This is a genomic window from Terrabacter sp. NPDC000476 (assembly GCF_040300125.1).
Lineage (GTDB): Bacteria > Actinomycetota > Actinomycetes > Actinomycetales > Dermatophilaceae > Terrabacter.
Genome location: NZ_JBEPDF010000002.1, coordinates 111,395 through 167,082, shown reverse-complemented (window position 1 = coordinate 167,082; position 55,688 = coordinate 111,395). Strand labels below are relative to the sequence as shown.

The window sequence follows — 55,688 nt, the reverse complement described above, 5'->3', positions numbered from 1 at the left end:
CGCTGAGCCGTGTTCTGAGCCGTGTCCTGAGCCGCGGTCCCGGTCGCCGCCGCAGCCGAGAGGCACGGCGCGGCGACCGACGGGGTCAGCGGCGCGACGCCGCCCCGGCGTGCGCGACGCAGGTGCGCGCGGTCGGCCGGGCCTCGAGCCGCTCGGCGGGGATCTCGTCGCCGCACACCTCGCAGCGCCCGTAGGTGCCGTCCGCGAGGCGGGCGAGCGCCGCGTCGATCTCCCCGAGGTGCGCCTCCGCCTGGCGGATGAGCGCGTCGATCTGAGTGCGCTCGTAGGCGATGGTCGAGCCCTCGGGGTCGTGCTCGTCGTCGGCGACGTTGGCCTCCGAGGCCTCGACGACCTCGTCGAACTCCCGGCGCAACCCGGCGATGCGCTCGACCTCGTCGGCGCGGTCCCGGGCCAGGTCTGCCGCGTGGGCGGCCGTCTGCGTGCTCATGTCTCCATCGTCCTCCGGTTGCCACGGGTCGGCGGCGCCGAGTGGCGCACCCCACCCCTCGGGCAGGATGGGCGCATGAGCGACCCCAGCGGAGTGGTCTTCCCCCTCGACCCGGCCTCCGGGCGCCGGAGCACGACCGGGACCGGGCGGGCCGTCGTGGCCGACGCCCTCCGCGCGGTCGACCCCGTCGGTGCCGCCTCGGCCCAGCGCGAGACGAACTGGCGCCAGGGCTACCTGCCGCACTTCCGCCGTCTCGTCGAGGCCGGGCTCACCTCGCCCGAGTCGGCGCGCACCATCGCCCACGGCGGGCTCGACGCCCTGACCTCACGGATGCGGTGGGTGGCCCCGGGCGGTGAGGAGCGCCCGCTCGACGACGCGTTCGGACCCGCCGGCGGGGAGACATCGCTCGGCTCCGAGACGGTGCGCGGGCGTGGACGCCCCGACCGCACGCTGACGATCCCGTATGCCGGCCGCCGCCTCGCCGGCGACGAGCTGCGTCGGCAGCTCGACCGGTGGGTCGAGGCGGGTGTGGTCGAGCCGTCGTGCGCGGCCGCGGTCGGGCTCGTCGTCGACAACCCCGACTGGCTCGACCTCTCCGACCGCACCGTCGTCGTGCTCGGCGCCGCCGCGGAGATGGGCCCGCTGCGGTCGCTGCTGCGCTGGGGAGCCGACGTGGCGGCCGTCGACCTGCCACGGAAGGAGCTGTGGGACAGGCTCTTCACCGACACCGCCCACCTCGCGGGGTCGGTCACCGTGCCGGTCCGGCCGGGCGACGGGCCGCTCGTCGAGCGGGCCGGGGGTGACCTCGTGCACGACGTGGGGGCCGTGGCGCGCTGGGTCGCCGCGCTCGAGGGCCCGCTCGTGCTCGGCAACTACGTCTACGCCGACGGCGAGACGAACGTCCGCGTCTCGACCGCCGTCGACGCGCTGACCCGCCACGTCGTCGGGGCCAAGGGCCGCGACGACGTCGCCCTCGCCTTCCTCGCCACCCCCACCGACGTCTTCGCCGTGCCGGGCAGCGCCGTCGCGCGCTCCGTCGACAGCTACGCGCACCGGCGCATCTCGAAGGTGCTGCGGGTGCCGTTACGCACGGTGAGCGGTGGGCGGCTGCTGCGCCGCAACTACGTGCCCGGCGAGGACCCCGGCATCAACGACAGCGTGGTGCTCCAGCAGGGCCCCAACTACCTGCTCGCCAAGCGGCTGCAGCGGTGGCGCGCGACGGCATACCGGCACGACGGCGGGCTCGTCTCGTTCAAGGTCGCCCCACCGACGCGCACGCGCTCGGTCGTCAAGAACCGCGCGCTCGCCGCGGCCTACGCGGGCGCGCACCGCTTCGGCATCGAGGTCTTCGAGCCGGGCACGGCGAACACGCTCATGGCGGCCCTGCTCGTGCACGACCTGCGCACCGGCGCGCCGGCCCGGCCGGCGCCGTGGGAGGACGAGGCGCACGCCGCCGCGCACGGCGGGCTGTGGACGACGGCCTACGACCCGCGCAGCGCCCTGGGTCTCGCGGCACTGCTCGGGCTCGCCTCGGCCCGCTGACGGCCGCGCTCCGGCGCCCGGGGTTGGCGCCCGGGTCCACGAGGCTCGATGCTGTCCCCATGGACGAGCAGGTGGCGCAGCGGCCGCGCCGCACGGACGGCCGGCCGGCAGACCACCGCCTCGGCGGCACGCTGCGCGCCCCCCGCACGCTCGTGCCGGCGCTGCTCGCCGCGATCGCCTACGTCGACCCGGGCAACTTCGGCGTCAACATCAGCTCCGGCGCCCAGCACGGCTACGCCCTAGTCTGGGTCGTCGTCTTCGCGAGCGCCTCGGCCATGGTCATCCAGTACCTCGCGGCCAAGCTCGGCATGGTCACCGGCAAGAGCCTGGCCGAGCACAGCGCCGAGCGGTTCCCCGGCGTCGGCCGGCTGCTGCTCTGGGGCCAGGCCGAGCTCGTCGTCGTCATGACCGACCTCGCCGAGATCGTCGGCGGCGCCATCGCGCTCCGCCTGCTCTTCGGCATGCCGCTGACGGCGGGGGCGGTGTGCGTGACCCTCTTCAGCCTCGTCGTGCTCGCGCTCAAGGTGCGGGGGCGCAGCCACTTCGACTCCGTCGTGCTCGTGCTGCTCGTCGTCATCATCGCGTCGCTGCTCTGGCAGGTCCTCGTCGCCGAGGTCGACAGCGCGGCCCTGCTCGCCTCCGTCGTGCCCGGGCCGCTCGACGGGTCGGCCGCGCTGCTCGCGGTCGGCATCGTCGGGGCGACCGTGATGCCGCACGCCCTGCACTTCCACTCCGCCGCGTCGCGGGGCCACGACGACGGCTCGGCGCCCGCCAGCCAGGCCGACCGGCTGCGGAGCGGCCGCCGCACCGTGCGCAGCGTGGTGCTCGCGATGACCGTGGCCGGCTTCGCCAACGTCAGCCTCGTCGTGTTCTCCGCCGCGCTGCCCGCCGAGGCGGGCGCGAGCATCGAGAGCGCCCACGCCGCCCTCGGCGCGCACACGGGCCAGCTCGCCGCCACGATGCTCGCCGTGGCGCTGCTCGCCTCGGGCCTCGCGTCGACGCTCGTCGGGGTGCAGACCGGCGACGTCGTCATGCAGGGCTTCGGCCGGCGTCCCATCCCGCCCCTGCTGCGCCGGCTGCTCGCCGTCGTGCCCGCGCTCGTCATCCTCGGTCTCGGGGTCGACCCGACGTCCGCGCTCGTCTGGAGCCAGGTCGTGCTCTCGTTCGCCCTGCCCGGCACGCTCGTGCCGCTGCTGCTCTTCACCCGCGACCGCACCGTCATGGGGGTGCTCGTCAACCACCGGCTCACCACGGCCGCGGCCGCCGTCATCACCACCGTCATCGTCGGACTGTGCGGCTACCTCGTCGCCACGAGTCTCTGAGCCGCGGCCTGCGCGCACCCCGACCGGTGTGGCGGAGCGGGCTCCGGCGCCGTGTGGGAGAGTGGCGCACGAACTGCTGCGACGTCGCGAGGGAGTGGGAGTGGACCACCGTCTGGTGCCCCCGGTGGCGACCGAGGGTCCGGCCCTGGCCGAGCTGCGGCTCGAGGTGCGGGCCTTCCTCGCCGAGCAGGTGGCGGCCGGCGTCTTCGTGCCGCACGTCGACACCTGGCTGACGCGGTGGGACCGCGACTTCACCCGCGAGCTCGGCCGTCGGGGATGGCTCGGCATGGTCATCCCGACGGAGTACGGCGGCCAGGGCCGCAGCTACGTCGAGCGGTTCGTCGTGACGGAGGAGCTGCTCGTCGTCGGTGCGCCCGTCGCCGCGCACTGGGTGGCCGAGCGACAGATCGGGCCGTCGCTGCTGCGCTACGGCACCGAGGAGCAGAAGCAGGCCTTCCTGCCCGGCATCAGCCGCGGCGAGGTCGTCTTCGGCATCGGCATGAGCGAGCCCGACTCGGGCTCCGACCTCGCGAGCGTGCGCACGCGCGCCGAGCGGGTCGAGGGCGGGTGGCGGCTCACCGGCACCAAGGTGTGGACGTCCGGGGCCCACGAGGCCGATGCGTTCTTCGCGCTGGCGCGCTCGGCGCCGCTCGACCCCGCGCACCGCCACGACGGCCTCAGCCAGTTCATCGTCGACCTGCGCGCGCCCGGGGTGACGATCCGGCCGATCATCTCGATGGGCGGTGACCACCACTTCAACGAGGTGCACCTCGACGGGGTCCTCATCCCCGACGACCGGGTGCTCGGTGAGGTCGGCGACGGCTGGTCGCAGGTCACCTCCGAGCTCGGCTTCGAGCGCAGCGGTCCCGAGCGGGTGCTCTCGACCTTCCAGCTGCTCGCAGCGGCCGCGCAGGCCATGGGAGACGCCCGGCTGCCCACCGACCCGGGGCTGGGCCGGCACGTCGCGCGCGTCGCGGCGCTGCACCAGATGTCCTTCGCCGTCTCGACGGCGCTCGAGGCGCACGAGAACGCCGACACCGCGGCCGCGGTCGTCAAGCTGCTCGGCACGAGCGAGGAGGGCGACATCGCCGACTACGTCGACACCCTGACGGCGAGCGGCTGGGCGCTCGACGACGACCTGTCGCAGCTGCTCCACGCGGCGATCCTCCAGCGGCCCGGGTTCACCCTGCGGGGCGGCACCAACGAGGTGCTGCGTGGCGTGGTCGCCCGAGGCCTAGGGATGCGCTGATGGCCGACCCGACCCGACGCCCCGACCACGCCGACGACACCGGCCACCTCGCCGCGCCGACCACCGCGGACCCCGACCTCGTCGAGCTGCTCACCGGGCTCTTCGCCGACCACCGCGCCTCGCGGCCGACGCCGACCGCGGTCGTCGACCTCGACCGGGCCCTCTGGGACCGGCTCGAGGAGCTCGGCCTCACCCGGCTCACCGGATCGGAGGCTTCGGGCGGCAGCGGGGCCGGCTGGGTCGAGGCGGCCGCCCTGCTGGGGCTCGCCGCGGGTGCGGCGGCGCCCGTCCCGCTCGCGGAGCACGACCTGCTCGGCGGGTGGCTGCTCGAGGCCGCCGGCCTGCCCAACGACGGCGGCCTGCGCGCCGTGTGCCGCCCCGACCCCTCCGGCGTGGCCCTCAACGTCACGTGGGCGCGCGACGCGAGCAGCATCGTCGCGCTGTGGGAGGACCGGGACGAGTGGCGCGTCGCCGACGTGCCGCTGGGCCGGGTCGGGCTCGAGGAGCGCCGCAACCTGGCCGGCGAGCCGAGCGACACGGTCGAGTTCGACCTCGCCGACCTCGAGGCGGGCGTCGTCGTCGACCACGCGATCGGTGAGCAGTTCCACCTCCGCGGGGCCCTGGCCCGGTGCGCGCAGGTCGTCGGCGCGATGGAGCGGATCGTCGAGATCACGCTGACGCACGCGAACGACCGCGTGCAGTTCGGGCGCCCGATCGCGCGCTTCCAGGCGGTGCAGCACCTCGTCGCCGACATCGCCGCCGAGACGGCGCTCGCGCGCGCAGCCACCGACGCGGCCGTCGCCCGGGCCGCCGCGTCCGACTGGCAGGACGGCGGCATGCTCTTCGCGGTCGCGGTGGCCAAGTCGTGCGTCGGCCACTCGGCCTCCGTGGTCGTCCGCGGCGCCCACCAGGTGCTCGGCGCCATCGGCACGACGCTCGAGCACGAGCTGCACACCCTGACCAAGCCGATCCTCGCCCGCCGCACCGAGTTCGGGTCGCTCCACGAGTGGGACGAGACGCTGACCGCGCTCGCGACGTCCGCGGGGCACGACCGGCTCTGGAACCTCATGACCACCGGGCGGGCCACCGCGCGAAGGAGAACCGCCGAATGAGCGACCCGACCCCCACCACCCCCGACGCAGAGACCCGGGACGCAACCCGGCAGGAGACCCGGGACGAGGTCCGCTACGAGGTCCGCGACGGCGTCGCCCTGCTGACGCTCGACGCCCCCGAGCGGCGCAACGCGCTCTCCGTGCCGATGTCGCGCCAGCTCATCGACGCCGCCCGCACGGCGGAGGCCGACCCGGCCGTCGGGGCGGTCGTCGTGACCGGAGGCGCGCACTTCTGCGCGGGCGCCGTGCGCTCGGTGCTCGCCGACACCGGCCAGGACCCGGTCGAGGACGACGCCTACCGCAACCTCGAGACGGTCTACGCCGCGTTCACGACCGTCGGCTCCATCGGCGTGCCGACCATCGCCGCCGTGCGCGGGGCGGCGGTCGGGGCGGGACTCAACCTCGCCCTCGCCACCGACCTGCGGATCGTCTCCCGCTCGGCGCGGCTGCTGCCCGGCTTCGCCCAGATCGGCATCCACCCGGGCGGCGGCCACTTCACCCTCCTCGACCGCGTGGCCGGCCGCGAGGCGGCTGCCGCGCTCGGCCTCTTCGGCGACGAGGTCGACGGCGAGCGCGCCGTGGCCCTGGGACTGGCCTGGGCGGCATACGACGACGGCGAGGTGCAGGAGCGCGCCCTCGCGCTCGCCGCGCGCGTGGCGGCCGACCCGCCGCTCGCCCGGCGCACGGTCGCGAGCTTCCGCCGCGAGACGGCCCCGGGAGGGGTGCCGTGGGACGTCGCGGTGGAGCTCGAGCGCTCCCCGCAGATGTGGTCGCTGCGCCGCAAGCACGGCGCCTGAGCGCAGCACGCACCGGCCGGGTGCGCGACCCGCCGCCTCGGCGTCACGCGGCCCATGGTGCAAGGATGGGGAGGTTGACCGGCCCCACCGAGAAGGAGATCCCGTGCTGGCGTCCTACCGACCTCTGTTCGAGGTGCCGGGGGCCCGCGTCTTCATCAGCGGCGGGATGATCGCCCGCTCGGCGGGCTCGATGTTCGCCGTCTCGGTCGTGGCGATGGTCTCGGCGCGCACCGGCTCCTACGAGACCGCGGGCGCCGTCGTCGCCGTCGGCATGGTCTCGCTGGCCCTCTTCGCGCCCTTTCTCGGGCGCCTCGTCGACCGCTACGGGCAGCGCCGGATCGCCATCCCCTTCTTCCTGTGGTCGGGCTTCTGGGCCGTCATGACGGTGCTCACCTCGCTCCGCGGCTGGCCGACGTGGCTGCTCTTCATCACCTTCCCGCTGTGCGGCGCCATCCCGAACCTCGGCACCATGGCGCGCGCGCGGTGGTCGCACATCTTCGCCGACGACCCGCGCAACCTGCACTCGGCCATGTCGTTCGAGCAGGTCATGGAGGAGGTCACCTTCGTCATCGGTCCGGTGCTCGCGATCTGGCTCTCGACGACGCTCTTCCCCGAGGCGGGCTTCGCGTTCGCGACGCTGGCGTATGCCGTGGGCGTCCTCGTGTTCATCTCGGCCCGTTCGACCGAGCCGCCGGTCGTGCCCCACCACGAGCGGCCCACCGAGCACGCGCACACCGTGCCGGGCCTCGTGCCGCTCGCCTTCATCATGGTCATGACGGGTGCGATCTTCGGGGTCAACGAGGTCGTGACGCTGGCCGTCTCGCAGGAGGCCGGCGCGGCGAGCGCCGCGGGGGCGATCCTCGCCCTCTACGCGGTGGGATCCGCCGGCGCCGGCCTCGTCTTCGGCCACGTCTCGCACGGGCGCAACCTCGTCAAGCTGCTCATGGTCGGCACGCTCGGCATGGCGGTGCTCGAGCTGCCGGTGCTCTTCGCGAGCAACCTCTGGGCGCTGGCCGGGCTCATGCTCGTGGCCGGCATGGCGACGGCCCCGACGCTCATCACGACGATGAACCTCATCGAGCGGATCGTGCCCAAGGCCCAGCTCAACGAGGGCATGACGATCGTGCTGACCGGGCTCATCGTCGGCATCGCGGCCGGCTCGGCGGTCTCGGGCGCGGTCGTCGACCGCGTGGGGGCCCAGCACGGCTACTGGGTGGCGATCATCGCCGGGTCGTTCGCCTTCGTCATGGCGCTCGGCACCCGCGCCTTCCTCACCCGCCGCGAGCTGCACAACCTCCGCTGAGCACCCGCGCCACCCGGCATACGCCCTCAGAGCACCGTCGAAAGGCCACTTCTCGCGGGTGCCCCCACGTCGAAAGGCCACTTCTCGTCACGAGAAGTGGCCTTTCGACGACGCGGGAGCCACAAGAAGTGGCCTTTCGACGGTCAGGGGTCAGTGGCCGGCGGGGACCGCCGCCACGTCGTCGCCCTTGGCGGCCTCCTGGCCCGGCTTGGGGCCGAGGTCGACGTGCGGGAGGAAAAGCGAGGCGACGAAGGCGAGCACGAGCACGCCCGCGGCCACCATGAAGACGACCGACATCGCGTCGGAGAACCCGACGAGGAACGGCCGGGCGAGCTGCGGGTCGAGCTGGTTGATGAACGAGCTGTCCGAGAGCGCCGAGGAGCCCGCGCCCGCACCCGAGCCGCCCGCCTGCTGGGAGGCCTGCAGCTGGCTGATGAACGCCTTGTTGGCCGCGGGGTCGCCGCCGGTGGGGTTGCGCAGCGCCGCCTGGAAGGCGGGCGTCGGTGCGATGCTGGCGAACGCGTCGGAGATCTTCGAGCCGGCCTGCGAGAAGAGGATCGACAGGAAGACCGCGGTGCCGAGCGTGCCGCCGATCTGGCGGGTGAAGGTCGCCGAGCTCGTCGCCACGCCCATGTCGCGGCGGTCGACGGCGTTCTGCACGGCGAGGGTCAGCGGCTGGAAGTTGAAGCCGAGGCCGATGCCGAAGAAGAACATCCCGATCATCGTCTTCCACAGCGGGGTGTCGGCACCGACGAAGTGGAAGCCGTAGAGCGCGAGCACGAGGATGGCCGCGCCGATGATCGGGAACTTGCGGTAGCGACCCGTGCGGCTGATCAGCTGGCCGGAGAAGATCGAGCCGCTCATGATGCCGAGCGTCATCGGCAGCAGCTGGAGGCCCGCCTCCATGGGCGAGGAGCCCTTGACGATCTGCAGGTAGAGCGGGATCGCGGCGAGGCCGCCGAACATGCCCATGCCGATGAAGACCGAGCTGACCGACGCGGCCGCGATGGTGCGGTTCTGGAAGAGGCGCAGCGGGATGAGCGCCTCCTCACCCATCGAGCGCTCGATGACGAAGAACGCGACGAGGCCGATGAGGCCGATGGCGTAGCAGGTGATCGACGTGGCCGAGCCCCAGCCCCACTCGCGGCCCTGCTCGGCGACGATGAGGAGCGGCACGAGCGCGACCGACAGGCTGAGCGCGCCCCAATAGTCGACGCGGTGGTCGAGGCGGGTGTGGCGCAGGTGCAGCGTGCGCGTCACGACGACGAGCGCCGCGACGGCGATCGGCACGTTGACGAGGAAGACCCAGCGCCAGCCGGTGATGCCGAGGATCGAGTCCTGGTCGGAGAGGATGCCGCCGACGACGGGGCCGATGACGCTCGAGGTGCCGAAGACGGCGAGGAAGTAGCCCTGGTACTTCGCGCGCTCGCGGGGCGGCACGATGTCGCCGATGATCGCGAGGGCGAGCGAGAAGAGGCCGCCGGCGCCGATGCCCTGCACCGCGCGGAAGGCCGCGAGCGACGGGATCGACCAGGCGAGCGTGCAGAGCATCGAGCCGATCGTGAAGATCGAGATGGCGAAGATGAAGAGCTTCTTGCGCCCGTAGATGTCACCGAGCTTGCCGTAGAGCGGCGTCGCGATGGTGCTCGTGATGAGGTATGCCGTCGTCACCCAGGCCTGTCCGGCGAGGTCCTTGAGGTCGTCGGCGATGACCCGCATGGCGCTCGCGACGATGGTCTGGTCGAGCGCCGCGAGGAACATCCCCATCATCAGGCCGATGAGGATGGTGATGATCTCCTTGTGGGAGAGCAGCGGGCCGGCGTCCGCGCCGGGCGCGCCGCTCGCGCTGGCCGGGCGCGCGTCGGTGCGCGACGGCTCGGCGGTGGTGTCGGACATGTCAGTCCTCTTTCTGCTTCTGGTCTCGGGTGGAGTCGAAGGGCATGGGGGGCGTCGTCGCACCCCTGGCCCGGAGGTTGGCGTCGAGCGCATCACCGAGCTCGCGCAGTCTGGTCACGAACTCGGCCGTGGCGTCGGGCTCCCACTCGGCCAGCAGGCCCTGGAACCACCGTGACCGGTTCGTCTGGATCTGGTCGAGCACGGTGCGGCCGCGCTCGGTGAGCGACACGACGAGGGCTCGGCCGTCGCTCGGGTCGGCGCTCTTGTCGAGCATCCCGCTCGTGACGAGGGCGCTGACCTGGCGGCTCACCGTGGAGACGTCGTTGTGCAGGGTCGTGGCGAGCTCGGAGATCCGCACGGTGCCGGCGCCGGCCACGACGAAGAGCACGGGGTAGGCGGCGACGTCGACGCCCTCCTCGAGCCGCGGGGCCGCGTGCTTGGCCGCCACGAGCAGCTTCTGCACGCGCAGCAGGCCGAGGAAGAGGTCGTTCGCCTCGTCCGGGCTGACCGCCATGGCTGCCCCTCCCTCGCTCGGCGAACTCGTTGTTTGCAGCAAGCAAGTATTTGGCTGGAACGAGGGTCTTGTCAACCGGCGTGTCCAGCCTTGGGGCGAGACACGAGGGGTCCGGGTTGGCCTCGGCGCGCGATCGTGTGGTTCTCTGTGCTCGCGCCCCTCGGGGGAGGTGCGAGGATGACTGACGCGCTGGACCGGGCCCACGGGTGACCGGACCGGCGAGCCCGAGCAGCAGGAGTGCCATGTCGAGCAACGAACAGATCGACCCGACGGTCAACGATGCCTTCCGCCAGCTGTCCGCACTGATCTACGCCGGTGCCGACGCGGGCTCGATCCACCACGCGCTCGTGGAGGCCTCGCGTCGCCTCGTCGCCGGTTGCGACCGCGCCTCGCTCCTCGTCCGCACGCGCGACCGCTTCGTCACGGCCGCGAGCACCGACGAGGTCGCCCGGCGCATCGACGCGATCGAGATCGAGGTCGGCGAGGGTCCCTGCGTCGACGCCATCCGCGACGAGGCCTACCAGCACGACCCCGACCTCACCGACGCGCACACCCCCTGGCCGCGCTTCACGGAGCGGATCGTCCGGGAGACCCCGGTGCGCTCGGCCATCGGCTACCGGCTGCTCCTCGACGGCGACAAGGTCGGAGCCCTCAACCTCTTCTCCGACACCCCGGGCGGACTGACGAAGAAGTCGGCCGACGTCGGTGCCGTCATCGCCTCGTTCGCCTCGGTCGCCCTGATGGCGATGCGGTCGCGCGAGCAGGCGGCGACCCTGCGCCAGGGCCTGCAGAGCAACCGGGAGATCGGCAAGGCCGTCGGCCTGCTCATGGCCGCACACCACGTGGGCGGCGACGAGGCGTTCGAGATGCTGCGCTCGACGTCGCAGGAGCTCAACATGAAGCTGACCCAGGTCGCCTCGCAGATCATCGAGGGGCAGGAGTCGCAGTTCGGCGGGCGCGACGCGCGCGACCGCGACGAGGCGCTCGAGGCCTGAGCCGCGGGGCCGCCCGCCCCCACCCCGTGGAGGGGGGGCCGGCGGTCCGGGCGGGGAGGTCAGGCCGAGGCCATGCCCTCCGCCGAGAGCTGCGTGCGCAGCTCGTCGAGCACCCGGCGCAGCAGGCGGCTCACCTGCATCGCCGAGAGGCCCATCGACTCGGCGATCTCGGCCTGGGTCATGTCGCCGCCGAAGCGCAGCTCGACGAGCTCCTGGTCGCGGGCCGGCAGCCGGCGCAGCGCGGTGCGCACGACGATGCCTTCGTCGAGGGCCGGGTCGGACCCGCCCTCGGACCGGGACTCGAGCAGGTCGAGCACCGGCCGGCCGCCGTCGGCGGTGGTGGCGTCGAGCGAGGCCGGCCGCAGGTTGGTGGCGGCCACCTGGGCCTCGCGCACCGAGCCCGGGCTCATCTCGAGCTCGCGCGACAGCTCGTCGACGTCCGGGTCGTGGCCCAGCCGCTGCTCGAGGCGCGAGCGGGTGTCGGTGACGAGCTGCCGCCGCTCCTGCAGCTCGCGGGGCGGGCGCACGAGCCAGCCGTGGTCGCGGAAGTGGCGTCGGAGCTCACCCGTGATGGTCGGGGTGGCGTAGGCGCCGAACTCCGTGGGCTTGGCGAGGTCGAAGCGGTGGATCGCCTTGAGCAGGGCCAGGAAGGCCACCTGCTCGAGGTCCTGCCGGTCGAGGCCCTTGCCGGAGTAGCGGTGGGCGAGCGAACGGGCGAGGGGCATGTGCAGCACCGTGACGGTCTCGAGCGCCGCGGCGCGCACCGTCTCGCTGTCGTCGGTGCGCAGCTGCTGGATGAGTTCTCTGGTTCGCGCATCCTTGCGCGGACCCGTGGATGGGTCGGTCATGGTCTCTCCGATGGATCGGATCCCCGATGCGGCACTGGCTTGACCGACTTCTCTCGACGCTAGGCGCTTGCCTCCCGATGCACAAGGTGGCGTCGATCAACGTTCGACAGCCTCCGGGTGTATCGCGCGTGTCCCGCGGGCGCGCGCCCGTCGCTCAGTGCGTGACCACCACGAGCGCCTCGAGGACGCGACGGGCGGTCTCCTCGTCACCGGTCACGGAGTAGTGGATCTCGTCGACCGGGCGCCGCCCGGCGGCCCGCCGCGTCAGGGCGTCGGTCGTCAGGTGGATCGACGTGACGTCGAGCTGCTCCTCGCCCTCGGGACGGTCGTTGCCGCTGAAAAGCGCTTCGCCGTAAGGGCGCCCGTCCTCACCGGTGACGATCCGCACGCCGCCGCGCGCGAGCACCGGGCCGGTGGCGTCGATGACGACGGCGTGTCCGGGACCCACGCCGGCGACGCGCGCGATGATCCGCGGCAGCGCCCCGAGGATCTCCGCGGTGAACACCGAGGCCCCTGCGGAGTCGAGGTTGCCGGGGCGGTCGAGGGCGGCGCGGAGGTCCTGCTCGTGCACCCACGCGTCGACGATCCGGCGGCGCAGGTGCTCGCCGAACGTGGTGTCGGGTCCGAAGAAACCCCCCACCACGGTGTCGACGTCGGCGTCCGAGGCGCGCAGCTGGGCCATCCGCTGCGGGTGGAACTCCGCGAGCTCGGCGACGATCTGCCGGCCCGTGACGCCCCGCCGGGCCTCGACGTCGACCTCGACGAAACGGGCGTAGTCGTTCGTCAGGTGCGGGTAGTCCGGAACCGTGACCGGGGGGCGGGCGATGCCGGCGAAGGACTTCTCGGCCCCCACGACGTGGGCGATCTGGTCCTTGACGGTCCAGCCGGGGCACTCTGTCTGCACCTCGAAGTCCTCGTCGCGGCACGAGTAGCCGAGGTCGATGATCGACTGCACACAGAGGTCGAACGCGTCGATGAGTCCGTTGCGGTCGTCGGGGGCGGCCGGATGCATGGGCATGACGCCACACTACTTACCCTTGGGGCATGGCAACCCTCGAGCGAGACGGTCTCGTCGGCCCCCGCCGCAGCACGGGCGACCCGGGCGGGCGGGCGGTCACCACGGGGATCGCCGTGGGTGGTGCCGTGATCGTCGGGCTCTTGGCGTGCGTCGTCGCGGCCCGCTTCACGGGCGCGGCCGACCCGCTGACCGGCGGCCTCAGCGACGCCGGTCCCGTCGTGCGCTGGTCGCTCCCGCTCGTCCGGGTGGTCCACGACCTGGCGGCGTCGCTGACGATCGGCGCGCTGCTGCTGGCCGGCACCATGATCCCCGGGCGCACGCGCGAGGAGAGTGCGGCCCTCGACGAGCCCCGGCGGGCCGCGGCGTTCCGGCTGGCCACGACGTCGGCCTTCGTCTGGGCCGTGGCCGGGGCGGTCGGGGTCGTCTTCACCTTCGCCGACGCCGCCGGCATGCCGCTGGGCGACCCGGCGTTCGGCCCGAGCCTCGCGAACTCGGTCTGGGCCATCGAGCCGCTCCGGGTCGGGCTGATCAGCGCGGTCGCAGCCTTCGTCGTGGCGTCGGTGGCCGCGGTGTCGCGGGCCCGGTCCGTGGCCGTGGCCCTCACCGTGGTGTCGGCGTTCGGGGTGCTCGTGCTCGGTCTCGCCGGCCATGCGGGGGGTTCGTCCGACCACGAGACGGCGGTCAACGCCATCGCCGCGCACCTGCTCGGCGCGACGGTCTGGGTCGGCGGCCTCCTCGCCCTCGTCCTGCTCCACCGCCGCCTCGGCGGCGCGCTCGCCGTCGTGGCCCGCCGCTACTCGGCCGTCGCGCTCTGGTGCTTCGTCGCCCTCGGTCTCTCCGGCGTCATGTCGGCCTCGACGCGGCTGGGCAGCTGGTCGGACCTCGCGACCCCCTACGGCGTGCTCGTGCTCGTCAAGGTCGCGGCCTTCGTCGCGCTCGGCGCCGCCGGCGCCTGGCACCGTCGCACCACCCTCGACCGCATCGACGCCATCGACACCGTCGACACCGTCGACACCTCCTCCGCCGGTGCCACCACCGGCGCCCGCACCGGACGGTCGTCGCAGGACGGGGGCGCGGCGGACGGCCGCGGTCGGCTCTTCCTGCGCCTCGCGACCGCCGAGACCCTCCTCATGGGCCTCGCCGTCGGCGTCGCGACGGCCCTCGCCCGCAGCGAGCCGCCGGTGCCCGAGACCGTCGCCGACCCGAGCCCGGCGCTCGCGCTGACGGGCTTCCCGGCGCCGCCCCCGCCGACGGCGATGTCGTGGCTGACCGCCTGGCAGGTCGAGTGGCTCTTCCTCGCCACGTCCGTCGTCGCCATCGGCGTCTACGTCGCGGGCGTGGTGCGCCTGCGCCGCCGCGGCGACGCCTGGCCGGTGCTGCGCACCGTCGGCTGGGTGAGCGGCTGGCTGCTCTTCGCCTACGCGACGAACGGCGTCCTCGGCATCTACGGCCGGGTCGCCTTCTCGTGGCACATGACGCTGCACATGACCGAGGCCATGGTGGTGCCCATCCTGCTCGTGCTCGGCGCCCCCGTCACCCTCGCGCTGCGCACCGTCCGCCCCCGCCGGGACGGCACCCTCGGGCCGCGCGAGATGATCCTCGCGGCCGTGCACTCGCCGCTCTTCCGCGTGCTCGGCAACCCGATCTTCGCGGCGGCCTTCTTCTTCATGAGCCTCGTCGTCTTCTACTACTCGGGCCTGTTCGAGCTAGCCCTCTCCACGCACACCGGTCACCTGCTGATGACCGCCCACTTCGTGCTCACCGGCTACCTCTTCGCGTGGGTGCTCGTCGGCATCGACCCCGGCCCCAGGCGGTGGAGCCCGCCGCTGCGCCTCGTCGTGCTCTTCGCGACGGTCTCGTTCCACGCCTTCTTCGGCGTCGCGATGATCAGTGGCACGACGATCCTCGGCGGCGACTTCTTCCGGACGATCGAGATCCCGTGGGTCGGCGACGTGCTCGCCGACCAGCGCTACGGCGGCGGTGTGGCCTGGGCTATCGGCGAGCTGCCCAGCCTCGTGCTGGCGCTGACCGTCGCCCTCCAGTGGTTCCGCACCGACCGCGCGGAGTCGATCCGCTCCGACCGGCGCGCCGATCGGGACGGCGACGTCGAGCTGTCCGCCTACAACGCACGGCTCGCGGCCATGGCGCGCCGTGACGGGGGTCCCACCGCCTGACGGCCGAATGGTCGGGACTCGCTACTACTTCATGTAGTATTGGTCGGGAGGAGGGGTGACATGCCGCAGAGCCCGCCGAGAACCGGTGCCCCACCGGTGCCGGCGTGCCGGGCGCGTCGTGCCGTCCCGGAGCACGCGGCCCGCAGGACCGCGAGCACGTCCCCCTCGTCCCGAGCGATCCGCAGCCGCGCGGAGCCCGCGGCTCACCGCCACGGGTGCCGCTGCGCGCGGGTCGGCTGACCCGGGCGTGGCCCGTCGACCTTCCCCTGGGGTCGAGGGCCACGTCCGGTGTCGCGGCTCCGGCGGCCGGCATGTGAGAGTTGGTCCATGAAGGTGGCGCTCATCCAGCTGGCCTACGGCGACGACGAGACGGTCGCCGCCCGCACCGAGCGGGTCGTCGACCTCGTCCGGGCCCAGGCCGACCACGACCTCGTCGTCCTGCCCGAGCTGTGGGCGCCGGGCGGCTTCTCCTACCGCGAGTGGGCGGACCGCGCCGAGCCGCTCGACGGCCCCACGGCCGGTGCCCTCGCGGCAGCCGCGCGCGAGGCCGGGGTCACCCTCCACGGGGGCTCGATCGTCGAGCGCGGGGCGCCGTCGGACGACGACGGGCGCGGCCTGTGGAACACGAGCCTCGTCTTCGCCCCGACCGGCGACCTCGTCGCGACCTACCGCAAGATCCACCGCTTCGGCTTCGGCGAGGGCGAGCCGTCGCTCATGGATGCCGGCGACGAGACGGTCGTCGTCGACGTGCCCGTCGCCGGCGGCGGCGTCGTGCCGGTGGGGCTGTCCACCTGCTACGACCTGCGCTTCCCCGAGCTCTACCGCCGCCTGCTCGACCGGGGAGCCGAGGTCTTCGTCGTGCCGGCCGCGTGGCCGGCACGCCGTGTCGAGCACTGGACCCTGCTGGGCCGGGCGCGGGCCGTGGAGGACCAGTGCGTCGTGCTCCAGTGCAACACCTCGGGCACCCACGCCGGTCACGAGATGGGTGGCCACAGCCAGGTCGTCGACGCGAGCGGGAAGGTTCTGGCCGCAGCCGGCCTTGAGGAGGACGTGCTGAGCATCGAGATCGACACCACGGCCACGACGCGTTGGCGGGAGGCCTTCCCCGTCCTGTCCGACCGGAGGCTGTCATGACCGCCGCCACGACGCCGTCCTCCGGGGCGCCGGTGGCGGCCGACGCACCGCCGTCGTTGCGCTCGCGCGTGCGGGTGCGTGCACCGGAGCTCGTGGGCCGCGGGTGGCTCAACACCGGCGGCAGGTCGTACTCGATCAAGGACTTCCGAGGTCGGGTCACCGTCCTGGACTTCTGGACCTTCTGCTGCGTCAACTGCCTCCACGTGCTCGACGAGCTGCGGCCCGTCGAGGAGCAGTTCCCCGACGCGCTCACCGTCGTCGGCGTGCATTCCCCGAAGTTCGAGCACGAGGCCGACCCCGACGCGCTCGCGGCCGCCGTCGAGCGGTATGCCGTGCACCACCCCGTGCTCGACGACCCCGACCTCACGACGTGGCGGGCCTACGCCGCGCGGGCCTGGCCGACCCTCGTCGTGGTCGACCCCGAGGGCTTCGTCGTCGCGTCGATGTCGGGCGAGGGGCACGGCCCCGGCCTCGCCGCGCTCGTCGCGGAGCTCGTCGAGGAGCACCGCGCCAAGGGCACCCTCCAGCCGGGCGACGACCCGTACGTCGCGCCGCCCCCGCCCGACACGGCGCTGCGCTTTCCCGGCAAGGCCGTCGGCCTGCCCGACGGGTCGTTCGTCGTGTCCGACACGGCCAACCACGCCGTCGTGCACCTCGAGGCCGACCTCGAGACCGAGCGCGCGCGCTGGGGAGGCCCGGGGGTGCTGCACGAGCCGCAGGGCGTGCTGCTCGCCACCCCGGACGTGGCCGCCCGGCTCGGGGTGGACCTCGTCGTCGCCGACTCGGTCGACCACCAGCTCAAGGGGATCCGCTTCTGCGACGGAGCGGTCCGCGTGCTGGCCGGCACCGGCGCGCAGCTGCGCGAGCGCTCCGGCGGTGGGCCGGCGCTCGAGCAGGCCCTCTCCACCCCGTGGGACCTCGCCTGGCTCGGCGACCGCGTGCTCGTCGCGATGGCGGGCACCCACCAGCTGTGGGCCTGGACGCCCGGCGACACGCCGGAGGACGGCGTCGTCGAGGTCGTCGGTGGCACGACGAACGAGGGGCTGCGCGACGGGCCCGCCCCGGACGCCTGGTTCGCCCAGCCCTCCGGCCTCGCGACCTCGGCCGACGGGTCCCGGGTGTGGGTCGCCGACTCCGAGACCTCGGCCCTGCGCTCCGTGACGACGGGCGACGACGGCGAACTCGTCGTCGAGACCCACGTCGGCACCGGCCTGTTCGACTTCGGCCACCGCGACGGCGACGCCGCGCAGGCGCTCCTGCAGCATCCGCTGGGCGTCACCACGCTGCCCGACGGCTCGGTCGCCGTGAGCGACACGTACAACGGCGCCGTGCGCCGCTACGACCCGTCGACCGGGCAGGTGTCGACCCTGGCGCAGGGCCTCGCCGAGCCGAGCGACGCCGTCGTCGAGCCCGACCCCGAGACGGGGGAGACGCGCCTCGTCGTCGTCGAGTCCGCGGCCCACCGGCTGACGCGCGTCGCCCTGCCCGCCGACGCGCAGCGCGTCGACGGCCCCGCCCGGCGCACCCAGCGGCCGGCGACCCCGCTGGCCCCCGGGGCGGTCGAGCTGGAGGTCACCTTCGTGCCCCCGGCCGGCCAGAAGCTCGACGACCGCTGGGGCGACCCGACGATGCTCGACGTCTCGGCCAGCCCGGAGGGCCTGCTCGTCTCGGGTGGGGGCCGCGCGCGCGGGCTGCGCCGCACCGTGACCCTGGCTGACGGCATCCGGACGGGGACCCTGCACGTCTCGGTGCAGGCGGCCGCCTGCGACGGCGACCCCGACACGGGGGAGGTGCCGGAGCACGCCGCGTGCCACCTCTTCCAGCAGGACTGGGGCATCCCCGTCACGGTGGCGCCCGGTGCGCCTGCCACACTGGCTCTCGACCTGCGTGGGGTCGTGCCCGGCGCGCCGGGCCCGGCCACCAGCTCCGCGGAGGTGTGACGAGGAGGCAGCCATGGTGTCGCAGCGTCCCGGAGGTGCCGGCCGCTCCGTCGTGTCGAGCCTGTGCGGTGTCCTCGCCGTCGTGCTGCTGCCGGTCGCTCTCGTCGCCTTCTGGGCGTCGGTGCTGCTGACCCGCACCGACGTCTTCGTCGAGGAGCTGAAACCCGTCGTCAGCACGCCCCAGGTGCAGGAGGCGCTGACCGACGGCATCGTCGACGGCGTCCTCGGCGCCGTGCAGCTGCGACCCGCCGTCGAGCAGGCCCTCGAGGGACCGCTGCGCACGCAGGCCGCGACGGTCGTCGCGAGCCCGCAGGTGGCCGCGGCCTGGACGAGCGCGATCCGTGCCGTCCACACCCAGCTCCTCGCCGTCATGGAGGGCCGCGCCGACACACAGCTCGACGCCGACGGCCGGGTCGCCGTGCGGGTCGCGATCCCCGTCCCGGCGCTCACCTCGACGCTCGAGCGGTTCGGGGTCACCGACGCCGCCTCTCTCGCCCCGGTGGTGACGATCCCGCTCGTCAGGGCCGACGACCTCCGCACGGCCCAGCAGGTCTACCGGTTCGCCGACGCCGTGGGGCCGTGGGCGCCTGCCGCGGTGGCCGTCCTCGCGCTGCTCGCCGTCGCGCTCGCCCGGCGTCGGCGCGCGGTGGCCGCCGCCGTCGGTGCCGGCTGGGTCGTGCTCGCGCTCGGCCTCGCCCTCGGCGTCATGGTGGCGCGCGAGCCGCTCATGCGACGCGTGACCCCGCCCGTCGCGCGCACGATCGCCGACACCGCCTACGGCCTCGCGGCCCGCAACCTCTACGCCGAGATCGGCGTCGCGGTGGGTGCCGGCCTCGTCCTGCTGCTGCTCGCGGGCGTCAGCCGTGTGGTCGGGCGCCGTCGCGCCTCCCGGCCCGCCTGAGCGGTCGGACACCCAGGTCGAACACCCAGGTCGAACACCCAGATCGAACACCCGAGCGGCACCTCGGGAGCGGGCCCCGCCCCGGGCGGGTATGTCCTGCCCAGGCTCGCGACGTGGCGTGCCCCCAGTCAAGGAGTGGTCATGGGAATCGGACTCGGCATCTTCCTGCTCGTGGTCGGCGCCATCTTCTACTTCACGAACGTCGACAGCAGCGTGCTCGACCTCTCGCGCAGCACCGGCAACACGATCGGCCTCATCCTCATGCTGGGCGGCGCGCTCGCGATCGTGCTCGCGCTCGTCATGAACGCCCAGCGCACGCGCACGCAGCACACCACCGTGACCGAGCGCCGGGGCGCCCCGGACGTCGTGGAGCGCCGCGTCGAGCGTCACGTCGACGGGGACGGTGACGAGGTCGTCGAGCAGCGCGTCGAGCGGCGCGACGGCGCCCTCTGACGGCCCCGCGCCGCGCTGCCGGCCGACCCGAGCGCGGTGCGGCCGTAGGCGATCGGGTGGACGACGTCCTGAGCAGGCGAACTCACCTGCCCGGGCCGCCACCCGTGCTTCGATGGGTGGGTGAGCCAGACCCGCCCCCGGTCCCGCGCGTCCGACCCCGCACGTGCCGTGCCGGGTTCGGCGGAGGCGATCGCCGCCGCGACGCCCGAGGGGCGCGACCGCTGGGTCGACCTGCTCCGGGTCGGATCGCTCTTCGTCGTCGTCCTCGGGCACTGGCTCATGGTCGACATCACTCCCGACGGGCGCATCGCCAACGCCCTGGCCGAGGTCCCCGCGCTGCAGCCCCTCACCTGGCTGCTCCAGGTCATGCCGCTCTTCTTCCTCGTCGGTGGCGTGGCGCACGCGCACACCCTCGAGTCGCTCGAGCGCCGTCACCCCGTGGGCCGGGGCCGGTATGCCGCGTTCTTCCGGGCGCGCGCCCTGCGCCTGCTGCGCCCCACCCTCGCGTTCCTCGTCGTCTGGGCGGCGATCGGCGCCGCGGCCGACCTCACGGGACTGACCTCCCGGCCGGGCGACGCCGGCCGGATCGCCCGCGAGGCGCTCGTGCTCGTGCCGCAGCTGCTCTGGTTCGTCGGGATCTACCTCGGGGCGTGCGCCTTCGCCCCGCTGATGCGCGACCTGCACCGGCGCTGGGGTCTGGGCGTCGTCGCGGGGCTCGTCACGGCCGCCTGCCTCGTCGACCTGGTGCGGTTCGGGGGAGGCCCCGAGCTCGTCGGCAACCTCAACTTCGCCCTCGTGTGGCTCGCGCTGCACCAGCTCGGATTCGCCTGGCGCGACGACCTGCTCACGATCAGACGCGGATGGGGCATGGCGGTCGGCGGGTTCGCCGCCATGGGCCTGCTCGTCGGCCTCGGGCCCTACCCGGTCTCGATGGTCGGGCTGCCCGGTGAGGCCGTCTCGAACATGGCGCCGCCGACCGTCGCCCTGCTCGCCCAGGGTCTCGGCATCTGCGGCCTCGCCGTGCTGCTGCGCCCGCTCATGACGCGCGTGCTCGCGCGGCCGTCGGCCTGGCGCGCCGTGGTGGTGGCCGGACCGTTCGCCATGACGGCGTTCCTCTGGCACCTGACCGCGCTCCTGACGGTGCTGCTCGTGACGCGGGCCGTCGGGGTGTCGCAGCCGGCGACGGGCACCCTCGCGTGGTGGCTGACGCGGCCGCTGCTCTTCGCCGTGCTCGCGACCGTGACGGCCGTGCTCGTCGCGGTGTTCGTGCGGTTCGACCGCAGCCCGCGCCCGGCCGGCCCGTCGCGCCCGGCCGGCCCGTCGCGCGCGGCGCGCCCGCGGACCCCGGCGCGACCGTGGGCCGACCCGCTGGCTGCCGTGGCGGCCGCCGTGCTCTTCTTCGGCATCCTCGTCGTCTCGATCGTCGGGGTCGACGTGCTCGGCAACCGGCCCGTCTTCTTCCTCGTCGCCGACGTCACCCCGCTCGTCGGCTTCGCCGTGCTCGGGCTCGGCCTGGTCCTGCTGCGGGCGACCCGACCTCAGGGAGACGCCCAGGCCCGGTGACCTCGGGTGCTGACGTCGGCTGGTGCGCTCCGGCGCCGAAACTCGTTGGTGCTCCGCGGATCCGGCCCCCTACCGTCGAGGCATGGAGACGATCCTCGTCGACGTCCACGACGACGCCGTGTGCGCCCGCGCCCACGAGGTGCTCTGCGCCAGCAAGGGCCACGAGCGACCGTGGAACGAGCCGCCCTCACTGGCCGAGACGGTCGTCGAGTGGCGGCACGTCGACGCGGCCGAGCCGATGGAGATGTGGGCCGCGGTCGACGAGGGGCAGGCCGTCGGCATCGCGACGCTGTGGCTGCCGATGGAGGACAACACGACGATGGCCTGGGTCGACGTCGCGGTCGACCCGGCCCACCGGGGTCGCGGGGCCGGCTCGGCCCTCGTCGAGCGCCTCATGGCGCGGGTCCGCGAGGAGGACCGCTCGACGGTGATCGTCGACTTCCTCGTGCCGCCCGACTCCGACGGCCACCCCTCGCGGCGGTTCGCCGAGGCGCACGGCTTCTCGCTCAACAACACCGAGATCATGCGCCACCTCGAGCTGCCGGTGCCGGACGACGTGCTCGACCGGCACGCCGAGCGGGCCCGCGAGAGGTGCGAGGCGGCATACGTGCTCGAGACCCACGTGGGCGGCGTGCCGACCGCGCTGCGGCCCTCGCTGTGCGCCCTCATGAACCAGCTGGCGGTCGACGCGCCCACGGGCGACATCGACTTCGAGGAGGAGTCGCTGACGCCGGCGCGCTACGAGGAGCACCTCGAGGTGTTCCGGGCGCAGGGGCGGGTGCGGCTGACGACCGTGGCCGTGCACCGGACGAGCGGGGAGGTCGTCGCCTACACGGATCTCGTGCTGCCGTCGGGCGCGCCCGGAACGGCTTGGCAGTGGGGCACGCTCGTGCACCGCGACCACCGGGGCCACCGCCTCGGCATGGCCGTCAAGCTCGAGAATTTGCGGCGCCTGCAGCGCGACCACCCGGGGCGCCGGCGCGTCGTGACCGGCAACGACGACACGAACGCGTGGATGGTCTCGATCAACGAGGAGCTCGGCTTCCGCGTCGTCGAGCTCAGCCCCTCCTACCAGCGCACCCTCTGACGACCCGCCGGCCCGGCAACACACCGAGAAAGACGCAACCCACCGGCAACGGATGCCGGTGGGTTGCGTCTTTCTCGGTGTGTTGCCCGGGACCGGGTCAGAAGGCCGACTCGGGCACGTCCATGAGGTCGTTGTCTGTGGCCTCGGCGATGGCGCGCTCGGCGGCGAGCTTGGGCAGCACGTTCTTGGCGTAGAACGAGGCGGCCGCCACCTTGCCGCGGTAGAAGTCGGCATCCTTGCCGGAGGCGCCGCCGTCGAGCGCCGCCTGGGCGACCTCCGCCTGGCGCAGCAGGAGCCAGCCGACGACGAGGTCACCGGCGGCGAGCAGCAGGCGCGTGGTGTTCTGGCCGACCTTGTAGAGGTTGGCCGCGTCGCCGCCCATGCGGGGGTCGCTCTTGACGAGGTCGCCGATCATGTGGCCGACGATGCCCTGCACGTCCTCGACCGCCCGGCCGAGCAGCTCGCGCTCGGTGTCGAGCGAGCCGCCGAGGTTCTTGGCGAACTCCTGCATCTGCCCGGCCACGTGCTGCAGGGCCTGGCCCTTGTCGCGCACGATCTTGCGGAAGAAGAAGTCGAGCCCCTGGATGGCGGTCGTGCCCTCGTAGAGCGTGTCGATCTTCGCGTCGCGGACGTACTGCTCGATCGGGTAGTCCTGCAGGAAGCCGGAGCCGCCGAACGTCTGCAGCGACTCGGTGCCGAGCAGCACCCACGCGCGCTCGGACCCGAGCCCCTTGACGAGCGGGAGCATGAGGTCGCTGAGGCGGTTGGCGAGCTCGGCGTCCGAGCCGCGCTCGAGCGCGACCGTGGGGTTGCCGGCCTGGGCCTGGTTGACGGTGTCCTGCTGGCTCGCGGTGTAGAGCACGAGCGCGCGCAGGCCCTCGGCATACGCCTTCTGGAGCATGAGCGAGCGGCGGACGTCGGGGTGGTGGGTGATCGTCACGCGCGGGGCCGACTTGTCGGTCATCTGCGTGAGGTCGGCGCCCTGGACGCGCTCCTTGGCGTACTCGAGCGCGTTGAGGTAGCCGGTCGAGAGGGTCGCGATCGCCTTGGTGCCGACGAACATCCGCGCGTTCTCGATGACCTTGAACATCTGCGCGATGCCGTCGTGGACGTCGCCGAGGAGGGTGCCGACGGCGGGCTCGTGCTCGCCGAAGGTCACCTCGCACGTCGTGCTGACCTTGAGCCCCATCTTGTGCTCGACGTTCGTCACGTGGGCGCCGTTGCGCTCGCCGAGATCACCGGTCTCGAGGTCGACGTGGAACTTCGGCACGATGAAGAGGCTGAGGCCCTTCGTGCCGGGGCCGGCGCCCTCGGGGCGGGCGAGCACGAAGTGCACGACGTTGTCGACGAGGTCGCTCTCGGCCGAGGTGATGAAGCGCTTGACGCCCGTGATGTGCCACGTGCCGTCGGGCTGCTGCACGGCCTTGGTGCGCCCGGCGCCGACGTCGCTGCCGGCGTCCGGCTCGGTCAGCACCATCGTGGTGTGCCAGGCCTTGTCGACGATGTGCTTGGCCAGCTTCTTCTGGTCGTCGGTGCCGAGGTGGAAGAGCAGGTTGGCGAAGGAGTAGCTCGCCGTGAACATGTGCACGGCCGGGTTGGCGCCACAGACCATCTCGGCGACCGACCAGCGCAGCGAGGCCGGCACGACCATGCCGCCGAGCTCGGCCGGCACGTCGAGGTTGCCCCAGTCGCCGTCGACGTAGGCGCGGAACGAGCGGTGGAACGACGGCGGCATCGTCACCGTCTGCGTGGCCGCGTCGTAGACCGGCGGGTTGCGGTCGCTGTCGAGCAGGCTGTCGGCCAGCTCGTGCTCGGCGAGGCGCGAGACCTCGGCGAGGATGTCCTTGGCGGCGTCGACGTCGACGTCGGCGTAGATCCCCCGGCCCAGCACCTCCTGCCGGCCCAGCACCTCGAAGAGGTTGAACTCGAGGTCGCGCACGTTGCTCTTGTAGTGGCCCATGGGGACCCTCCGCGTTCTGTGTCTCGTCGTGCGTCCGCGCGTTCCGGCCGCGGGCGCGTCACGTTACTGGCCGGTCACTTCCATGATGCTACTGGCCGGTAACGAAGGCAAGGCGATGAGGTCACGAATGCGCGTCGAGCCCGGTGACGCCGCGCGGGCGGGAGTGGGGGCGCCCCGGGGACGGCAGAAGGGCCCGGTCGTGGTGACCGGGCCCTTCTGCATCTGGAGTACTGCATCTGGAGCAGGCGGCACGAATTGCACGTACGTCTTCCCCCTGGAAGAGGGCTGTTCTGCTACTGAACTACGCCTGCGAGGCGTCGCCTACCGTAGCAACACCGGGGCATCCAGGTCCAAAACCGACGCGCCCAGGTGCCTGACACGGCCGTCGCGCAGGCGCCGCGGGGCGGAGCCCGGTCCACCGCTCTACCCCGTCGGGGTCCGGGAGACGGCCCGAAACCGTGGCACTGTCTGTCGACGGGGGTCGGTCCACTACCCCATTCGTTGGGCAACTGTTGCCAAGATCTGTCATTTCGCGACCTTCCCGTGACCAATCTGTCACCGTCTGTGGGATGGTCATCGCCCCGGGCACCCCCGGGTGGCCCACCGGACGCCGAATCCTGTCCACCGGTGGGGCAGCCCCTGCAACACGTACGGACAGGAGTGGGGGACCCACTTCCGGGCCGGTTCGCCGGTCCTCGGGGTGAAGCCGCATCTGCGGCCGGGCATCTTCCGCCCGAACCCGACAGCTCACCTCACAGGCGTGGGAAGGACTTCACCATGCCCATTTCTGCCCTCGCTCGTCGGATCCCCTGGCAGTCCCTGACGGTCACGCCCCTGCTCGCAGCGGCCCTGGTGCTCGGGACGGGTGGCGCGCCGACGTCGTCGGTCGCGGACCGGGGAGCGCCGCAGGCGGCCGCCCAGGCCGCCGAGGCCTCGGGTCCGGTCACCATCGACGCCGCACCGGTGGCCTACGTGAGCCCGGCCGTGCGTGCCGCCCGAGGACGCACCGCGGTCAAGGTCGCCGCCGCCCAGCAAGGCGACCCCTACCGCTACGGTGCCGCCGGCCCGACCGCGTTCGACTGCTCCGGCCTCATCTACTACACCTACCGCACCCGCCTCGGCGTCGGCGTCCCCCGCACCGCCAACGCCCAGCGCCTCGCGGCCGTGCGCATCGGCAAGTCGAACCTGCAGCAGGGCGACCTCATCTTCTTCATGTCGGGCGGCCGGGCCTACCACGTCGGCATCTACGCCGGCAGCGGCAAGGTGTGGCACTCGCCGAAGCCGGGTCAGCGCGTGCAGCTCTCGAAGATCTGGACGACGAGCTGGGTCGCGGGCCGGATGGCCTGACGGTCGGCGCCGCGGCGGGGCTCCCGGGCCGTGCCGCGGCGCTGTCCCGACGGTCGTGCAGGGGCGTCGCCGGCGTGACGCGGCGGTCTCGCCCGAGGTGAGTCGGAGCGAGCGACGGGAATCGAACCCGCGTATCCAGCTTGGGAAGCTGGCGCTCTACCATTGAGCTACGCTCGCACGGGCCGCCGGAGGATGCCCGCAAGGGACCTGCACGGTGGCACGCGGCGTCAGTGTAGCCGACGCCCGGCCGATGCAATGACCGCGACCCCAGGGGCCGACACCTTCATGGACCACGCCAAGCAGACCGCCTTCGTCGAGCACGTCCGGGGACGCGGTGGCGCGAGCGCCCAGGTCGCCGTCACGCTCGAGCAGTTCTTCGACGGGAACGACTGCGAGTGGTGCATCGCGCCGAACCGACCCGAGGACGTGCCCCTCGAGGTGGTGCGCCGGGTGCTCTTCGACCTCCGCTCGCACCCGGAGGTGCACGACGTGCGCATCGAGCTCGACGTCCTGGAGTTCGACACCTTCCCCGACGACGAGTGGCCGTATGCCAGTGGCGCGGCCGTCGTTACGACGCTGCTTCCCGAGGAGGTCGACAGCCTGACGATCGAGGCCGACACCGAGAGCAGCGGGGGACCGGCAGCGGGGGCCGACTGGCTCGTCGACGCCCCGGGCGTGCCGACGGGGCACCACTACGTCGGGGTGTGGTGGGACTGATGCGGGCGGAGCAGCTGACCGACGCGCTCTGCTACCACGGCGAGGGACCGGTCTGGGCGGATGCGTGGGGCGGGCTCCGGTGGGTCGACATGCTCGCCGGCGACGTGCTGACGTTGCGGGCCGACGGCTCGGTGGACCGCCTGCACGTGGGCGACGTCGCGGCGTTCGTGCGACCGCGCACCGCCGGGGGCTGGGTCGTGGCCACCGAGCGCGGGCTCGCCCGCGCGGACGAGGCGGACGCGCTGCCGACGCCGTGGTTCGACCTCTGGGACGACCCGTCGGTGCGGATGAACGAGGGCGGTGTCGACGGCGAGGGCCGCCTGTGGGCCGGCACGATGGGGTACGACCGCGTGCCCGGCAGCGCGCGGCTCTTCCGGGTGGACGCCGACGGTGGCGTCACCACGGTGCTGCCGGGCGTGACGATCTCGAACGGCATCGACTTCTCGCCCGACGGACGACTCGCCTACTACGACGACACCCCGACCGGGCGCACCGACGTCTTCGACGTCGTCGACGGCGAGCTGGTCGACCGGCGGCCGTTCGTCACGCACGACGTGGGCCACCCCGACGGGTTGACCGTCGACGCCGCCGGCAACGTGTGGGTCGCGCTCAACGGGGCCGGGCGGGTGCGCTGCCACGCCCCCGACGGCGAGGTCGTCGACGAGGTCGAGCTGCCGGTGCGGCTCGTGACCGCGTGCACGCTCGGTGGCCCCGACGGCCGCGACCTGTTCGTCACGACCTCGCGGGAGGACCTCGACGACCCGGAGCCGGCGGCCGGCGCCCTCTTCCGCGCCCGCGTCGCCGTGCCCGGGGTGCCGGTGCGCGCCTTCGCCGGCTGAGGCGGGCGACGCGCAGGCGAGTCCGGCGAGTCCGGCGAGTCCGGCGAGAGGGTGCGGGTGGTCCGGCGCCGACGGCGCCCTCAGCCGGGGTGGATCGATCCCGAGGACGGCGCGTAGGCGAACCAGCCGGGCACACGGGACGCCCGCCCGGGACGCCCGAACGGCGCCCCGTCGTCCGGGCCCCCGCCGTCGACGTCGTCCCCGTCGGCCCGCACGCCGAGCAGGCTCCGGGTCAGGCGCTGCGCGTCGGAGAGCAGGCCGTCGAGCGCCAGGCCGAGGTGGTCGTCAGCCGGTGGCTCGTCGGCGAGCGCTGCCGCCAGCACGGCCCGGCGCACCAGCTCCTTGGCGAAGGACGCCGTCGTGCCCTCGGCGCGGGCGGCGGCCGCGGACATCGCCTCGTCGCCGAAGAGGTGGCCACCGTAGAGGCGGAGCAGCTCGAGCCGGCCGTCGGCATCCGGGAGCGGCACCTCCGCGGCGAGGTCGACCCGGCCGGGGCGCTGGGACAGGGCCACCTCGAGGTCCTCGACGCGGTTGGTCGTGAGCACGAAGGCAACGTCGGCGTCCGAGTCGAGGCCGTCGAGGGCGTCGAGCACCTCGAAGAGGAGCGGCGAGCTGCCCATCCCGATCGACCGGTCCTCCGCGACGAGGTCGCAGTCCTCGAGCACGACGATCGCCGGCTGGTGCGCTCGGGCCACCTTGGCGGCGGCGTGGATGTGCATGAGCGCGCCCCCGCTCAGCAGCACGGCGGTCGTGCCGGGCGTCGCCGACAGCAGGTGGCGCACCGTGTGCGTCTTGCCCGTCCCCGGGGGGCCGTAGAGCAGCACGCCGCGCTTGAGGTGCTGCCCGTGGGCGAGCAGGCGCTCGCGCTGCTCACCCATCCCGATGACGTGGTGCACGACGCGCTCGAGCACCCCCGCGGGCAGGACGACCGACTCCGCGGCGACCCGGGGCCGCTCGAGGAAGGTGAGCCCGGCCATGCCCCGGCCGTAGGGGTCGGCGCCGAACGTCAGCACCTGGCCGCGCAGCACGCTGCGGGCGTCCATGAGCTCCTGGACCCGGCTGATCAGCGCGTCGGCGACTTCGCGGTCGACGGCCAGCACCTCGACCGCGCCGGTCTCCCGACCGAACTGCGGGTTCGCGCCCTGCTGGCGCACCGCGACGGGGACGCCGTCGAGGCGGAAGAGGCGCAGACCCGAGGTGACGACCTGCCGCCGGTCGTCGGGGCCCGGGCCGGTCGGCATCCGGTCGTAGTCGACCTGGCCCACGAGCGAGCCGAAACCGTGCCGCTCGTGGACGAGGTCGCCGAGCGTCATGTGGTGCCGGGCGTCGCCGGCGATCCCGATGACCTCGGCACCGGGGTCGACCGCGCTCACCTCCGCGAGGGCGATGTCGGCGTCGACGAGCCGGTGCAGCGGGACGGGGAACCCGACGACGGCGAGCCGGTGCGGCTCGGTGCCGAGGTGGCGGGTCAGGGCGTCGACGAGCAGGGGACCGCCGTCGTGCGCGGGCATCTCGTCGATGAGCCGCCGCACGAGCGTGCGGAAGTCGGTGAGGAGGCCGCTTGCGCCGCCCGTGCTGCCGTCCGTCGTCGGATCCATGGAGCGACCATAGGGCGGCGCGGCGACATCCGGCGGGCAAGCGGCCGGGGCTCTTCGCCGACGCTCGTTATAGCCTCGTCCCGTGCTGCTCTCCGACAAGGACATCCGGGCCGAGATCGCCGCCGAGCGGGTCGTGCTGGAGCCGTGGGACCCCGCCATGGTCCAGCCGTCGAGCGTCGACGTCCGCCTCGACAAGTTCTTCCGGCTCTTCGACAACCACAAGTACCCCTACATCGACCCGGCCGCCGAGCAGCCCGACCTCACGCGGCTCGTCGAGGTGGGTCCGGAGGAGGACGGCTTCGTGCTCCACCCGGGTGAGTTCGTCCTCGGCTCGACGCTCGAGGCGGTCACCCTCCCCGACGACCTCGCCGCCCGCGTCGAGGGCAAGAGCTCGCTCGGTCGGCTCGGGCTGCTCACCCACGCGACGGCCGGCTTCGTCGACCCCGGCTTCTCGGGGCACGTGACCCTCGAGCTGTCCAACGTCGCGACGCTGCCGATCATGCTCTACCCGGGCATGAAGATCGGCCAGCTCTGCTTCTTCCGCCTCAGCTCTCCGGCCGAGAACCCTTACGGCTCAGCGGCATACGGCTCGCACTACCAGGGGCAGCGGGGACCGACGGCCAGTCGGTCGTTCGCGAACTTCCACCGCACCCCGGTGTGAGCGCGCTGCACACGGCACCGGAGACCGACGTGGACCGGACGCCGGTCGCCTCCCTGGTGTGGGACGCCGAGCCGGCCGCGGCCGCCGCGGTCGTCCTCGTCATGCACGGGGGCGCCGTCGAGGGCCACGAGCCGAACCGGCCGTGGTCGCACAACGTCGCCCGGCTCGTCCCCTTCGCCCGCGCGCTCAAGCGGGTGCCGGGGCCGCTGGCGGTCGCCCGGCTGCGCTTCCGCGTGCGGGGGTGGAACGGCGACGCGATGCCCGTCGAGGACGCCCGGTGGGCGCTGGGACAGGTGCGGGCGGCATACCCCGGCGTGCCCATCGCCCTCGTGGGGCACTCGATGGGCGGGCGCGTGGCGATGCACGTCGGCGACGAGGCCGACGTGCGTCTCGTCGTCGGGCTCGCGCCGTGGGTCGAGCCCGGGGACCCGCGGCCCGGCGCCGGCCGGCGCACCGTGCTCGTCCACGGCGACCGGGACGTCATCTGCTCGCTCGCGCGCACCCGCGAGGCGGTCGAGGCCATGCAGCGCGAGGGCCTCGACGCCTCCCTCGTGCGTGTCGCCCGCGCCGACCACGCGATGCTCGTGCGTGCCCGGCTCTGGACGGCGCTCGTGACCGAGGTGGTGGCGGCGACCTTCGCGCGCGAGCTCGGCGGCTCGGGCGAACCCCGTTCGGGACCCGTCGGCGCCGTGGTCGCACAGGTCGTGCACGGCGGGGGCGCCACGATCGACATCTGACCGTGAGGTCGGGGGCGTCTGCGGTGTGGGCCCGGGCGGGTACGTTGATGGACATGATCCGCTTCGAGGGCGTGACCAAGCGCTACGGCGACCCGTCCGACTCCGACCCGGGGCGGGGATCGGTCGCTGTGGACGACCTCACGCTCGAGGCGCCGACCGGGCGCATCACGGTGCTCGTCGGCCCGTCCGGCTGCGGCAAGACGACGACGTTGCGCATGGTCAACCGGATGATCACCCCGACCGCGGGCACCATCTCCATCGACGGTCGCGACACCGCCTCCTTCGACGTGGCCGAGCTGCGCCGCGGCATCGGCTACGTCATCCAGCACGCCGGTCTCTTCCCGCACCGCACGGTGCTCGACAACGTCACCACGGTGCCCCGCCTGCTCGGCACCGACCGCCGCACCGCGCGCTCACGTGCCATGGAGCTCATCGAACGGGTGGGCCTCGACCCCGCCCTCGCGCGGCGCTACCCCGCCCAGCTCTCCGGAGGCCAGCAGCAGCGCGTGGGCGTCGCCCGCGCGCTGGCGGCCGACCCGCCCGTCATGCTCATGGACGAGCCGTTCTCGGCCGTCGACCCCGTGGTGCGCGAGCAGCTGCAGAACGAGTTCCTGCGGCTGCAGTCCGAGCTCGGCAAGACGATCCTTTTCGTCACCCACGACATCGACGAGGCGGTCAAGCTCGGCGACCAGGTGGCCGTGCTCCGCGTCGGCGGCGTGCTGGCCCAGCTCGACTCGCCGGCCAAGCTGCTCGCCGACCCGGTCGACGACTTCGTCGCCGGCTTCGTCGGTCGCGACCGCGGCTACCGGGCGCTGTCGTTCGCCGCGGCCCCCGAGCTGACCCTCACCGACGAGCCGACGGTGCGCCTCGGCGCGACGGCCGCCGAGGTGCAGGCGGTCGGCGGCGTCTGGGTGCTCTGCGTCGGCGACGCCGAGGAGCCCCTCGGGTGGGTGCGCGCGGCCGCCGTCGAGCGCGAGGTGACCCGTGAGCTGCTCCACCGGGGCGGCACCGTCGCGGCCACGAACGGGTCGCTGCGCGAGCTGCTCGACGCGTCGCTGTCCTCGCCGAGCGGCCGCGGCGTCGTCGCGGACGCCGACGGCCGGCTCGTCGGCACGATCCGGGCCGCCGACGTCGTGCCCGTCATCGAGGCCCGCCGCGACCGGGCCCCGGCCGAGGGGGCGACCGCGCGGTGACCTGGGCCCTCGACCACCTCGGCGACATCCTCATGCGCGCCGGGCAGCACGCCTGGCTCGCGGGGCTGCCGCTCGTGCTCGGGCTCGTCCTGGCCGTGCCGCTCGGGTGGCTCGCGAGCCGCCAGCCGCGACTGCGCACCGTGCTCCTGACGACGACGGGGCTGCTCTACACGATCCCCTCGCTCGCCCTCTTCATCCTGCTTCCACCGCTGCTCGGCACGAGCATCCTCGACTCGGTCAACGTCATCGTCGCCATGACGGTCTACACCGTGGCGCTGCTGACCCGCACGGTCGCCGACGGCCTCTCCTCGGTCGACGGCTCGACCCGCCAGGCCGCCATCGCCATGGGCTACGGGCCGGTGGCCCGCTTCCGCAGCGTCGACCTCCCGCTCGCGGTGCCGGTCATCGCTGCCGGCCTGCGCGTGGCGGCGGTGAGCAACGTCAGCATCGTCAGCGTCGCCTCGCTCATCGGGGTCTCGCAGCTCGGCTACTTCCTCACCGACGGCTACGCCCGCACCTTCCCGACCGAGGTCTGGGTGGGCATCATCGCCTGCCTGGTGCTCGCCCTCCTCTTCGACCTGCTCATCCAGCTCGCCTCGCGGCTGCTGACGCCCTGGACCCGGGCGGTGGCCGCATGACGTTCGACAGGATCTGGGGCTGGTTCACCGACCCCGCCAACTGGCAGGGCGCCGACGGCGTGCCCAACCGCGTGCTCGAGCACCTGCTCTACACGGGGATCACCCTCGTGATCGCCCTCGTCATCGCGGTGCCGCTCGGCGCGTGGGTCGGGCACAGCGGCCGCATGCGGTGGCTCGTCACCGGTGCCAACGCGGCACGCGCCGTGCCGTCGCTCGGGCTGCTCTTCGCCGTCTCGATGATCGTCGGCCCGCTCATCACCAGCGACCTCGCCTTCGTCATCCCCAGCATCGCCGTGCTCGTGCTCCTCGCCGTGCCGCCGCTCCTCTCGGGCACGTATGCCGGCATCGAGAGCGTCGACCCGGCCGCCCGCGACGCGGCCCGGGGGATGGGCATGACGGGGTGGCAGGTGCTGACCCGGGTCGAGGCGCCGTGCGCGCTCCCGCTCTTCCTCAGCGGCCTGCGCAGCGCCGCGCTCCAGGTCATCGCGACGGCGACCATCGCCGCCTCGGTGAGCCTGGGTGGGCTCGGCCGCTACCTCATCGACGGACTCGCCTCCCGCGACTACCTCCAGATGCTCTGCGGCTCGATCCTCGTCGCCGTCCTCGCCCTCGTGGCCGACGGCGCCCTGGCCCTGCTCGAGACGCGCGCCGTCTCCCCGGGAATCTCCGGGCGAGGCGCGCGCGTTGCCCGAGCACGCCACCACACGCCCCCCGGTTCGGACACCCGGTCCGACCCCGACCCCGACGGCGAGCACCACGACGACCCCGACCCGCGGCGTGCCGCGCTGGTCGGCTCCGGTGGCGCCGTCCCCGACGAGGCGCCCGCCTCGGCGGGCACCCCATCCGAAAGGGACCGAACATGACACGCACCCGCTTCCTGGCCGCGGGCCTGCTCCTCGCCGCCGCCGTCCCCCTCGCGGCGTGCGGGGGTGGCAGCGACCCGCTCGCCCCCGCCACCGGCGCCGGCGGCGGCTCGACCGGCGGGTCGACGGGCGGCTCCGCCGCGGGCTCGGTCAAGATCGGCTCGGCCGACTTCCCCGAGTCGGCCCTGCTCGGTGAGATCTACGCCCAGGCCCTCGAGGCAAAGGGCTCGACGGTCGCGCGCCAGTTCAACATCGGCAGCCGCGAGACCTACCTCAAGGCGATCAGCGGCGGCGAGGTCGACGTGCTGCCCGAGTACACCGGCTCCCTGCTGACGTACTACGACAAGGCCTCCACCGTCACGCAGCCCGACGAGGTCTACGCGGCACTCCAGAAGGCCGTGCCCCAGGGCCTGACGGTGCTCGACAAGTCGGTGGCCGAGGACAAGGACTCCATCGCCGTCACCAAGGAGACCGCGTCGCAGTGGTCGCTCAAGGCGATCCCCGACCTCGCCGCGCACCAGAGCGAGCTCACCCTCGGGGCGCCCCCGGAGTTCAAGACGCGACAGCGCGGCCTCGTCGGCCTCAAGTCGGTCTACAACGTCGTGCCCTCGCAGTTCCGCCCGCTGCAGAGCCAGGCGACGGTCGAGGCCCTCAAGAACGGCCAGATCAAGGCCGCGAACATCTTCACGACCGACCCGTCGATCGCGGCCAACGGCTTCGTCGTCCTCGACGACCCGCAGAGCCTCTTCGGCTCCGACAACGTCGTGCCGCTCGTCCGGTCCGACAAGGCCGACGCGCTCAAGGCGACCCTCAACGCGGTGTCGGCCAAGCTCGACACGACGTCCCTGGCCGACATGGTCAAGCAGGTCGTCGTCGACAAGAAGGACGCCAGCGAGGTCGCCAAGACCTGGCTCGCGAGCAGCGGCCTGGCCTGAGCCGCCGACCGCCCGCCTGCAGCGGAGCCCCCGTCCCGATGGGCGGGGGCTCCGTCGCGTCCGGGAATGCCGGCGTCCCGAGAACGGTTCTCATCAGTGTCGCGCATCGTGCGCGATCCCAGACCCGAGGAGCATGCATGGCCAAGCGCACCGACCTGCGACCCGTCGTCACCCTGCAGTCGACCGCCGGCACCGGTTTCCGCTACGTGACCACCAAGAACCGCCGCACCCAGCCCGACCGGCTCGTGCTGCGCAAGTTCGACCCGGTGGCCGGGGAGCACGTCGACTTCCGCGAGACCCGCTGACGCGACGGCGTCCCGACCGGCCCGTCACTCTGCACGCAGAGGGTGGCGGGCCGGTTCGCGTGGTCAGCCGATCAGGGTGAAGGCGTCGACGTCGACCTTCGGCCGCGTCGCGGTCGCGTCGACGACCACCTTGATCGTGTGGGTGCCCGGCGTGGGCCAGTAGTAGGAGACCACCACCGACCGCGGGAGCGTGCTCGCCGCGTAGAGGTCGACCGTGCTGCGCAGCGTGCCGTCGAGGTAGACCCGCGCCTGACCCCGAGTCGTGGCTCGCGTGCCGATCCAGGCCACCGAGCTCCCCGTGAAGGTGAACGACGCGGAGGCGTTGCGCGTGCCGGACACGTCGACGAAGCCGCCCGAGCCGGAGGCGTAGGCCGCCCGCAGCCAGCCCGCGCTGTAGGTGACGAACGACGAGTTCTCCTGGAAGACCGCCACGCGGAACACCGGCGAGTAGCGGTACGGGCTCCAGTTGCCGGCGCGGTCCTGCGCCGCCACGGCGATCCGGTACGTGCTGCCGGGCGTCAGCAGCCACTGCTTGCTCGTCGCCGTCGCGCTCGACAGCGCCTGGGGCACCCAGGCGCCCCCGTTGGTGCTGACGTAGACCTTGTACGCCGCGATGCCGCCGGCGTCGGTCGCCGACCAGGCCCCGGTGACGTTGACGGTCGTGCCGAGCTGGGTGCCGAAGGACGTGTAGTAGCGCGGGGCGGCCACGGTGGGCGGCGTGGTGTCGCCCGCCGTGCCGAGGGCCGCGATGGCGGAACGGAGGTTGGGCAGCGGGCCGATGGAGCCCGACAGCCCTGCGGTCTGCGGCGTGCCCGTCGCCTGCAGGCGGGCGCGCACGTCCTGCGGGGTGAGCAGCAGGCCGCGCGACTTCGCGACGCTCGAGAGCGCGGCGGCTGCGCTGGCGACGATCGGCGAGGCGCTCGAGGTGCCACCGAAGGTGGCGGTGTACCAGGCGTTCGACCCGCCGTCGAAGAGGTCGCCGTAGCCGGTCGTCGTGACGCACTCGCCCCAGCCCTGCAGGTTCACCCGGCGGCCGTAGTTCGAGAAGTCGAGCCGGGTGCGGGCCCCGTGGCATCCCGGGGCGCCACCGGCCCCGACGATGATCGCGCCGGAGTCGGCCTTGCCCTGGGGGAAGGTCGTGCCGTAGATCGAGGAGTCGAGGTTCTGCCACCCGTTGCCCGCCGCCTCGACGACGATGATCCCCCGGGAGGTCGCGTTGCGCACCGCGTCGTAGACCGAGGGGATCCACTCGAGCGCGACGCACCCGACCTGGTTGGCGTCGCAGCCGTTGGGGCCACCGGTCTGCTGCTCGATGAGCATGACGTCGCCGGGGCGCAGCACCGACGTCGCGACCGCGATGGCGCTGGCCGGGGTGTACCCGGCCGTGCTCGAGGCGTTGGTGACCTGCATCGTCGCGGCCGGCACGAGCCCGGTCACGCCGAAGGCGTTGGAGTCACCGACGATCTCGCCCACGACCGCGGTGCCGTGGTCCTTCGAGTGCAGCCCCATCGACCCGGCGAAGGGGTCGACGGCGGTGCCGTTGGGGTAGAACGACGTGCGCAGCTTCGTCAGGTCCTCGTGCGTGCCGTTCCACGAGTACTCGATGTCGTGCACCCGGACGTTGCCGCCGGTGCCCCCGGCGACGGTCCACGCGTAGTTGGCGTCGATGCCCGACAGGGACGCCGGCGAGTGGTAGCCCTGGCGGGATCGGTAGTCGGGGGTGACGGGCGGTCGGACGGGGAGGGGAGCGGCATACGCGATCTCGACGACGTCGAGGGCGTTGAGGGCGTCGATCGTGGCCGCGACGTCGGTGCCGGGGCGCAGCGTGACGCGGTGCCAGAGGTTGAGGTCGGACTGGGCTGCCCTCGCGGTGCCCGCGCTGCGGGCCGCGGCGGCGTCGAGGTCGGCCGCGCTGCTGGCCATGAGCCGCCGGATCGTCGCGCCGCGCGGGCCGAGCACGGCGCGCACCTTGGCGACGTCGGACGCGTTGGCCGCCGGCCCGCGGCGCTCCAGGCCGGCGGGAAGTCGCGACGGCGCGAGCCCGACGAGTGCGCCGCCGAGCAGGCGCAGCCCCGAGCCCTCCCGGAACTTGACCTCGATCTCGGTGCGCGAGCTGCCGGGTGGGACCGTCGCGTGCGCCGGCTTGGGCGTGCGCGTCGTCCCGGCCGCACCGGGTGGCGCGGGTGGGGGCGGTGGGGCGGGCGACGTGGGCGCCACCGCGCTCGCGGGCGACGAGGGGCCGCCCGATCCCGGTGGTGACGCGAGCGACGGCGCCACGCCGACCGCGAGGAGGGCGGCGACGGCCGAGGCGGTGAGGCCGGCACGGGTGAGGCGGCGGCGGCGGGCGTGGGTGCGTACCGGTATTGACATGTGACCCCCATCGGCGAAGACCCTGCGTTGGCAGTATCCCGACCCGGGGAGGTCGGTGTACGGCGAACGCGGATAGTGCGATCACCATGGGGCACAGGCGAACTCGCCCATGTCGTGCGGTGCACGACATAAGGGCACAAGCCGGCGGCGTCAGACCAGGGGAACCCGGGCGGTGCTCGAGGCGGTGGGCGCGTGGTCGGCGTCGACACGCCTTCCGGCGGCGGGTTGCGGCACGGGTGCGGGGGTCAGCGAGTCGAACGTCGCCACGACGTCGATGCCGTCGCGCAGCAGGGCGACGAGCCGGTCCTCGGTGTCGTCGACGCAGGCCCGGGAGATGCCGTCGACGGCGAGGGCGACGACCTTGGCCGCGTGCGCGGGCCGGGAGGCCATCGCGTTGAAGCCGGTGCGGGCGAGGTGCACCCGCGCCCAGCGCTCGGCGGCCGGGGCCGTCGCGAGGGCGGCCCGCGAGGCGTCGGAGAGCTGGCCGGCGGCGCGACCGTCCTGCTCGGCTAGCACGCCTTCGGCGTTGAGGATCGCGAGCGCCATGACGTTCTGGCGCTCCTCGGCACAGATGGGCAGCGCGGCGCGCGCGGCCGTGAGCACGAGCGCGGTGCCGACGCGGCGGTCGTCCGGGTGCAGCCCGACGACCTCCGGGATCATCGTCACGAGGCGCTGGCGCTGGGTGTCGTCGAGCAGGTCGTTGACGCAGCGGGCCATCGTCGCGAGCACGGGGTGCGTGCACGCGGGGTGGTCGCTCCAGCGCTCACCGGCGAGGAAGGATGCCATCTCCATGAAGCAGGCGCCCTTGCGCGCGCTCCGGTGCCGGCCTCGCGACAGGACCGGCACACCGTCGGGCACGAAGGGGGCTCGTCGTGACATCGTCGCTCCTCGGACTTTCCCTCGGGAACCAGTGGGCGGGGTCCCTTCATGGTGCGCCTCATCGCCGCACTTGACCACCCCTTCGTCCAACCCCGTCCACCGCCGGCCCGTCCGTGTGCACAATCAGCACATGCCTGATCAGCACATGCCTGCTGACGCCGAGAGCGCCGGGGTCCGTGCCCACGTGGCCGACTCGTGGCTGCGGTCGGCCGCGGCGGGCGTGCAGGTCGACGCCGTCGACGCCCCGATCACGCTGCCCCCGGACGCCCTGCGCGACCACCGCGAGGCGCACCCGCTCGCCCGGGTCTTTCCGCTCCTCGACGACGTGCTCGGCCAGGCGGCCCGCGACTGCGACGCGGTGATGGCGGTCTCGGACGCGGCCGGTCAGCTGCTCTGGGTCTGCGGCACCCCGAGCGTCCTGCGCCGCGCGGAGGCCATCGGCTTCGTCGAGGGCAGCAACTGGGACGAGCGGCTCGCGGGGACCAACGCGCCCGGCATGGCCCTGCGGCTCGACCGCTCGGTCAACGTCGTGGGCGCCGAGCACTTCCGCCGGTCGGTGCAGCGGTGGAGCTGCGCCGCGACGACGATCCACGACCCCACCGACCACAGCGTGCTCGGCGTGCTCGACATCACCGGAGGCGACGACATCGTCGTGCCGCAGACGACGGCGATGGTGCGGGCGGCCGCGCGGATGGCCGAGTCGGAGCTGGCTCGTGAGCTACTCGTCCGGAGCCGCTCGAAGCCGGCGCCACCACCGTCGGCAGGGGGCCTGTCGGTGCTCATCGAGGCGCTCGGGCGCACCGACGCCCTGCTCACGGTCGACGACGGGCGCGGTCACCGGCGCACGATCCGGCTCAGCCCGCGGCACAGCGAGATCCTGCTGCTCCTCGCGTCCGCCGCCCGGGGTCTCTCGGGGGACGAGCTCGCGGTGCTGCTCTACGAGGAGGACAGCAGCGCCTCGACCCTGCGCGTCGAGATGGGCCGGCTGCGTGGGCTCCTCGGTGAGGACCTGCTCGCCTCCCGGCCCTACCGCCTCGTGGCCGAGCTGGCGGGCGACTGGCTGGGGGTCGAGGCGCACCTCGCCGCGGGCGACGTGGCGAGCGCCATGCGGGCCTACCGCGGCCCCCTCCTGCCGCGCTCGAGCGCGCCCGGGGTCGTGCGCCTGCGCGAGAGCGTCGAGGGCACGCTGCGGCGGGCCGTCCTGACGAGTGGACGGGCCGACCTGATGTCGGCGTGGACGCGCTCGGCCTCCGGCAGCGACGACTACGACATGTGGCAGGCGCAGGCCCGGCTGCTCGGCCCGGGCTCGCCCCTCATGCCCCTCGTGCAGAATCAGCTGCAGCGCCTCGACCTCGAGCTCGGCGCCCCCTGACCCGCAGCGGGCCGGCTTCCGTATGCCGCCCGGCGCCGTCGGCTCGCCCGTGACGCAACGTGGTTGCAACGTTGCCCTGCCTACGGTCTGGCCAACCCCCTCCGCAGAGGGCACCACCAAGGATGTTGGGAGAACGCTATGACCGTCTACGCCCCGCCCGGCTCGCCGGACTCGCTCGTCACCGTGCTCGACCGCTACGGCCACTTCATCGGCGGCAACTGGGTCGACCCGAAGAAGGGCCTGTGGTTCGAGAACGTGTCGCCCGTCAACGGCAAGCCGTTCTGCGAGGTCGCCCGCGGCACCGAGGAGGACATCGAGGCCGCCCTCGACGCCGCGCACGCGGCCGCACCCGCTTGGGGCCGCACGAGTCTCGGTGAGCGCTCGCTCGTGCTCAACCGGATCGCCGACCGCATCGAGGAGAACCTCGAGGCGCTCGCCGTGGCCGAGTCGTGGGAGAACGGCAAGGCCGTGCGCGAGACGCTCGCCGCCGACCTGCCCCTCGCCGTCGACCACTTCCGCTACTTCGCGGGGGTCCTCCGCGGACAGGAGGGCTCGAGCAGCGAGATCGACGAGAACACGGTGGCCTACCACTTCCACGAGCCGCTGGGTGTCGTCGGCCAGATCATCCCGTGGAACTTCCCCATCCTCATGGCCGTGTGGAAGCTCGCGCCGGCGCTGGCCGCCGGCAACTGCGTCGTGCTCAAGCCCGCCGAGCAGACGCCGTGGTCGATCCTCAAGGTCGTCGAGCTCGTCGGGGACCTCCTTCCGGCGGGGGTGCTCAACGTCGTCAACGGTTTCGGCGTCGAGGCCGGCAAGCCGCTCGCGTCGTCGCCCCGCATCGCGAAGATCGCCTTCACCGGCGAGACGACGACGGGCCGGCTCATCATGCAGTACGCCTCGCAGAACATCATCCCGGTCACCCTGGAGCTGGGCGGCAAGAGCCCCAACGTCTTCTTCGATGACGTGGCGCAGGAGCGGGACGCCTTCTACGACAAGGCACTCGAGGGTTTCACGATGTTCGCCCTCAACCAGGGAGAGGTCTGCACCTGCCCGTCACGCGCACTCGTGCAGCGCTCGATCTACGGCGACTTCGTGCCCGACGCCGTGGCCCGCGTCGAGAAGATCAAGCAGGGCAACCCGCTCGACACCGAGACGACGATGGGTGCCCAGGCGAGCAACGACCAGCTCGAGAAGATCCTCTCCTACCTCGACATCGGCCGGCAGGAGGGCGCGAAGGTGCTCACCGGCGGTGACCGCAACGTGCTCGACGGCGACCTGGCCGAGGGCTACTACGTCGCGCCGACCGTCTTCGAGGGAGACAACTCGATGCGCATCTTCCAGGAGGAGATCTTCGGCCCGGTCGTGTCGCTGACGAGCTTCGACGACGAGGCGGCCGCCCTGTCGATCGCCAACGACACCCTCTACGGCCTCGGCGCCGGCGTCTGGACCCGCGACGGCTCGCGGGCCTACCGGATGGGCCGGGGCATCAAGGCCGGTCGGGTCTGGACGAACTGCTACCACCAGTACCCGGCGCACGCCGCGTTCGGCGGCTACAAGCAGTCGGGCATCGGGCGCGAGAACCACAAGATGATGCTCGACCACTACCAGCAGACGAAGAACCTCCTCGTCTCCTACTCGCCCGACGCGCTCGGGTTCTTCTGACCGGGACGTGACCGTGTCCCACGAGACGGGTCGGCCCGGTGAGCCCCCGGCTTCCCCCAGCCGGGTCGACCTGACCGGTGAGGCGGCGGACCTGCTCCGCCGCCTCACCGGCCTGCACGGGCCGCTGATGTTCCACCAGAGCGGTGGCTGCTGCGACGGCAGCTCGCCGATGTGCTTCCCCGCCGGCGACTTCCGCACGAGCGAGGCCGACGTGCGGCTCGCCGACCTCGTCGTCGACGGGCTGCCGGAACCGGTGCCGTTCTGGATGTCGGTGGCACAGCACGCGTACTGGAAGCACACGCACCTCACCGTCGACGTCGTGCGCGGCCGGGGGAGCGGCTTCTCGGTCGAGGCGCCCGAGGGCGTGCGCTTCCTCATCCGCTCCCGGCTCTTCTCCGACGAGGAGAGCGCGGCGCTCGGTCTCGAGCCACCGCGCGTCGGCTGAGGTGTCGGCTGACGTGCCGGCTGCCGGCTGCCGGCTGCCGGGTGCCGCGTGCCGGGTGCGGCGTCAGGCCGGCGGGGCGACCGTCACGCCGGCCTGGCCGGAGCGGGCCAGCGACTGCTCGACGAACCCCGTCGTCTTGAGCTCCTCGACGAGGTCGCGGAGGAAGGTGACGGTCTGCGGTGACCGCGAGCGGGTCGTGCCGACGGCCTGGCGGATCTGCATGAAGGCGCCGTCGAGCAGCCGTAGTCCGTCGTGAGCGGCGGCGAAGGCCGTCACCGGCTCGCGGATGCCGGCACCCACCTCGAGCCCCTCGCCGACGAAGACGTCGACGCCCTCGTCGCCGCGGACGAGCTCGGCGTGCTCGAGGGTTCGGGTCAGGTGCAGGTCGTAGGCCGACCCGGTCTTGACCCCGACCCGCACCCCCACCGCGTCGACGTCCGCCACGGTGCGCAGCGGCGAGCCGTCCCGCACGACGTAGACGCCCTCGATGAGGACGTAGGGCGCGGTGAAGGCAACCTCCTCCTCGCGCGCCGGGTCGACCGCGAGGAAGCAGATGTCGGCCGCACCGCTCGCCATCGCGTCGTACGACCTGCGGGCGGCGTCGAAGCACAGCAGCTCGACCGGCCGGTCGAGGCGGGCCCCGATCTCGCGCGCGATGTCGACCGTGACACCGCGCGGATCGGACGGGTCGCCTTGCGCGAGAACAGGGTTGCCGAGGTTGATCGAGGCACGGAGCACGCCCGTGGGGGCCAGGTCGGAGGCGACGTCGGCCGGGGCCGGGGTGAGGTCGGCGGTCATCGCCTCACCCTACGGCCCCGGCGTGCCCGTCAGGGGTAGTCGACGACCGTCACCGGTGTGCTCGGGTTGGCGGTCGTCGAGGAGCCGCCGACGCCGTTGACGACGTGGCGGATGCCGCCCTTGCCGTTGGTCGGGTCGAGGAAGACGGTCAGCAGGTCGTGCAGGCGCACGCCCGGCGTGCGGGGCACCTCGAACGCGTTCTCGGCGAAGACGTCGACCCCTTGGTTGAAGAAGCTGTAGGAGCCCATGCCGGTGCCGGAGAAGTGCTTGACCCGCTTCGTCACGAGCAGGGCCGGGTAGCCGTCGTGGCCGGGCGCGGACCGCCAGGCCGCCTGGTTCGGCGGGTCGTAGGGCAGCTCGTTCTGGAAGAAGGTCACCTCGCCGTGCTCGCCGTTCCAGACGACCTCGGTCTTCTGGTAGTGCTCGACGAAGAGGCCGGTGGCCGTCACGTGGTCACCGTTGACGACGAGACCGGTGTCGGCGGTGTTCTGCGTCCAGCCCACGCCGTTGCCGTGGTCGGCCCGCCAGGCCCAGATGTCGTCGAGCACGACGTGGTCGCTGTTGACGAGCAGGCTCACGCCCGCCTTGCCCAGGTAGGGGCCGCCGATGCGGAAGAAGACGTCCTGCAGGGCGGTCGGGTCGCTCGCCCGGCTCCACCGGTCGCGGTCGTGGCCGTTGCCCTTGCCCCCGTGCCCCGAGCCCACCTGCAGCAGCACCGGCGAGGAGACCGGGCCCGCGTCGAAGGTGATGCCCGCGACGTCGACGCCGGGCACGTCGGCGACGCGCATGGCGACCTGGCCGCGGGTCGGGGTCAGGCTGGCGAGCCCGAGGCCGAGCACCACCGTGCCGGCCCGGCGCACCTCGAGCGTCCGGTCCAGGTGGTAGACCCCGGGGGTCAGCAGCAGGTGACGTCCGCGCGCCAGCTCCCGGTTGATGGCGCGGGCCGAGTCGGAGGGCCGGGCGACGAAGACGTCGCTCAGCGGGACGGATCGGCCGGGCGTCGGGCCGTCGGCCCACGTCGTGCCGCGGCTCGCCGTCGCGGCGGCCGGCACGAAGACGCGGTAGGTGCCCGAGGCGTCCTGGTAGAGGTAGGGCTTCTCGCGGCTCACCGAGGTCTCGGCGACCGTGGTGTAGGGGCCGCCGCACTCGGCCGCAGCCGGGAAGCACTCGGCCGGGGCACCCTCGGTGCCGGAGAAGACCTGGTTCCAGACGCCGTTGCTCCAGCCCGTGAGCTCGCTGTTGCGGGTGAAGAACTGCTGCTGCGAACCGCTGATGACGGTGGCGTCGAAGCGGGAGTCGGCGATGAAGCCGCCGCTCGCGTACGACGGGCCCGTGCAGTAGTCCATGAGCGTCGTCTGGCCCTTGACGTGCACCCGGCGCAGCGGGGCGGCCTGCGAGACGGCCCAGAACTGCCCGGAGTAGCAGCCGAAGTCGGGTGTCGTGACGTTGATCGTCAGGTTGCTCATCGAGCGCCAGAAGTTGTTGAGCGCGATGCAGCTGCCCTCGGCGCTGCACTGGTTGCGCACGTAGACCGAGCCGTTGATGGTGACGTCGTCCGGGTTCTGCCCGAGCCCGGCGACCTCGGTGTAGTAGCCGACCTGGAAGTTGAGCGGCTTCTCGGCCGACCCGTAGGTGCCGGGCGCGAAGAGCAGCGCGTAGCGGTCGCTGCCCATCTCGTTGCCCACCTGGCGGGCCGCGACGGCGTCGACCGTGGCCTGGATCCGGTCCTGCGGCATCGACGGGGTGAAGACGTAGGTGTTGGGGCCGAGGTCCGGCACGCCGCTCGGGCGCTGGGCCGGGGCGGGCCGGGGAGCCGGTGCGGGCGCCGCGGCGTGCGCGGCAGCCGCCCCGGTGGGCGCGGTCCCGTCGGCCGCGCGGGCGACGGTCGGGAGGGCCGCTGCCGGGAGGGCCGCTGCCGGGAGGGCGGCGACCGCCGTGGCCAGGGCCGTCGTCAGCGCCAGCAGGGCGAGGGGCCGGCCCGCCCGGGCGCGCCCGTGTGTGCGATCTCGTCGATGAGTCATGAGCCGACCCTGCTGCCGCCGTGGCACCGCGTCAAGGGGTGGTGAGAGCGTTCTCACGCAACGGTCGCAGACCGCGCGCAGCGTGGCCGGGCGGGCCACCCGGCATACCTGCCCGGAGGCGGGATGCCGGGTGGACCCTCAGGCGGTGGGTGCGGGCTCGGGCTCGGGCGCGACGGCCTCGGCGGTCGCGTCGCCGTCGTCGCCGCGGCGCACGGCCGCGAGGAGCATCTGCGCGACGTCGACGACCTCGACGGCGTCGGTGGCGTTGCCGTCCTGGATGGCGGCGTTGAGCCCGTCGGAGAGCATGACCTTGCAGAAGGGGCAGCCGACGGCGATGCGCTCGGCGCCCGTCGCGAGGGCCTCCTCGGTGCGGTTCGTGTTGATCCGCGTGCCGAGCTTCTCCTCCATCCACATGCGTGCGCCGCCCGCGCCGCAGCAGAACGACTTCTCCTTGCTGCGCTCCATCTCGGCGTACTCGACACCGGGCAGGATCTGGAGCAGCTCGCGCGGCGGGGCGTAGACCTGGTTGTGCCGGCCGAGGTAGCAGGGGTCGTGGTAGGTCACCTTGGCGCCCGTCGAGGCGGCACCGGTCAGGGTGCCGGCCGACGACGCGTCGCCGGGGCGGGCCACGGGCGTCAGGCGCTTCTCGCGCACGAGGCGGTTGAGCAGCTGCGTGTGGTGCAGCACCTCGTACTGCCCGCCGAGCTGCGGGTACTCGTTCTTGATGGTGTTGAAGCAGTGCGCGCAGGTGACGACGATCTTCGTCGCGCCGACCTCGTTGAGGGTCTCGACGTTCTGCTGCGCGAGCATCTGGAAGAGGAACTCGTTGCCGGCGCGGCGGGCCGAGTCGCCCGTGCACGCCTCGCCGTCGCCGAGCACGGCGAAGCTGACGCCGGCCGTGTGGAGCAGCTCGGCCACGGCGCGGGTCGTCTTCTTGGCGCGGTCCTCGTAGGCACCGGCGCAGCCGACCCAGAAGAGGTAGTCGACCTCGTCGAGGCTCTCGACGTCCTGGCCGACCTGCTTGACCTCGAAGGGCAGGTCCTTGGCCCAGTCCATCCGCAGCCGCGGCGCGAGGCCCCACGGGTTGCTGTTCTTCTCGAGGTTCTTGAAGAGGCCGTTGAGCTCGGCCGGGAAGGCCGACTCGATGAGGTTCTTGTAGCGGCGCATGTCGACGATGGCGTCGACGTGCTCGATGTCGACGGGGCACTGCTCGACGCAGGCGCCGCACGTGGTGCACGACCAGAGCACGTCCTCGTCGATGACGGCGTCGGGGCCGTGCGGGTTGTACGCCTGCAGGGGGTGGCGGATGTCGTAGCCGGTCTCGCCGACGAGCGACTCGGTGGCGACGGCGCCCTTCGTGGCGTCGCTGAAGCCCTCGGCCGACTCGATGCCGCCGGCGCGCACCTCCTCGGAGGCGAGCAGCCACGGCGACTTGGCGTGCGCGTGGTCGCGCAGCGTCATGACGAGCAGCTTGGGCGAGAGGGGCTTGTCGGTGTTCCACGCCGGGCACTGGCTCTGGCAGCGGCCGCACTCGGTGCACGTCGTGAAGTCGAGCAGGCCCTTCCAGGTGAAGTCCTCGACCTTGCCGACACCGAGCGCGGCGTCCTCGTCGAGCTCGTCGACGTCCTCGAAGTCGAGCGGCTTGCCGTCGACCCTGATCGGCTGCAGCTCGCCGAGGCTCGTGCGGCCGTCGGCATGGCGCTTGAAGAAGATGTTGAAGAAGGCGAGGAAGCGGTGCCAGGCCACGCCCATCGTCGGCTGCAGCGCGATGGTGATCATCCACGCGAAGGAGATGAGGATCTTGATCGCCGCGATGACGACGATGAGGTTCTCGACGGCGCCGACGGACAGGCCGGTGAAGAGGTTGCCGATCCAGCCGGTCAGCGGGAAGTGCAGCGCGGTGTCCATGCCGGTGCCGGTCTTGCGGGCGAGCGTCCACTCGAGCGCGCGGAGCAGGCCGATGCAGAGGGTGACGCCGAGGATCGTCAGCTCGACGTAGTACGCCTGCCACCAGGTGGAGCCGAAGAACCGGCTGCGGCGGCCGTCGTCGCCGGCGGCCGAGCGCGGGTGGTTCTTCTGACGGATCGCCATGAGCACGACGATCGAGATGAAGCCGGCGAAGGCGAAGAAGTCGGTGATCCACTCGTAGAGGAAGAAGTGGCCGATGACCGGCAGCACGAACTCCGGCGAGAAGAGCTGCCCGAACGCGTTGAGCAGCGTGAAGAAGAGGACGCCGAAGCTGACCATCGTGAACCAGTGCGCGATGGCCACGACCGGCAGCCGCGACATGCGGGTGTGGCCGAGGAACTCGCGCAGCAGGGTGCGCGTGCGGGCGCCCTTGTCGTCACCGCGGTCCTCGGGCTGGCCCAGCCGGAACGTCGCGAGGAAGTGGTTGACCGTCCGGACGAGCAGGGCGACGGCGACGGCCGTGACGCCGAGGCAGACGACGGCGGCGACGATCTGGAGGGCACTCATGGCGGCGAGTCTACTGACGTGTGAGCAAGCGCTTAGTGATTGTGACGGCCGTCGCGACGTGACGCTCGTCCCGAACCGTCGTCGACCCGCCCGGATCATGGGCGCCGGTGGACGGGGATAACGGGATGTTGGAATATGCATAACGGGTATCCGGTTGTCGCCGACAATCGGAACGCAGCACCTGTCCACGTCCCAGACGCCAGACGCCACACGACGAGAGGGCCACCAGCCATGCCGATCCACGACGACGTCACGAAGCTCATCGGCAACACGCCGCTCGTGCGCCTCAACAAGGTGACCGACGGAGCCGAGGCGACCGTCGCCGCCAAGCTCGAGTTCTACAACCCCGCCAACTCGGTCAAGGACCGCATCGGTGTCGCCATCGTCGACGCCGCCGAGGCGAGCGGCGAGCTGCAGCCGGGCGGCACGATCGTCGAGGCGACCTCGGGCAACACCGGCATCGCGCTCGCCATGGTGGGCGCGGCGCGCGGCTACAAGGTCGTCCTGACGATGCCCGAGTCGATGAGCAAGGAGCGCCGCGCGCTGCTGCGCGCCTTCGGCGCCGAGCTCGTGCTCACCGACCCGTCGACCGGCATGAAGGGCGCCGTGGCCAGGGCCGACGAGATCGTCGCCGAGCGTGGCGGCGTGCTCGCCCGCCAGTTCGCCAACGAGGCGAACCCGCAGATCCACCGCCGCACGACGGCCGAGGAGATCTGGAACGACACCGACGGCGAGGTCGACATCGTGGTGGCCGGCATCGGCACCGGCGGCACCATCACGGGCGTCGGCCAGGCGCTGAAGGCCCGCAAGCCGAGCGTGCAGATCATCGCGGTCGAGCCGGAGGAGTCGCCCATCCTCAACGGCGGCCAGCCGGGCCCGCACAAGATCCAGGGCATCGGCGCCAACTTCGTCCCCGAGATCCTCGACACGGAGGTCTACGACGAGGTCATCGACGTCAACGCCGAGACCTCGGTGGCGTGGGCGCGCCGGGCCGCGACGGAGGAGGGCCTCCTCGTCGGCCTCAGCTCGGGCGCCGCCATCGCGGCGGCCGTCCAGGTCGCCCAGCGCGAGGAGAACAAGGGCAAGACGATCGTCGTCATCGTCCCCTCCTTCGGCGAGCGCTACCTGTCCACCATCCTCTTCGAAGGGCTCGTCGACTGACGTCGGCCCGCTGGGAGACCGCCCATGAGCACCGCCCGACCCCTGGGTCGCGACGTCGACCGCGCCGAGCCCCCGTTGGCGCTCGTGCGTGACGAGCGACCCACCGAGGTGCCCGGCGCGCCACCCGTCACCGAGACGCCCCTTGCCGCGCCGGGCGGGCCGGTGCCGCCGACGAGGTATGCCGGACCGTTAGGTGTCGTGCGCAAGGTGGCCGACCGCGTCCGCGAGGACGTCGACGGCGCCATCGAGCGCGACCCCGCGGCGGGTTCGCGCCTCGAGGTCGTGCTGACCTCCCCCGGCCTGCACGCCATCTGGGCTCACCGAGGCATCCACGAGCTGTGGAAGCGGCCAGGTGGTCGGCTGCCGGCGCGGGTGCTCGCCACGGCGGCCCGCGCCGTGACCGGCGTGGAGATCCACCCCGCCGCGCGGCTCGGCCGGCGCTTCTTCATCGACCACGGCATGGGTGTCGTCATCGGCGAGACCGCCGAGGTCGGTGACGACGTGATGCTCTACCACGGCGTCACGCTCGGCGGACGCTCGCTCGCGCACGTCAAGCGCCACCCGACCGTCGGCAACCGCGTCACGATCGGCGCCGGTGCCGGGGTGCTCGGGCCGGTGCTCGTGGGCGACGACGTCCAGATCGGCGCGAACTCCGTCGTCGTCAAGGACGTGCCGGCCGGGGCGGTCGCGACCGGCATCCCTGCCGTCGTGCGCTTCCCCCGGCGCGACCCCGCCGACCACTGGGTCGACCCCGCCATCTACATCTGACCCGAGCCGCCGGCGCCGCTCCCGCCCGGCTCGACGAGGGCCCCGACTCACGAGGTCGGGGCCCTTCGTCGTGCCACCGGTGCCGATGCCGGGGCGCTCCGCGGCTAGACTTCCGCGGACACTGGAGGGCTCGCATAGTGGCCGAGTGCGGCGGTCTTGAAAACCGCTATGGGGTCAAACCCATCGTGGGTTCGAATCCCACGCCCTCCGCGCAGGGCTCCGAAGGCGCGGAGTCCCACGCCCTCCGCCGGCCGTGGATCCGCGTACCGACGGACCGCCACGAGACGGCGTACGTCGGCGGTGGCGTGCTGGGGACAGGTTCGGCGCGGAGCTGGTGGCGGTCCGTCGGGGCGGCCGGCGGCATCCGGGCATGAAAAAAGGGGCTCCGGTGATCCGGAGTCCCTTTCGTTCATGGTGGTCAGAGGAGGCCGAGGCGCTCCTCGAACGTCGTGCTGGAGTTGTACTGACCGACCAGCTGGGTGCGGGACGGGCGGTTCATCGCTGCGAAGAACGACACGATGTACGACATGGCGGTATTCAGTTTCCTTGCATGGCAAAGCCCCCGCCGATTCGTCGTTGGGGGCTCGGTGGTCGATCGTCATTCCGGGACGATCAGGACCGGCAGACCGTCCGCGACCCGACCGGGAGCGTGGTTGGGCCGCGGACGAGGCCTGCTCCGCAATCATAACAGTTCTGCAACCATGCTCTTGACACCCGTTGACCTGCGGCGGACCGCGTGAGATACGACAGTGTGAGCAGACCCTCCGGCCCGGACCGCGGCCCGTCCACCACCGAGATCCTCGGCGCGCTGGCCCCGCTCGACCTGCCGGAACCGAGCCCGCTCGTGCTGCGCGGCAGGCGGTTCGACGCCGCCGCGCCCGCCGTCATGGCGATCGTCAACCGGACGCCCGACTCGTTCTTCAGCGGCAACCGGCACGCCGACCTGGCCTCGGCCAAGGCGGCGCTCGCCGACGCGGTCGAGCGGGGCGCCGACCTCGTCGACGTCGGTGGCGTCCGGGCCGGCCAGGAGGGTGAGGTCGTCGACGCCGACGAGGAGATCCGGCGGGTCGTGCCGTTCCTCGAGTGGGCCCGCGCGGCGCACCCCGACGTCATCCTCAGCCTCGACACGTGGCGGGCCGAGGTCGCGCTCGCCGCCGCCGGCACGGTCGACCTCGTCAACGACACGTGGGCCGGCCACGACCGCGACCTCGTCCACGTCGCCGCGCGCATCGGGGCGGGCTACGTCATCTCGCACACGGGCGGACTCCCGCCCCGGACCGACCCCGTCGACGTCAGCTACGGCGACGACCCCCTCGACGTCGTGCGCGACGTCGTGCGCACGCTCGCCGAGGGTGCGCGGGCGGCCGAGCGCGCCGGCATACCGAAGGAGCGCATCCTCGTCGACCCCACCCTCGACTTCGGCAAGACGACGGCGCACTCGCTCGAGGTGCTGCGGCACACCGCCGACGTCGTGGCGCTGGGCTACCCCGTGCTGCAAGCGATGTCGCGCAAGGACTTCGTCGGCGAGACGCTCGACCTGCCGGCCGAGGAGCGGCTCGAGGGCTCGCTCGCGGCGACGGCGGTGGCGGCGTGGCTCGGGGCCACGGTGTTCCGCGCGCACGACGTGCGCGCGACCCGTCGGGTGGTCGACATGGTGGCCACGATCCGCGGTGACCGGCCGCCCCGACTGGCCCTGCGGGGGACCGTTCGACGGGCCGAGGGCGAGCCCGCCTGAGCGGTGGAAAAAGGCGGTCATCGCCCCTCACCGAGGCGCGGTATTCTGCTAGGTTCGTCGCGGTTGCAGTTGCAGTTCCTAGCAGTCGAGCAGGCGCCCGTCATCCGCAACGATGACGGGATTTCTTTTCGACGTCGGTGGGTCCGCCCGTCGAGTGGAGTCACGGCGGCAGCTTGGGAGGCGCGAGGTGCGTTGTCCCACACGCTAGAGAAGGAAGAGTCACCCGTATGGCACAGGGCACCGTCAAGTGGTTCAACGCTGAGAAGGGCTTTGGCTTCATCGCCCAGGACGGCGGCGGCCCCGACGTCTTCGTCCACTACTCGGCCATCCAGTCGAACGGCTACCGTTCGCTGGACGAGGCGCAGCGAGTCGAGTTCGAGGTCACGCAGGGTCCGAAGGGCCCGCAGGCCGACGCAGTTCGCCCGCTCTGATCACTCGAGATCCACAGCAACGAGCGACACCAACCCGTCGTTTGTGACGAAGCCCCCGGCCGTCGGCCGGGGGCTTCGTTCGTCACCGGGACCCTGCCCGTCGGCGCGGCTCAGCAGGTCTCGTAGGCGTCGGCAGCCGAGGTCGTCGTCTTCGTCGGCGTGCTCGTCTTCGTCGGCTTCGGCGTCGCCTTCGGCGGGGCGATCCCCTTCTGGACGAGCCTGCGGATGAGGTCGTAGTCCGGGTTCCCCGACAGGACGCCCTGGGCCTGGGTCAGGGCGACGCTGTTGATCTTCGACTTCTGCACGCGCTCGACGAGGTCGACGAAGGCGGGCAGGTTCTGGCCGGGGATGTCGGTGTAGATGTTGTTCTTGAGGATGCTGGCGATCTCGGGGTACTTGCTGACCATCGAGGCGGGGTTCACCTGGTTGACGATCGCCTGCACGACGCAGCGCTGTCGCATCTGGCGGTACGTGTCGCTGTCGGCCGCGCGGGTGCGGGCGTACCAGAGGGAGTGCCAGCCGTCGAGGTGCTGGCGGCCCGGCTCGAAGTACCCCTTGACGCCGTAGAGGCGCCCGGACGCGTCGTGCGCGCCACCGATCGTCAGCTTGGTGCCGTAGCCGCTCAGCTTGACGTTGATGTCGAGGCCGCCCATGGCGTCGATGAGCTGCGAGAAGCCCTTGAGGTCGATGACGACCATCTGGTCGACCTTGAGGCCGGTGATCTCCTGGACCGCGCCGCGGATCTCGGTGCGCCCGGGCTCCTCACCGGTCGGGTAGGAGCCGGGGTGGCTCTTCGCGTACGTCTCGGCCTCGACGTAGAGGTTGGTGAGCATGCACTGCCCGGGGCCCTGCGAGCAGGTGCGGTTGGGCTGTCCGAAGTGGCCCGACGGGTAGCGCGCGAGCAGCGGGCTCTCGGGTGAGAGGGGCGCGTTCAGCAGGTTGCGGGGCATGGAGATCAGTGCCGTGCGACCGGACTTCGTGTCGATGCTCGCGAGGATCATCGAGTCGGTGCGGATGCCGATGCGGTCCGCGCCGGCGTCGGAGCCGAGCAGCAGGATGTTGACGCGGGCCTGGTCGGCCCACGGGTCGTCGCCCTCCGAGACCTGCGCTCCGACGCCCGGCTTGACGGGCGTCGTGCCGAAGACCTGGGCGACGGTGGTCTTGGTGATCGTCGCGTACTCCGCGAACTTGAACGAGGAGCCGGCGACGAGGAACACCATGATCGTGGTGAACGCCGCGAGCAGGCGCGTGCGCGTGCGGTCGAGCCGGGTCGGGCGCGACTGCACGGCCGTGAGGATGATCGAGCCGCACCAGAGGATGCCGCCGACGACGAAGAGGACCGCGAGCACCTGCAGCACGGTGGGGCGCGAGACGACGGCCAGGGCGGCGTTCGTGGCGCCCGCGCGCACGACGTAGGACGCGCCGACCCCGAGGGCGAGGACCGCGAGCACGAGGATCGTCCAGCCGGCCTTGCGGCTGCGCGTCCGGGTCAGGCCGGCACCGGGTACGACGGTGCCCAGAGCGGTGAGTCCGACGGCGCGTCGGAAGCCCGACCTGAGCTCACGACGCAGCGTGTCGCGGGTCTGGCCGTCAGCCTGACCTCGCGCGTTCGGGTTGGTCATGGAGTCCTCTCTCATCCGCTCGCGCGCACGAGCCGACAGGACATTGTGCCCCGGATCCTCGCGCGATACCTCATCGCCCCCGGCGTCGCCGCATCGGGGTGCCGGAGGGACCCGGTTTGGGCGGGGCCCGCTCGTGCCGGTAGCCTGTGTCCGCCCGTGCATCCGACGCCGCCTCGGCGGTCTCGATCCGGGCACGGAGGCGTCGCATAGTGGCCTAGTGCGCCCGCCTGCTAAGCGGGTTGAGGATAAAACCTCTCGCGGGTTCAAATCCCGCCGCCTCCGCCAGCACCACACCGAAGGACCCCGACGCGTCGCCGTCGGGGTCCTTCTGTCGTATGCCGTCCCTACCGTCCCCGCCCGTCCCCGGGATGGTGACCCCGGCGCTCAGGCAGGGGTCTCGCTGCCCGCCTCGACGTTGCGCCGGGCCAGGTCGCGCTTCGAGAGCGGCACGGCCACCCAGAGCGCGAGGCCGAACACGAGCAGGGCCCCACCGATCCACAGGGCGGCCGTGTGCGACAGGAGCACGTCGAGCACGAGCACGACGCCGCCGACGATGCCGAGCCCGAGCGTCAGCAGACCCACCATCATGAGCCGGTCGGTGTAGGTGACGAGGAAGTCCTTGAGGCCCTTGCGGAAGAGCGTCCGGTGCATGGCGACGGGCGCCGTGAAGGTGATGACGCTGACGGCGAGCGCCAGCAGCGTGCCGACGTAGATGGTGCGCTGCAGGTCCGTGAGGATCGTGAAGCGCTGCTGGAACGGCACGGTCAGCAGGAAGGCGAACAGGATCTGCACGCCCGCCTGGGCGATGCGCAGCTCCTGCAGCTGCTCTCCGAAGTTGCGGTCGATCCGCTCCGCCTCGGACTCGTCACGCGTGTAGGCCGTCTGGTCGCTCATGGGTGACACGTACCCCGCTGCACGTGGCAGGGCCCGGCACCGCAACGGTGCCGGGCCCCGCATCACGTCGTCCGCGCCGGTGCGGCGGCGGGTGGAGCGATCCTCGGTGGTCGGGTCAGCCCTGGCCGACCCGCGCCTTGAGGGTGTCGAACTCGGCCCACAGCTCCGCGGGGAGCTGCTCGCCGAACTTGTCGAACCACTCCTGGATGAGGGGCAGCTCCTTGGCCCAGTCGGCCGCGTCGACCCGGATGGCCTTGGCGACCTGCTCGGGCGTCATGTCGAGCCCGTCGATGTCGATGGCGCCCTCGGTCGGCACGAACCCGATCGGGGTCTCCACGGCATCGGCGTCGCCGTCGAGGCGCTCGATGACCCACTTGAGCACCCGGCTGTTCTCACCGAAGCCGGGCCAGAGGAAGGAGCCGTCCTCCTCGTCACGACGGAACCAGTTGACCCCGAAGATGCGGGGCAGCTTGGACGCGTCCGCGCTCTTGCCGATCTCGAGCCAGTGGTTCATGTAGTCACCGGCGTGGTAGCCGATGAAGGGCAGCATCGCCATCGGGTCGCGGCGCACGACGCCGACGGCGCCGGTGGCCGCAGCCGTCGTCTCGGACGACAGGGTGGCGCCGATGAAGGTGCCGTGCTGCCAGTCGCGGGACTCGTAGACGAGCGGCACGGTCGTCTTGCGGCGGCCGCCGAAGAGGATCGCGTCGATCGGCACGCCGTCGGGGTTGTCGTACTCCGGCGCGATCATCGGGCACTGCGACGCCGGCGTGCAGAAGCGGCTGTTCGGGTGGCTCGAGAGCGTGCCGGCCTTGCCGTCCTCAGGCGTCCAGTCGTTCCCGTGCCAGTCGGTCAGGTGCGCCGGCGGCTCGTCGGTCATGCCCTCCCACCACACGTCGCCGTCGTCGGTCAGGGCGACGTTGGTGAAGACCGAGTTGCCCTTCTCGATGGTGGCCATCGCGTTGGGGTTGGTCGAGGCACCCGTGCCCGGGGCCACGCCGAAGAGGCCGAACTCGGGGTTGACGGCATACAGCCGCCCGTCCTCGCCGAAGCGCATCCACGCGATGTCGTCGCCGACCATCTCGGCCTTCCAGCCGGGCACGGTCGGGGTGATCATCGCGAGGTTCGTCTTGCCGCACGCGGAGGGGAAGGCCGCCGCGACGTAGTGCACCGAGCCCTTCGGCGACGTGAGCTTGAGGATGAGCATGTGCTCGGCCATCCAGCCCTCGTCGCGCGCGATCGCCGACGCGATGCGCAGGGAGTAGCACTTCTTGCCGAGCAGCGCGTTTCCGCCGTAGCCCGAGCCGTAGCTCCAGATCGTGCGCTCCTCGGGGAAGTGCACGATGTACTTCGTGTCGGAGCACGGCCACGCGACGTCGGCCTGGCCGTCGGCGAGCGGGGCGCCGACCGAGTGCAGCGCAGGCACGTAGTCGGCGTTCGTCTCCTCGATCTTGCGCAGGACGGCGTCGCCGCAGCGCGCCATGACGAGCATGGAGACGACGACGTAGGCCGAGTCGGTGATCTCGACCCCGAACATCGGCACCTTGGCGTCGAGGTGGCCCATGACGAACGGGATGACGTACATCGTGCGGCCCTGCATGCAGCCGCGGTAGAGCTCGGTCATCCGGGCCTTCATCAGCTCGGGTGCCATCCAGTTGTTGGTGGGCCCGCAGTCCTTCTCGTCGACCGAGCAGATGTAGGTGCGGTCCTCGACGCGCGCGACGTCGGTGGGGTCGCTCGCGCAGTAGAAGGAGTTCGGCTTCCGGCTCTCGTCGAGCCGCGTGAACGTGCCGGCGTCGACGAGCTGGTCGGTCAGCTCCACCCACTCCTCGGGGGTGCCGGTGATCCAGCGGATGTCGCGCGGCTGCGTCAGCTCGGCGACCTGCTCGACCCAGGCGGCCAGGCCCGCGTGCGTCGTGTGTGTCTGTTTCTCGTGGGTCGTGGTCAACTCGGGGCCCATCCCTTCGCGCGCGGTGCCGCCCGGCACCACGTCGTGCCGGTTCGAAGCTGTTCCCCACGTGGCCCGGCGCGAGCCCGGATGGGGCTGCAGGTGTCCACATGCTGAACAGATGACGTGATGAGTTCAAGGTACGCGCCGGCACCGGTGGCTTTGGCCGCTACCGGACCGGGCGGCGGTGAGACGGCTCACACCCGGTGGTGACCGCAAGAATTTCGACGACGGGCTGCCGTTTTCTTGCAGTCCTTGCAGTCGCCGTCGGTCGCGCGCGGGGGCCGATTTCGTCTCTGCCGACCCGACCCGCTAAGGTAACTCTTCGTTCCTCCGGACACGTTCCGGAACGGATCTGCACCCGTAGCTCAACGGATAGAGCATCTGACTACGGATCAGAAGGTTAGGGGTTCGAATCCCTTCGGGTGCACTCTGTGTTGAGACAGAAGAAGAGCGGTCCGCCCTGCGAGAGCAGGCGGGCCGCTCTCGCTTTCCCGGGGGGCGGACGGGGTGCAGACGGGGTGCGGGCGGGGTGCGCGCGGGGTGCGGAGCCGAGGGCCGCGTGACGCGGCCGACACCCGGGTCGGGGCGGAACGCCTTGCGCAGCGGCCGTGGCGGGGGTTGGGTGAGACCGTCCGTCCACCGCCGCACGTCCGGAGACCCGATGACCGTTTCGCCGTCCGCCACCGCGACCGACCTCGACCCGACGCTGTCGCACACCCGCGGCGAGACCGAGCCCGCGCTGCTCGAGACGACGATCGGCGACGACTTCGACGCCACGGTCGCGCGCTTCCCCGACCGCGAGGCCCTCGTCGACGTCGCGCAGGGCCGGCGGTGGACGTATGCCGAGCTGCAGGCCGACGTCGATAGGCTCGCCCGCGCGCTGCTGGCCGTCGGCGTGCGCACCGGCGACCGGGTCGGCATCTGGGCGCCCAACTGCTCGGAGTGGACGCTCGTGCAGTACGCGACGGCCAAGATGGGCGCGATCCTCGTCAACATCAACCCGAGCTACCGCTCG

At 72.7% G+C, this 55,688-nt stretch carries 48 protein-coding genes, 5 tRNA genes and 1 riboswitch (2 of these 54 running past the window's edge); of the genes, 36 read left to right on the top strand and 17 right to left on the bottom strand.

What is annotated here, in order from left to right:
- Positions 1–6, top strand: partial view of a TetR family transcriptional regulator gene (locus tag ABT295_RS13215; protein ID WP_352394869.1) — the end only. 603 nt of this gene lie to the left of the window's left edge; 6 of the gene's 609 nt are visible here — the last part of the coding sequence; its start codon lies off the left edge, out of view; it ends in the stop codon at positions 4–6.
- Positions 7–85: 79 nt separating this feature from the next.
- Here the strand turns inward: ABT295_RS13215 and ABT295_RS13210 are convergent, their stop codons facing one another.
- Positions 86–448, bottom strand: a complete 363-nt coding sequence (locus tag ABT295_RS13210; RefSeq protein ID WP_352394868.1) for a TraR/DksA family transcriptional regulator — start codon at positions 446–448, stop codon at positions 86–88.
- A gap of 75 nt (positions 449–523) precedes the next feature.
- Here ABT295_RS13210 and ABT295_RS13205 point away from each other — a divergent pair, with 75 nt between their 5' ends.
- From ABT295_RS13205 to ABT295_RS13180, 6 genes are all read left to right on the top strand, one after another.
- Positions 524–1,990 carry a hypothetical protein gene (locus tag ABT295_RS13205; RefSeq protein ID WP_352394867.1) on the top strand — a complete coding sequence of 489 codons (1,467 nt, stop codon included), beginning with the start codon at positions 524–526 and terminating at the stop codon, positions 1,988–1,990.
- 59 nt (positions 1,991–2,049) lie between these two features.
- Positions 2,050–3,312, top strand: a complete 1,263-nt coding sequence (locus ABT295_RS13200) for an Nramp family divalent metal transporter (protein ID WP_352394866.1) — start codon at positions 2,050–2,052, stop codon at positions 3,310–3,312.
- A 100-nt stretch (positions 3,313–3,412) separates the two neighbouring features.
- Positions 3,413–4,561: an acyl-CoA dehydrogenase family protein gene (locus ABT295_RS13195; RefSeq protein ID WP_352394865.1), complete on the top strand. Its 1,149-nt coding sequence runs from the start codon at positions 3,413–3,415 to the stop codon at positions 4,559–4,561.
- A complete protein-coding gene (locus tag ABT295_RS13190; protein WP_352394864.1) occupies positions 4,561–5,673 on the top strand; it encodes an acyl-CoA dehydrogenase family protein in 1,113 nt (370 codons plus the stop codon). Before ABT295_RS13195 ends, ABT295_RS13190 begins: the two co-directional genes overlap by 1 nt.
- On the top strand, positions 5,670–6,470 hold the full coding sequence (locus ABT295_RS13185; RefSeq protein WP_352394863.1) for an enoyl-CoA hydratase-related protein: 801 nt from the start codon (positions 5,670–5,672) through the stop codon (positions 6,468–6,470). The genes ABT295_RS13190 and ABT295_RS13185 overlap by 4 nt, the downstream gene beginning before the upstream one ends.
- A 103-nt stretch (positions 6,471–6,573) precedes the next feature.
- A complete protein-coding gene (locus ABT295_RS13180) occupies positions 6,574–7,773 on the top strand; it encodes an MFS transporter (RefSeq protein WP_352394862.1) in 1,200 nt (399 codons plus the stop codon).
- Positions 7,774–7,923: 150 nt separating this feature from the next.
- Here the strand turns inward: ABT295_RS13180 and ABT295_RS13175 are convergent, their stop codons facing one another.
- Together ABT295_RS13175 and ABT295_RS13170 are read right to left on the bottom strand one after the other, a co-directional pair.
- Positions 7,924–9,669 (bottom strand): MDR family MFS transporter, encoded by a 1,746-nt coding sequence (locus ABT295_RS13175; RefSeq protein WP_352394861.1) that lies wholly within the window; start codon positions 9,667–9,669, stop codon positions 7,924–7,926.
- Position 9,670: 1 nt separating this feature from the next.
- On the bottom strand, positions 9,671–10,183 hold the full coding sequence (locus ABT295_RS13170) for a MarR family winged helix-turn-helix transcriptional regulator (RefSeq protein WP_352394860.1): 513 nt from the start codon (positions 10,181–10,183) through the stop codon (positions 9,671–9,673).
- Positions 10,184–10,425: 242 nt separating this feature from the next.
- On the opposite strand from ABT295_RS13170, the gene ABT295_RS13165 reads away from it, so the two are divergent.
- On the top strand, positions 10,426–11,178 hold the full coding sequence (locus ABT295_RS13165; protein WP_352394859.1) for a GAF and ANTAR domain-containing protein: 753 nt from the start codon (positions 10,426–10,428) through the stop codon (positions 11,176–11,178).
- Between the two features lie 59 nt (positions 11,179–11,237).
- Here ABT295_RS13165 and ABT295_RS13160 read toward each other — a convergent pair whose 3' ends face one another.
- Together ABT295_RS13160 and ABT295_RS13155 are read right to left on the bottom strand one after the other, a co-directional pair.
- The gene (locus ABT295_RS13160) at positions 11,238–12,026 is read right to left on the bottom strand and encodes a sigma-70 family RNA polymerase sigma factor (protein ID WP_352394858.1); all 789 of its coding nucleotides are present in this window, start codon (positions 12,024–12,026) and stop codon (positions 11,238–11,240) included.
- A gap of 154 nt (positions 12,027–12,180) precedes the next feature.
- Positions 12,181–13,044 (bottom strand): maleylpyruvate isomerase family mycothiol-dependent enzyme, encoded by an 864-nt coding sequence (locus ABT295_RS13155; protein WP_352394857.1) that lies wholly within the window; start codon positions 13,042–13,044, stop codon positions 12,181–12,183.
- 26 nt (positions 13,045–13,070) lie between these two features.
- On the opposite strand from ABT295_RS13155, the gene ABT295_RS13150 reads away from it, so the two are divergent.
- The 7 genes from ABT295_RS13150 (at position 13,071) to ABT295_RS13120 (ending at position 22,296) form a co-directional block, all read left to right on the top strand.
- Positions 13,071–15,218, top strand: coding sequence for a bifunctional copper resistance protein CopD/cytochrome c oxidase assembly protein (locus ABT295_RS13150; protein ID WP_352394856.1), 2,148 nt, complete (start codon positions 13,071–13,073; stop codon positions 15,216–15,218).
- A 327-nt stretch (positions 15,219–15,545) separates the two neighbouring features.
- Complete coding sequence (locus ABT295_RS13145) at positions 15,546–16,352, top strand: nitrilase-related carbon-nitrogen hydrolase (RefSeq protein ID WP_352394855.1); 807 nt, start codon at positions 15,546–15,548, stop codon at positions 16,350–16,352.
- A complete protein-coding gene (locus tag ABT295_RS13140) occupies positions 16,349–18,292 on the top strand; it encodes an NHL domain-containing thioredoxin family protein (RefSeq protein WP_352394854.1) in 1,944 nt (647 codons plus the stop codon). Before ABT295_RS13145 ends, ABT295_RS13140 begins: the two co-directional genes overlap by 4 nt.
- A gap of 13 nt (positions 18,293–18,305) precedes the next feature.
- A complete protein-coding gene (locus ABT295_RS13135; protein ID WP_352394853.1) occupies positions 18,306–19,193 on the top strand; it encodes a hypothetical protein in 888 nt (295 codons plus the stop codon).
- Positions 19,194–19,334: 141 nt separating this feature from the next.
- Positions 19,335–19,646, top strand: coding sequence for a DUF6458 family protein (locus ABT295_RS13130; RefSeq protein ID WP_352394852.1), 312 nt, complete (start codon positions 19,335–19,337; stop codon positions 19,644–19,646).
- A 120-nt stretch (positions 19,647–19,766) separates the two neighbouring features.
- Positions 19,767–21,209, top strand: coding sequence for an acyltransferase family protein (locus ABT295_RS13125; protein WP_352394851.1), 1,443 nt, complete (start codon positions 19,767–19,769; stop codon positions 21,207–21,209).
- Positions 21,210–21,291: 82 nt separating this feature from the next.
- Positions 21,292–22,296 (top strand): GNAT family N-acetyltransferase, encoded by a 1,005-nt coding sequence (locus tag ABT295_RS13120; protein ID WP_352394850.1) that lies wholly within the window; start codon positions 21,292–21,294, stop codon positions 22,294–22,296.
- Positions 22,297–22,393: 97 nt separating this feature from the next.
- Here ABT295_RS13120 and ABT295_RS13115 read toward each other — a convergent pair whose 3' ends face one another.
- Both ABT295_RS13115 and ABT295_RS13110 read right to left on the bottom strand, forming a co-directional pair.
- Entirely contained in the window at positions 22,394–24,256 is a 1,863-nt protein-coding gene (locus tag ABT295_RS13115; protein ID WP_352394849.1) for an acyl-CoA dehydrogenase, read from the bottom strand.
- A gap of 237 nt (positions 24,257–24,493) precedes the next feature.
- Positions 24,494–24,567 (bottom strand) — tRNA-Gly (locus tag ABT295_RS13110).
- A gap of 287 nt (positions 24,568–24,854) precedes the next feature.
- A riboswitch (cyclic di-AMP (ydaO/yuaA leader) is annotated at positions 24,855–25,029 on the top strand.
- 4 nt (positions 25,030–25,033) lie between these two features.
- On the opposite strand from ABT295_RS13110, the gene ABT295_RS13105 reads away from it, so the two are divergent.
- The gene (locus tag ABT295_RS13105) at positions 25,034–25,603 is read left to right on the top strand and encodes a C40 family peptidase (protein ID WP_352394848.1); all 570 of its coding nucleotides are present in this window, start codon (positions 25,034–25,036) and stop codon (positions 25,601–25,603) included.
- Positions 25,604–25,709: 106 nt separating this feature from the next.
- On the opposite strand, the gene ABT295_RS13100 is transcribed toward ABT295_RS13105, so the two are convergent.
- Positions 25,710–25,780, bottom strand: a tRNA-Gly gene (locus ABT295_RS13100).
- A gap of 78 nt (positions 25,781–25,858) precedes the next feature.
- Here ABT295_RS13100 and ABT295_RS13095 point away from each other — a divergent pair.
- Together ABT295_RS13095 and ABT295_RS13090 are read left to right on the top strand one after the other, a co-directional pair.
- Positions 25,859–26,320 (top strand): YfbO family protein, encoded by a 462-nt coding sequence (locus ABT295_RS13095; protein WP_352394847.1) that lies wholly within the window; start codon positions 25,859–25,861, stop codon positions 26,318–26,320.
- Positions 26,320–27,159, top strand: coding sequence for an SMP-30/gluconolactonase/LRE family protein (locus ABT295_RS13090; RefSeq protein ID WP_352394846.1), 840 nt, complete (start codon positions 26,320–26,322; stop codon positions 27,157–27,159). Before ABT295_RS13095 ends, ABT295_RS13090 begins: the two co-directional genes overlap by 1 nt.
- 80 nt (positions 27,160–27,239) lie before the next feature.
- Here the strand turns inward: ABT295_RS13090 and ABT295_RS13085 are convergent, their stop codons facing one another.
- Positions 27,240–28,757: an AAA family ATPase gene (locus ABT295_RS13085; RefSeq protein ID WP_352394845.1), complete on the bottom strand. Its 1,518-nt coding sequence runs from the start codon at positions 28,755–28,757 to the stop codon at positions 27,240–27,242.
- Positions 28,758–28,839: 82 nt separating this feature from the next.
- On the opposite strand from ABT295_RS13085, the gene dcd reads away from it, so the two are divergent.
- From dcd to rpmG, 7 genes are all read left to right on the top strand, one after another.
- Positions 28,840–29,418: a dCTP deaminase gene (dcd, locus tag ABT295_RS13080; RefSeq protein WP_352394844.1), complete on the top strand. Its 579-nt coding sequence runs from the start codon at positions 28,840–28,842 to the stop codon at positions 29,416–29,418.
- A 29-nt stretch (positions 29,419–29,447) separates the two neighbouring features.
- A complete protein-coding gene (locus ABT295_RS13075; protein ID WP_352394843.1) occupies positions 29,448–30,155 on the top strand; it encodes a serine aminopeptidase domain-containing protein in 708 nt (235 codons plus the stop codon).
- 53 nt (positions 30,156–30,208) lie between these two features.
- The gene (locus ABT295_RS13070; RefSeq protein ID WP_352394842.1) at positions 30,209–31,348 is read left to right on the top strand and encodes an ABC transporter ATP-binding protein; all 1,140 of its coding nucleotides are present in this window, start codon (positions 30,209–30,211) and stop codon (positions 31,346–31,348) included.
- Positions 31,345–31,986, top strand: a complete 642-nt coding sequence (locus ABT295_RS13065) for an ABC transporter permease (protein WP_352394841.1) — start codon at positions 31,345–31,347, stop codon at positions 31,984–31,986. The genes ABT295_RS13070 and ABT295_RS13065 overlap by 4 nt, the downstream gene beginning before the upstream one ends.
- On the top strand, positions 31,983–32,849 hold the full coding sequence (locus ABT295_RS13060; RefSeq protein ID WP_352394840.1) for an ABC transporter permease: 867 nt from the start codon (positions 31,983–31,985) through the stop codon (positions 32,847–32,849). Before ABT295_RS13065 ends, ABT295_RS13060 begins: the two co-directional genes overlap by 4 nt.
- The gene (locus ABT295_RS13055) at positions 32,846–33,784 is read left to right on the top strand and encodes an ABC transporter substrate-binding protein (RefSeq protein WP_352394839.1); all 939 of its coding nucleotides are present in this window, start codon (positions 32,846–32,848) and stop codon (positions 33,782–33,784) included. The genes ABT295_RS13060 and ABT295_RS13055 overlap by 4 nt, the downstream gene beginning before the upstream one ends.
- A gap of 137 nt (positions 33,785–33,921) precedes the next feature.
- Positions 33,922–34,089 (top strand): 50S ribosomal protein L33, encoded by a 168-nt coding sequence (gene rpmG / locus ABT295_RS13050; protein WP_352394838.1) that lies wholly within the window; start codon positions 33,922–33,924, stop codon positions 34,087–34,089.
- A 63-nt stretch (positions 34,090–34,152) separates the two neighbouring features.
- Here rpmG and ABT295_RS13045 read toward each other — a convergent pair whose 3' ends face one another.
- Both ABT295_RS13045 and ABT295_RS13040 read right to left on the bottom strand, forming a co-directional pair.
- Entirely contained in the window at positions 34,153–36,459 is a 2,307-nt protein-coding gene (locus tag ABT295_RS13045) for a S8 family serine peptidase (RefSeq protein ID WP_352394837.1), read from the bottom strand.
- A gap of 150 nt (positions 36,460–36,609) precedes the next feature.
- Positions 36,610–37,338 (bottom strand): hypothetical protein, encoded by a 729-nt coding sequence (locus tag ABT295_RS13040; protein ID WP_352394836.1) that lies wholly within the window; start codon positions 37,336–37,338, stop codon positions 36,610–36,612.
- A gap of 130 nt (positions 37,339–37,468) precedes the next feature.
- Here ABT295_RS13040 and ABT295_RS13035 point away from each other — a divergent pair, with 130 nt between their 5' ends.
- The 3 genes from ABT295_RS13035 to ABT295_RS13025 all read left to right on the top strand — a co-directional run bounded on the left by ABT295_RS13035 (position 37,469) and on the right by ABT295_RS13025 (position 40,817).
- Complete coding sequence (locus tag ABT295_RS13035) at positions 37,469–38,710, top strand: GAF domain-containing protein (protein WP_352394835.1); 1,242 nt, start codon at positions 37,469–37,471, stop codon at positions 38,708–38,710.
- Between the two features lie 138 nt (positions 38,711–38,848).
- Positions 38,849–40,372, top strand: coding sequence for an acetaldehyde dehydrogenase ExaC (exaC, locus tag ABT295_RS13030; RefSeq protein ID WP_352394834.1), 1,524 nt, complete (start codon positions 38,849–38,851; stop codon positions 40,370–40,372).
- 7 nt (positions 40,373–40,379) lie between these two features.
- On the top strand, positions 40,380–40,817 hold the full coding sequence (locus tag ABT295_RS13025; protein WP_352394833.1) for a DUF779 domain-containing protein: 438 nt from the start codon (positions 40,380–40,382) through the stop codon (positions 40,815–40,817).
- Between the two features lie 63 nt (positions 40,818–40,880).
- Here ABT295_RS13025 and ABT295_RS13020 read toward each other — a convergent pair whose 3' ends face one another.
- The 3 genes from ABT295_RS13020 to ABT295_RS13010 form a co-directional block, all read right to left on the bottom strand.
- Positions 40,881–41,615, bottom strand: a complete 735-nt coding sequence (locus ABT295_RS13020; protein WP_352394832.1) for a transporter substrate-binding domain-containing protein — start codon at positions 41,613–41,615, stop codon at positions 40,881–40,883.
- Positions 41,616–41,644: 29 nt separating this feature from the next.
- Positions 41,645–43,636 (bottom strand): pectate lyase-like domain-containing protein, encoded by a 1,992-nt coding sequence (locus ABT295_RS13015; RefSeq protein WP_352394831.1) that lies wholly within the window; start codon positions 43,634–43,636, stop codon positions 41,645–41,647.
- 138 nt (positions 43,637–43,774) lie between these two features.
- Positions 43,775–46,111 (bottom strand): heterodisulfide reductase-related iron-sulfur binding cluster, encoded by a 2,337-nt coding sequence (locus tag ABT295_RS13010; protein WP_352394830.1) that lies wholly within the window; start codon positions 46,109–46,111, stop codon positions 43,775–43,777.
- Between the two features lie 231 nt (positions 46,112–46,342).
- Here ABT295_RS13010 and cysK point away from each other — a divergent pair, with 231 nt between their 5' ends.
- The 5 genes from cysK to ABT295_RS12985 all read left to right on the top strand — a co-directional run bounded on the left by cysK (position 46,343) and on the right by ABT295_RS12985 (position 50,206).
- The gene (gene cysK, locus ABT295_RS13005) at positions 46,343–47,272 is read left to right on the top strand and encodes a cysteine synthase A (protein ID WP_352394829.1); all 930 of its coding nucleotides are present in this window, start codon (positions 46,343–46,345) and stop codon (positions 47,270–47,272) included.
- Positions 47,273–47,296: 24 nt separating this feature from the next.
- Entirely contained in the window at positions 47,297–48,040 is a 744-nt protein-coding gene (gene epsC, locus ABT295_RS13000) for a serine O-acetyltransferase EpsC (protein WP_352394828.1), read from the top strand.
- A gap of 123 nt (positions 48,041–48,163) precedes the next feature.
- Positions 48,164–48,250, top strand: a tRNA-Ser gene (locus ABT295_RS12995).
- A gap of 586 nt (positions 48,251–48,836) precedes the next feature.
- On the top strand, positions 48,837–49,775 hold the full coding sequence (gene folP, locus ABT295_RS12990) for a dihydropteroate synthase (protein WP_502991176.1): 939 nt from the start codon (positions 48,837–48,839) through the stop codon (positions 49,773–49,775).
- Between the two features lie 227 nt (positions 49,776–50,002).
- Positions 50,003–50,206 carry a cold-shock protein gene (locus ABT295_RS12985; protein WP_013491183.1) on the top strand — a complete coding sequence of 68 codons (204 nt, stop codon included), beginning with the start codon at positions 50,003–50,005 and terminating at the stop codon, positions 50,204–50,206.
- Between the two features lie 110 nt (positions 50,207–50,316).
- Here the strand turns inward: ABT295_RS12985 and ABT295_RS12980 are convergent, their stop codons facing one another.
- Positions 50,317–51,828 (bottom strand): LCP family protein, encoded by a 1,512-nt coding sequence (locus ABT295_RS12980; protein WP_352394826.1) that lies wholly within the window; start codon positions 51,826–51,828, stop codon positions 50,317–50,319.
- Positions 51,829–52,023: 195 nt separating this feature from the next.
- On the opposite strand from ABT295_RS12980, the gene ABT295_RS12975 reads away from it, so the two are divergent.
- A tRNA-Ser gene (locus ABT295_RS12975) sits at positions 52,024–52,113 on the top strand.
- Between the two features lie 99 nt (positions 52,114–52,212).
- Here ABT295_RS12975 and ABT295_RS12970 read toward each other — a convergent pair.
- Positions 52,213–52,722 (bottom strand): DUF6328 family protein, encoded by a 510-nt coding sequence (locus ABT295_RS12970; protein ID WP_345508021.1) that lies wholly within the window; start codon positions 52,720–52,722, stop codon positions 52,213–52,215.
- Between the two features lie 115 nt (positions 52,723–52,837).
- On the bottom strand, positions 52,838–54,682 hold the full coding sequence (locus ABT295_RS12965; protein WP_352394825.1) for a phosphoenolpyruvate carboxykinase (GTP): 1,845 nt from the start codon (positions 54,680–54,682) through the stop codon (positions 52,838–52,840).
- 345 nt (positions 54,683–55,027) lie between these two features.
- On the opposite strand from ABT295_RS12965, the gene ABT295_RS12960 reads away from it, so the two are divergent.
- Positions 55,028–55,100, top strand: a tRNA-Arg gene (locus ABT295_RS12960).
- 234 nt (positions 55,101–55,334) lie between these two features.
- Positions 55,335–55,688 carry the beginning of an AMP-binding protein gene (locus ABT295_RS12955; RefSeq protein ID WP_352394824.1) on the top strand. Its footprint extends 1,305 nt past the window's final position, so 354 of the gene's 1,659 nt are visible here — the first part of the coding sequence; its start codon is at positions 55,335–55,337; its stop codon lies beyond the right edge, outside the window.

Bases quoted from the DNA above. Each gene is read 5' to 3' on its own strand.
- ABT295_RS13155 (WP_352394857.1), bottom strand. From the start codon at position 13,044: ATGCCCATGCATCCGGCCGCCCCCGACGACCGCAACGGACTCATCGAC.
- ABT295_RS13150 (WP_352394856.1), top strand. From the start codon at position 13,071: ATGGCAACCCTCGAGCGAGACGGTCTCGTCGGCCCCCGCCGCAGCACG.
- ABT295_RS13175 (WP_352394861.1), bottom strand. From the start codon at position 9,669: ATGTCCGACACCACCGCCGAGCCGTCGCGCACCGACGCGCGCCCGGCC.
- exaC (WP_352394834.1), top strand. From the start codon at position 38,849: ATGACCGTCTACGCCCCGCCCGGCTCGCCGGACTCGCTCGTCACCGTG.
- ABT295_RS13060 (WP_352394840.1), top strand. From the start codon at position 31,983: ATGACGTTCGACAGGATCTGGGGCTGGTTCACCGACCCCGCCAACTGG.
- ABT295_RS13145 (WP_352394855.1), top strand. From the start codon at position 15,546: ATGAAGGTGGCGCTCATCCAGCTGGCCTACGGCGACGACGAGACGGTC.
- ABT295_RS13165 (WP_352394859.1), top strand. From the start codon at position 10,426: ATGTCGAGCAACGAACAGATCGACCCGACGGTCAACGATGCCTTCCGC.
- ABT295_RS13015 (WP_352394831.1), bottom strand. From the start codon at position 43,636: ATGACTCATCGACGAGATCGCACACACGGGCGCGCCCGGGCGGGCCGG.
- ABT295_RS12980 (WP_352394826.1), bottom strand. From the start codon at position 51,828: ATGACCAACCCGAACGCGCGAGGTCAGGCTGACGGCCAGACCCGCGAC.
- ABT295_RS13085 (WP_352394845.1), bottom strand. From the start codon at position 28,757: ATGGATCCGACGACGGACGGCAGCACGGGCGGCGCAAGCGGCCTCCTC.
- ABT295_RS13090 (WP_352394846.1), top strand. From the start codon at position 26,320: ATGCGGGCGGAGCAGCTGACCGACGCGCTCTGCTACCACGGCGAGGGA.
- ABT295_RS13200 (WP_352394866.1), top strand. From the start codon at position 2,050: ATGGACGAGCAGGTGGCGCAGCGGCCGCGCCGCACGGACGGCCGGCCG.
- ABT295_RS13210 (WP_352394868.1), bottom strand. From the start codon at position 448: ATGAGCACGCAGACGGCCGCCCACGCGGCAGACCTGGCCCGGGACCGC.
- ABT295_RS13020 (WP_352394832.1), bottom strand. From the start codon at position 41,615: ATGACCGCCGACCTCACCCCGGCCCCGGCCGACGTCGCCTCCGACCTG.
- ABT295_RS13070 (WP_352394842.1), top strand. From the start codon at position 30,209: ATGATCCGCTTCGAGGGCGTGACCAAGCGCTACGGCGACCCGTCCGAC.
- ABT295_RS13010 (WP_352394830.1), bottom strand. From the start codon at position 46,111: ATGAGTGCCCTCCAGATCGTCGCCGCCGTCGTCTGCCTCGGCGTCACG.
- cysK (WP_352394829.1), top strand. From the start codon at position 46,343: ATGCCGATCCACGACGACGTCACGAAGCTCATCGGCAACACGCCGCTC.
- ABT295_RS13095 (WP_352394847.1), top strand. From the start codon at position 25,859: ATGACCGCGACCCCAGGGGCCGACACCTTCATGGACCACGCCAAGCAG.
- ABT295_RS13120 (WP_352394850.1), top strand. From the start codon at position 21,292: ATGGAGACGATCCTCGTCGACGTCCACGACGACGCCGTGTGCGCCCGC.
- epsC (WP_352394828.1), top strand. From the start codon at position 47,297: ATGAGCACCGCCCGACCCCTGGGTCGCGACGTCGACCGCGCCGAGCCC.
- ABT295_RS13160 (WP_352394858.1), bottom strand. From the start codon at position 12,026: ATGACCGACCCATCCACGGGTCCGCGCAAGGATGCGCGAACCAGAGAA.
- ABT295_RS12970 (WP_345508021.1), bottom strand. From the start codon at position 52,722: ATGAGCGACCAGACGGCCTACACGCGTGACGAGTCCGAGGCGGAGCGG.
- ABT295_RS13185 (WP_352394863.1), top strand. From the start codon at position 5,670: ATGAGCGACCCGACCCCCACCACCCCCGACGCAGAGACCCGGGACGCA.
- ABT295_RS13115 (WP_352394849.1), bottom strand. From the start codon at position 24,256: ATGGGCCACTACAAGAGCAACGTGCGCGACCTCGAGTTCAACCTCTTC.
- ABT295_RS13040 (WP_352394836.1), bottom strand. From the start codon at position 37,338: ATGTCACGACGAGCCCCCTTCGTGCCCGACGGTGTGCCGGTCCTGTCG.
- ABT295_RS13135 (WP_352394853.1), top strand. From the start codon at position 18,306: ATGGTGTCGCAGCGTCCCGGAGGTGCCGGCCGCTCCGTCGTGTCGAGC.
- ABT295_RS12965 (WP_352394825.1), bottom strand. From the start codon at position 54,682: ATGGGCCCCGAGTTGACCACGACCCACGAGAAACAGACACACACGACG.
- ABT295_RS13170 (WP_352394860.1), bottom strand. From the start codon at position 10,183: ATGGCGGTCAGCCCGGACGAGGCGAACGACCTCTTCCTCGGCCTGCTG.
- ABT295_RS12985 (WP_013491183.1), top strand. From the start codon at position 50,003: ATGGCACAGGGCACCGTCAAGTGGTTCAACGCTGAGAAGGGCTTTGGC.
- ABT295_RS13045 (WP_352394837.1), bottom strand. From the start codon at position 36,459: ATGTCAATACCGGTACGCACCCACGCCCGCCGCCGCCGCCTCACCCGT.
- ABT295_RS13205 (WP_352394867.1), top strand. From the start codon at position 524: ATGAGCGACCCCAGCGGAGTGGTCTTCCCCCTCGACCCGGCCTCCGGG.
- ABT295_RS13130 (WP_352394852.1), top strand. From the start codon at position 19,335: ATGGGAATCGGACTCGGCATCTTCCTGCTCGTGGTCGGCGCCATCTTC.
- ABT295_RS13055 (WP_352394839.1), top strand. From the start codon at position 32,846: ATGACACGCACCCGCTTCCTGGCCGCGGGCCTGCTCCTCGCCGCCGCC.
- ABT295_RS13035 (WP_352394835.1), top strand. From the start codon at position 37,469: ATGCCTGATCAGCACATGCCTGCTGACGCCGAGAGCGCCGGGGTCCGT.
- ABT295_RS13105 (WP_352394848.1), top strand. From the start codon at position 25,034: ATGCCCATTTCTGCCCTCGCTCGTCGGATCCCCTGGCAGTCCCTGACG.
- ABT295_RS13140 (WP_352394854.1), top strand. From the start codon at position 16,349: ATGACCGCCGCCACGACGCCGTCCTCCGGGGCGCCGGTGGCGGCCGAC.
- rpmG (WP_352394838.1), top strand. From the start codon at position 33,922: ATGGCCAAGCGCACCGACCTGCGACCCGTCGTCACCCTGCAGTCGACC.
- ABT295_RS13190 (WP_352394864.1), top strand. From the start codon at position 4,561: ATGGCCGACCCGACCCGACGCCCCGACCACGCCGACGACACCGGCCAC.